The organism is Salinarimonas sp. (assembly GCF_040111675.1).
Taxonomy (GTDB): Bacteria; Pseudomonadota; Alphaproteobacteria; order Rhizobiales; family Beijerinckiaceae; genus Salinarimonas.
Genome location: NZ_CP157794.1, coordinates 617,115 through 672,079, shown reverse-complemented (window position 1 = coordinate 672,079; position 54,965 = coordinate 617,115). Strand labels below are relative to the sequence as shown.

Here is a 54,965-nt window from a genome sequence, read left to right as displayed (position 1 = left end):
GCGCCATCGGCGAGCCGATCCACGACCGGCGCGCCGACGAGATCTCCATGGCCCGCGTGCTGGCGCTGCTCTTCGAGGTCACCGCCATCTTCGAGATGCAGACGCGCACCGAGCTCGTCATGCTCCAGAAGACGATGGTGGTGGTGGAAGGCGTCGCCCGCCGGCTCGACCCGCATCTCGACATGTGGACCATCGCCGAGCCCGTGGTGCGCGAGTGGATCGAGCGCAATCTCGGCCCCATCGGCAAGATCGAGGACGTCGGCCGCGGCGCGCGCACCCTCTTCGGCGTGCTCCAGGACCTGCCCGACATGGCCGTGCGCGCCGAGCGGCTGCTGGTGCAGCTCGAGCAGGGCACGGAACGCGGCATCGCGCTCGCGCCGTCCTCGATCGAGCGCGCCGGCGAGGCCGCCGCGGGGCGGGGGAGGGCGATCGTGGTTGGGGTGTGGGTGATCGCGATCGCGCTGGTGCTGGGGTTGTTTTGACAGTTTGCGTGTCGCGCCGGAGACGCTTGGTCGATACATCTCGAGGTGGTCACAGCATATGGTCAAGTCGTTCCGCGCTCTTTCCGGCAGTGCCGAGCTGGTGGATGAGCCTGTGCGGACTGCCTTGACGTGCTCGTGCGCCGACGAGCCGCGGCGCGTCGAGGATCGCGCGCGCTGAAGATGAAATTTCTCCAATACTTTGCCGGCAACGTGATGATATCCGGATCTACAATGTTGCCGGCGAATTTCCTCTCTCCTCGAACGATCTTCACGCTTGCAACTCAAAATCGACTGATTTTGATTGTTGCGCTGGATAAGCGAGGGGACGGTTTATGAACGGTCGGGGTTGCTTCGGACGCGCGGTTCAATCCGAAAACATGATTATTGTCAGCAATAGCCATTGTAATAGGACTTTGACGGGACTTAGAACCTCAAGCGTTCCACATGCCAAAGACTTCATGGTGCTCGGCTCCGAAATCCAGAGCATCGAGCTCGTCCTGCGGCACCCGGAGGTTCGGATTTTCGATCTGTCCAATCCCGACGAAATTTGGTCTCACCTCGGTTGCGAGGAGACGATAAATGTCTTTGAAAATTTGAAGGAGAAGACAAAAATACGAGTGGACAAGGATCCAAATATAGCTCTTATCGCTGGTGACGACCTGCTGCCGGAAGTCTGTATATCGGGAGAAGACATTTCGTATCTACGCCAGTGTAAGGCGGAAATCATAGGAAGTCATTTGAATGTCAATAACCGGAAGAGAAATTCTAATAGATTCTGTCACAAGTCTCTACACGTGAGACACTTATCGAGCGAATCCCAGTATTTCATGAATGAATTTGCGTTCATGTATAGCCGCTATATGGAGCCCGGGACATGGATGCGCTGTCGGACGCTAGGCTTGCGAGAGACATACGGGCTTCATCGAGTGTGGAGCCAGATCGCGTCGTTGGGCGATGCGCACTGCTACGTCCTCGGGGGCGGGTTGGCGATTTCGCTCGCGATGATGGAGAGTGGGTGTCTGAAGCCGAAGATTTTCGTCGAGTTTCATCTGCAGAATGATGCGAACGCACTACTGCGCAATCGCGAAAGCGACGTGCAGATCAATTTCGGTCTCAGGAGCTCCGACCAGCCGGAGTGCATCGTCGTCGTCGATAAGGTCTATTCGGGCGGATCGCTTCGCCTCGCTGCAGAGCGGATGTCGAAGCTTTATCCCGCCGCACGAGTGATCAAAGTAGGCCTTTTTCCCAAGTCCCTCGAAGGCGTCGAGAGCTGCGACTACGTCGTGTTCGGCGGCGCGCTGCTCGACGTGTCGTACTTCGACGGCCGCAGCGGTGGGCCCTGGCACTACGCTCTCTGGCGGAAGGCCAACCAATGATCCTCTTCGGCGACACGCGCTTCGGCGCCATCGAGACCGCCTTGGAGCGCGTAGAGCACACGCTGACGAGGTTATGGCTCTCGGAATTGTCGTTTGTGGCAAAAGATCAACTCGAAGTAGCAATGCAGAATGGACATGCGGTCACGAAGTACGATCTGCGCGTTCGGGACGTCTTCATTCGCGAGCTGGCGCCGTGCTGCTCTGACACGCTCGTCTTCGAGGAGGACATCCGCCCCGGCGACGCAGGAAACGCCTCGAGCCTCTGCCTCGTCGACCCGATCGACGCGACACATAATCTGACCAACGGCTACCCGAGCATAGCGGCGAGTGCGGCCTTCATCGAGGATGGTCAAATCGTCTTCTCATGGGTGATGGATATCGCGCGACAGAGCGCGTACGTCGCCCTTCGAGGGGGCGGCGCTTTCAAGAAGACGAGCCTCGCGTGGCGGCGCACCGAAGCGAGCAGGTGCAGGACGCTGGGGTCCTCGTGGTGCTCGGTGATGGCAGGCGCGCGCCTCGGCGGCAGCCGACCTTCGAAGATCAGGTCGCAATCGTGTTTGGCTCTCGATGCCTGCCTGATCGCGAGCGGTCAACTCGACGGCTTCGTGGATCTCATCGACGGCGCGCGACACAAGGTATGCGATGTGGCCGCTGCTGCACTCGTCGTCAGAGAGAGCGGCGGCTTCGTTTTCGATCGCGCCGAGCAAGCGTTGCTGACGGACGAGGACCTGACCTCCGATCTCGATCGACGATACAACGTAGCGGTCGCCGCTACCAAGGAACTTGGGGAGCAGCTATGTCAGATTCAGATGTCCTGAGCTATGCCGAGCTGAAAGTCGACGTTCTGTGCAACGGCGTTGCTTATGCCGAGGGATTTCTGCCGGCTTATGCCGCGCGGCCGGACTGGATCGGGAAGCGCCGGGCCTACGGCAACAGCGATCTCGCCCAGTTCGGCACGACCAAGGTCCCACAGGAGTTCAGGCTCAAGGACGGCACCATCTGCTCGGCGAATTTCGTGCCGAGTTCGCCGTATCAGCTTTCCATATCAGAAGAAGGTCCGTATCTGTTGGATACACGCAAAGATACGGCATTCCAAATTCGCTTTCCGCTTGAGCCGAAGGCGTACGCCTTCGATCTCAGCAATGGCCGCCCCTTCAAGGAAGTCGCCACGTATTACGGCGAAACCACGCTGGGATTTTTCAACCCCGGCCATTGCTACTACTTCGATGAAGGGACACAGTGCCGGTTCTGCTCTCTCGGGCCTGCGCGCGAGGAAACCGACCACGTAATGAAGGTGCTGCCTGGCCTTGCTCAAGAGGCGGTTCGCCTCTCGGCGGAGCTCGACGGTGATCGCGTCGTCCGCACTCTGATCAACGGTGGCAACGCTCGGAACTACGACCGCGGGTTCGGCAATCAGACACGCCTCGCCGTGGCGCTCGCCGAGGTGAACCGCGAGTTTCTTGGGGGGCGGTTGACCAACCATTTGATCGCCATGCCACCTAAGGACTTCGAGCTCATGAAGCCGTTGCACGGTGTCGTCGACCGCCTCGCCATGAGTCTCGAGATCTATGACCCCGAGCTGTTCGCCGAGATCTGCCCGGGTAAGCACCGCGATTTCGGTCGCGACCGCTTCCTCGACGCCTACTCCGCGGCGGTCGGCGTTCTCGGACCCGGGCGGGTGTACGTCGGCTTGGTGGCCGGCCTGGAGCCGGTGGAGAGCGTGGTGGAGGCCATGTGGCGGTTCGGCGAGCAAGGCGTCGTTCCGGCCATCGCCGTGTTCCACCCCGGACGTGGATCGATTTTCGAGACCTATCCGCGCCCTCGCCCCGAGGACATCCTCGCCATCGGACGAGAAATGCAGAAGGTCTATCGAAAGTTCGACTTTACCGCGTTCATCGAGAGTTCCGGTCGCAATTCGATTGATACTGAGGCGCAGAGGTATGCGTTTTGATCCCTTCGCTCCGCGGCCGCGCTCTCGGCATGAGTTCCGCAGTTCTGGGCAGCGGCGTCGCCATTCTCCACGATTTCGGAACGAAGGAGTCGGGAGCCGGCGGGTACGCCTTTTTCTTCCTGGCGGCCTGCCTTCTCTTCGGGCTGGTCGACAGGTTGTGGGCGACCGCCGGCGCGCATGCGACGCAGACCGTGGGCGCGCCCGGCCCCCTGATGATAGCGGTGGTGAGCTTCTGTCTCGGTAACTTGTGTTTATTCGCGAGCGCGCGAACGCTCGATGGCGTCGATCTCGCCGCACTCGGCCGCCTCTACCTTCCATTCTGCGCCCTTTTGGCGATCTTCGCAATCGGGGAGCGCTTCTCGGGTCGTCAGCTCGCGCTTGCGAGCGTCCTCATTGTGGTGAGTCTACAGCCTCTGACCGAAGTCGGAATAGTGACAGAACAACGCAACGCAGTCGTTCTCTGCGTCCTCGCGTACTTTTGTTTTGCAGTCTATTATACTACCCTTAGTTGGGCCTTCAAGGCGCAAGCGGTCCGTGTCAATGCACAGTCGGCGTTCGTGGCTTTGCTGGCGCTGCTCGCATATGCGGGTGTGCCGAGCCCGGATGGAGCGCTCCTCCCGATCGCGGCCGGCGCCATTTTCTCTCTCTCGCACAAGCTCTTCTACATGGCCAATCGTTCGGTGTCGTTTCTGGAATTGAACCTGTACCGGGTGGCGAGCCCGCTCGTCGTCGTCCTGGTCTACGGGATGATCGCGAGCCGGCACGTGGGCGTGGCGGAGGTCGTCTGGGTTGGCATGTTGACATGCCTTTATGCAGCGTGGTTTTTGTGTCCCCCTGCGAAGCCGCGGCGCCGTCAGGTCTGAATCATGCCTCTCCCCCTCGTCGCCTCGACGCATCTGGTCCACACGATCGACGGCGCCCACCTGCTCGTCCGGCGGGCCGGCACGCGGTACTTTCCGGGGTGGCTGAGCTGCGTGGCGGGCCATGTCGAGGACGGAGAATGTCCACGCACGGCGCTCGTGCGGGAGGTCGAGGAGGAAATCGGGGTGCGGCTCGTGCCCGATGAGCTCGCGTTTCGCGTCGTCGTCCACAGAAGACTGCCGGATCGCACCTATGTGGATTTCTTTTTCGTGGCCGGGCGCCTGCCACACGAGCCGATGATCCGCGAGCCGGACAAGATTTCCGAGCTGGTCTGGGCGCGCCCCGAGGATCTGCGGTCCGAGATCGTTCCCTACGTGGCCGCGGCGCTGGCGTCCGAGGACGGTTTCGTCGCATTCTCGGAGGCCTGACGGCGACCGGAAGATCGGCGCCCGCCGTGCCCTCTCCAGCCGAGCGGCTCTTCGCGTCATGAACCCCACCACCATCGGCCTCGACCTCGGCACCTCCGCCCTCAAGGCCGTGCTCGTCGATGCCGGCCAGCGCATCCTCGCCACGGCCGAGATCCCTCTCGACACCCAGCGCCCCCGCCCGCTCTGGTCGGAGCAGGACCCGGACGCCTGGTGGGAGGCGACCCTCGCCGCCCTCGCCGCGCTGCGCGCCCAGGCGCCCGACGCCTACGCCGCCACCCGGGCGATCGGCCTCTCCGGCCAGATGCACGGCGCGACGCTCGTCGACGCCGCCGACCGCCCGATCCGCCCGGCGATCCTCTGGAACGACGGCCGCGCGCACGAGGAAGCCGCGGCGCTGGCGGCCGACCACCCGCACCTCGCGGCGCAAGTCGGCGTCAAGCCGATGCCCGGCCTCACCGCGCCGAAGCTCGCCTGGCTCGCCGGCCACGAGCCCGAAGCCTTCGCCCGCATCCGCACCGTCCTCCTACCGAAGGACTACCTGCGCCTGCGCCTCACCGGCGAGCGCGCCACCGACATGTCGGACGCCGCCGGGACCTGGCTCCTCGACGAGGCGCGCCGGGACTGGTGCGACCCGGCCCTCGCCGCCACGGGCCTCGACCGCGCGCGCCTGCCCCGCCTCGTCGAAGGCACGCAGGCCACGGGCGTCGTCCGCCCCGCGCTCGCCGCCGAGCTCGGCCTGCCCGAGGGCGTGATCGTCGCCGGCGGCGGGGGAGACGTCGCGGCGGGCGCCGTCGGGATCGGCGCCGTGGGAGAGGCGGACGCCTTCGTCTCGCTCGGCACCTCGGCGCAGATCTTCGTGTCGAGCGCGGCCTACCGCGCCGCGCCGGACGCCCTCGTCCACGCGCTCGCTCATTGCGTGCCGGAGCGCTGGTTCGCCATGGCGGCGCTGCTCAACGGCGCGAGCGTGATCGGCTGGGCGGCGAAGCTCCTCGGCCTCCCCGTCACCGACGCCCTCGCCGCCGCCGAGCGCGAGACGATCGGCCCGAGCCGCGTGCTATTCCTGCCCTATCTCGCCGGCGAGCGAACGCCCCACGACGACCCGCACGCCCGCGGCGCGCTCGTCGGCCTCGACCCGCAGGCCGGCCCGGCGGAGATCATGCGCGCCGTCCTCGACGGCCTCGCGCTCTCCCTCGTCGACGGGCGCGACGCGCTCGCCGCCGCGGGCGTCGCCGTGCCTGCGGCGGGGCTGATCGGCGGCGGGGCGAGGAGCCCCTTTCTCGCCCGCCTCCTCGCCTCCGCCCTCGACGCGCCGCTGACGCGCACCCGCGGCGGCGAGGCCGGCCCCGCCCTCGGCGCGGCGCGGCTCGCCCTCGCCGCTGCCACCGGCGCGCCCCTCGCCGAGATCGCGACGCCGCCGCCGGTCCTCGACGTGACGCCGCCCGATCCGGCGCTTCGCGACGCCTATGCGGAGCGCCTGCCGCGCTGGCGGGCGCTGTACCGGGCGCTGCGGGAGGAATTCAGGGGCTAGAGCAGATCGCTTCCTGATGGAATCGCGCGGGGGATTCCCTTCGAGGCCAGTTCGTGATTCACGGTAGAGGCTGGCGGAGGAGGCCAGCCGCCATGACGAAGCCCCTCTCGATGGATCTGAGGCAGCGCGTCCTCGCTGCGGTCGATGCCGGCATGAGCCGCCGGGCCGCGGCGGACCGCTTCGGGATCGCGCCGTCCGCGGCGGTGAAGTGGTTCAACCTTCGGCGCGAGACGGGCTCGGTCGCGCCGCGGGCGCAAGGCGGCGACACGCGGTCCGGGCGGATCGAGGCGCTCGGCCCGGTCATCCTCGCGATGGTGGAGGAGGCGCCGGATCTCACCCTCGTCGAGATCGCCGAGCGGCTCGAGCGCGAGCACGGCGAGCGCTTCGCGCCCTCGACGGTGCACCGCTTCTTCGGCCGCCACGGCCTGACGTTCAAAAAAAGTCCGGCCACGCCAGCGAGCAGGACCGCGCCGACGTCGCCGCGGCCCGCGAGGCCTGGTTCGAGGAGCAGCCCGAGCTCGACCCGCAGCGGCTGATCTTCATCGACGAGACCTGGCTCAACACCAAGATGGCGCGGTTGCGGGGCCGCGCCCCCGAAGGCGAGCGCCTGCGCGCCGGCATCCCTCACGGCCATTGGCGCACCACGACCTTCGTGGCCGGGCTCAGGATCGGCGGGATCGACGCGCCGATGCTGATCGACGGCGCGATCAACGCGGCGAGCTTCCTCGCCTACGTCCAGCAGGTCCTGGTTCCGACGCTGAGCCCCGGCGACGTGGTGATCATGGACAACCTCGCCAGCCACAAGACCCCCGCCGTGCGCGAGGCCATCGAGGCGGCCGGAGCCGAGCTGCGCTTCCTGCCGCCCTACAGCCCGGACTTCAACCCCATCGAGAACGCCTTCGCCAAGCTGAAGGCCCTGCTCAGGAAGGTCGCCGCCCGGACGCGCGACGCCCTCTGGAGCGCCGTCGCCGACGCCATCGAAGCCTTCCCGCCAGAGGAATGCGCGAACTTCTTCACCGCAGCAGGATATGAACCCGAGTGGTGAGAATCTGCTCTAGAGCATCATCCCGAGCCGGCCTTGGCCCGCATCAGGGTGTTCTGGTCGATCAGGTAGCGCTCCGACAGCGCCAGCCCCGCCGCGCCGAGCGCGCGGGCGAGGCGGCCGATCCGGCCGGGGCGCAGGGACGGGGCAGCGAGCCCGGTCTGCGGCAGGCGGGCGATCTCCCGGCCGATCGCCGCGATCAGCCGGTCGCGCACGGCCGGCGGGAAGATGCCGTCGACGATGGCGGCCTCGATCTCGACCAGCGCCGCCGCCGACAGGACTGCCATGGCGAGGGCCGCGGCGGCCTGGTCGATCCATGCCGTCAGGTGCGGCTCGAACCCGGCCCAGTCCCCCTCGCCGCGCCACAGGCCCGCCGTGTCGATGCCCGCCGCGACGAGCCGGCGCTCCAGCTGGAACAGCGAGGCCTCGTCGATGAGCTGGCGGGGGCGCCCGTCCGGGCCGCGCAGGGGCAGCGAGCCGATGGCGGCGGCGTTGCCCGCGCGCCCGGCGAAGAGCGCGTCGTTGAGCGCGAGCCCGCCGCCGACGAAGGTGCCGACGAAGATCGTCAGCACGTCCCCGAAGCGCTCGGCGCCGCCGAACAGCATCTCCGCGGCGCAGGCCGCCGTGGCGTCGTTGTGCAGGGCGACCGGGCACGGCAGGCGCACGGAGAGCAGCCCACGGATGTCCGCCGCGCGCCAATCGTCCATGGCGCCCGCCGGCGCGCCGACGACCTCGCTCCAGCTCCAGATGTCGAAGGGCATGGCGAGCCCCGCGCCGGCGAGCCGGTCCGCGCGCGGGCCGAGTCGGGCGACGAGGCCGGCGCAGGCGCTCTCCACGAAGGCGAGCACCGGCTCGAGCCTCGGATAGGGATAGCCGATCGCCTCGTGCGCGCGCACCGTCCCGGCGAGATCGATCAGGGCGACGTCCGTCGAGCGCCGGCCGATCTTGACGCCGATGGCGAAGGCGCCGTCGGGGTCGAGCGACATCGGCACCGAGGGCTGGCCGACGCGCCCGCGCTGCGGCGCGCCCCGGCGCAGGAGCCCGTCCGCCTCGAGATGACGCACGATGACCGAGGCGGCCTGCGCCGACAGTCCCGTCAGCCGGGCGATCTCGGTCTTGGTCAGCGGCCCGGCCCGCCACAGGAGGGAGAGCACGAGGCGCTCGTTGTAGGCGCGAACGCCCGCCTGGTTCGAGCCCCGGTGCAGCGCCGCCGGCTCGCGTGTCGTGCTGTCGGCCCGCATGATCGCGCGTCTCTCCTTGGCGGCAGGATGCCGCAGCATCGCACCGTCGGTCAATTAATAATTCACATTGATTTAGTTATTGACAGCCGAGAACCGACGGTGTGCACTCGGTGCACGGCCGCCTGCGACGGCCGAGCAAGAACACCGGGAGGAGACACGATGCGCAAGACGATCGCGTTCGCGCTGGCGGGCGTCGCCGGCGCGGCCCTGACGGCCGTCCCCGCGGCCGCGCAGGAGACCACCGCCTGCCTCATCACCAAGACCGACGCCAACCCGTTCTTCGTGAAGATGCGCGAGGGCGCGGAAGCCGCCGCCGCCGAGCACGGGATCGAGCTCCAGTCCTATGCCGGGCGCATCGACGGCGACGTCGACAGCCAGATCCAGGCGATCGAGTCCTGCATCGCGGCGGGCGCCAAGGGCATCCTGATCACGCCCTCGGATTCCGCCGGCCTGGTGCCGCTCGTCGAGCAGGCCCGGAACCAGGACATCCTCGTCATCGCGCTCGACACGCCCTTCGAGCCGGCGAGCGCGGCGGACGCGACCTTCGCCACCGACAACCGCCAGGCCGGCGTGCTGATCGGCAAGTGGGCCGCCGCCCAGCTCGGCGACGCGGCGGCGGACGCCAAGATCGTCTCCCTCGACCTGAACGCGATGATGCCGACGGTCGACTACATGCGCAACCAGGGCTTCCTCGAGGGCTTCGGCGTCGACGTGAAGGACCCGAACATGATCGGCGACGAGGACGACCCGCGCTATGTCGGCCGCGACGTCACCAACGGCAACGAGGAAGGCGGGCGCGCCGCCATGGAGAGCCTGCTTCAGGCGCATCCCGACCTCAACGTCGTCTACACGATCAACGAGCCCGCGGCGGCCGGCGCCTACGAGGCCCTGCGCGCCGTCGGGCGCGAGGGTGACGTGATGGTCGTCTCCGTCGACGGCGGCTGCCCGGGCGTGCGCAACGTAGAGGAGGGCATCATCGGCGCGACGTCGATGCAGTTCCCGCTGCTGATGGCCTCCCTCGGCATCGAGGCGATCGCGCAATACGCCGAGGACGGCACCCTGCCCGAGCCCTCGCCCGGCCTCGACTTCTTCAACACCGGCGTCGAGCTCGTCACCGACGCGCCGGTGGAGGGCATCGAGTCGATGACCGCCGAGGAGGGCCTCGAGCGCTGCTGGGGGTGATTTCGTAGCGCCGACGGGCGAGCCGGTTGCGCGGACGAGCGGCGCGTCGTCTTTCCTTCCTGTAGGGGAAGGTGGCGCCGCGCCGAAGGCGCGGTGACGGATGGGGCGCGCCGAAGGCGCGGTCCGCGAAGCGGAAGCCCCCGGTAGCGTCCGGGGGCGACCGTCGCATTTCGGCTTCGCCGAACGCGCGTGCCGCGCGCCCCATCCGTCTCGGCTTCGCCGAGCCACCTTCCCCTACAGGGAAGGAGAAGGTGCGCGCGCTCGACGGCGCGGGACGATGTACGGATCGACGGGCGCACAGGGAGAGGGGGCGCAGGTCGCGCCCTTCACGAACGCATGGCGGCAAGCCTCACGAGACGTGAATGCGGTCCGCGCCCGTTTCTCCCCTCTCCGTCGTGGAGAGGGGTCGAGGGCGGGGCGTGGCGGCTAGGCGCAACCTCGATGCGGCTCGCCACGCCAAGTCGGTAAACCCGAACGAGGACGAGAGCGACGCATGCAGCCCCCCGACGCCACGGCCGATGGCCCCGCGCAGTTCAAGCGCGAGCGCACCGCGCTCGGGCGCGTGCAGGCCTTCCTGCACGCCTACCCGACCATGGTGCCGGTCGTGGTGCTGGCGCTCTCCCTCGTCGCCTTCGGCTTCATCGCGGGGGAGCGCTTCTTTTCGCCGTTCAACCTGTCGCTGATCATGCAGCAGGTGACGGTGATCGGCATCCTCGCCGCGGCGCAGAGCCTCGTCATCCTCACGGCCGGCATCGATCTCTCGGTCGCCGCGATCATGGTCTTCACCACGGTGGTGATGGGCCAGCTCGCCGTCGAGCTCGGGCTCCCGGCCGGGATCGCGATCCCGCTCGGCATGCTGGTCGGCATCGCCTGCGGCGCGCTCAACGGGCTTCTGGTGACGCGCCTCAAGCTGCCGCCCTTCATCGTCACGCTCGGCACCTGGAACGTCTTCTTCGCGCTGAACCTGTGGCTGTCCGGCGCCCAGTCGATCCGCTCGCAGGCCATCGACGCGGAGGCGCCGGCGCTGAAATTCTTCGGCCAGAGCTTCGGCCTGTTCGGCACGCAGTTCACCTTCGGCTCGATCCTGCTCCTCGTCCTCTTCGGCGCGCTCTGGTACCTGCTCAACCGCACCGCCTGGGGCCGGCACGTCTACGCGGTGGGCGACGACAAGGACGCGGCCGAGCTCGCCGGCATCCGCACCGACCGGGTGCTGGTCTCGGTCTATGCGCTGGCCGGCCTCGTCTGCGCCATCGGCGCCTGGGCCGCCATCGGGCGGCTCGGCTCGATCTCGCCGCAGAGCTTCTACGAGGGCAACCTGCAATCCATCACCGCCGTCGTGATCGGCGGCATCAGCCTGTTCGGCGGGCGCGGCTCGATCATGGGGGCGCTGATCGGCGCGCTGATCGTCGGGGTCTTCCAGTCCGGGCTGCGCCTCGCCGGCGTCGACGTGCTCTGGCAGGTCTTCGCCATCGGCTGGCTGATCATCGTCGCGGTGGCCATCGACCAGTGGATCCGGAAGGTCGCGTCATGAGCGAGCCCGTGCTTCTCGCCCGAAACCTGACGAAGCGCTACGGCCGCGTCGTCGCCCTCGACGGCGCCGATTTCGATCTCTATCCCGGCGAGATCCTCGCCGTCATCGGCGACAACGGCGCCGGCAAGTCGACGCTGATCAAGGCGCTCTCCGGCGCCGTCCTGCCCGACGGGGGCGAGATGCGGCTCCTGGGCGAGCGCATCCTCTTCCGCTCCCCGATGGAGGCGCGCGCCGCCGGGATCGAGACCGTCTACCAGACGCTGGCGCTCTCGCCGGCGCTCTCCATCGCCGACAACATGTTCCTCGGCCGCGAGATCAAGAAGGGCGGCCCGCTGGGCAGATGGCTCGGCGCGCTCGACCGCGCCGCCATGCGCCGGATCGCCCGCGAGAAGCTCTCCGAGCTCGGGCTCATGACGATCCAGGACATCGACCAGGCGGTGGAGACGCTGTCGGGCGGCCAGCGCCAGGGCGTGGCGGTGGCCCGCGCCGCCGCCTTCGGCTCCAAGGTCGTGATCATGGACGAGCCGACGGCGGCGCTCGGCGTCAAGGAGAGCCGGCGCGTGCTCGACCTCATCCTCGAGGTCCGCGCCCGGGGCCTGCCCATCGTGCTGATCTCGCACAACATGCCCCACGTCTTCGAGATCGCCGACCGCATCCACGTCCACCGCCTCGGCCGCCGGCTGTGCGTCGTGCGCCCGGGGGACGTCACCATGTCGGATGCGGTCGCCTTCATGACCGGCGCGAAGGAGCCCCCGGAGACGATGGCGGCGTGACGACGATGCGCTCTCGCGGCGGCCGACGAAGGCGCCGCTTTTCCTTTCCCGTAGGGTAAGGTGGCGCGCCGCCGCAGGCGGCGTGACGGATGGGGCGCGGCGCGTAAGCGACGCGTTCCGCGCAGCGGAAGCCCCCCGGTGGCGGCCGTCGCGACCGTCGCATTTCGGCTTCGCCGAACGCGCGTGCCGCGCGCCCCATCCGTCTCGCCGCTGCGCGGCGAGCCACCTTCCCCTACAGGGAAGGAGAGGGTTCGGCGCGTCGGTCGAAGGCCCTCGGCGACGCTCCGACCGCGCTCACCCGCCCAGCATCGCCTCCACCCAGCGCGGCACCGCCTCGCTGGCGCGGCCGTAATCCGCCTCGTCGAACAGGTAGGCGTTGTCGGAGGGCTCGAGGTTGATCTCGCGCGTGGCGATCCCCGCCTGGCGCGCCGCGCCGACGAGGCCGGCCGCCGGATAGACCGCGCCGGAGGTGCCGATGGCGACGAAGAGGTCCGCCGCCATCAGCCGCTCCTCGATGGCGTCGAGGTGGAAGGGGATCTCGCCGAACCAGACCACGTGCGGCCGCATCCCCCCGGTCCGGCCGCACGTGCCGCAGGAATCCGCCGTCGAGAGATCGGCGCGGGCCTCGACGACCGCCTCGCACGACGCGCAGCGCGCCTTCAGCAATTCGCCGTGCATGTGCAGCACCTCGCGGTGGCCGGCGCGCTCGTGCAGGTCGTCGATGTTCTGGGTGACGAGGGTGAGCGACCCGCCCCGCGCGGCGAGGCCGGCCTCCAGCCGGGCGAGGGCACGGTGCGCCGGGTTCGGCTCGGCCGCGACGAGGTTCTGCCGGCGGGCGTTGTAGAAGGCCTGCACCGTCTCGGGGTCGCGGGCGAAGGCCTCCGGGGTGGCGAGCGTCATCGGGTCGAATGTCGCCCAGATGCCGCCCGCGTCGCGGAAGGTGCCGAGCCCGCTCTCGGCGGAAATCCCGGCGCCGGTGAGGACGAAAACGGATTTCGGATGGTCGGCCATGGCGCCAGCCTAGCGCAGGGCCGCGCCACGGGGGAGCCCTTTCCCTCCTGCGCCGGATGCGCGATACCGACGCCGGCCAGCACGAAGGACGCCGCCCGATGACCATCGTCTACGTCGACGCCGACGCCTGTCCCGTGAAGGAGGAGGTCTACAAGGTCGCCGCCCGGCACGGCGCGACGGTCAAGGTCGTCGCCAATTCCTTCCTCGCCGTCCCGCGAGACCCCGCCATCGAGCGGGTGATCGTCCCGGGCGGTCTCGACGTCGCGGACGACTGGATCGCCGAGCGCGCCGGCCCCGGGGACGTCGTCGTCACCGCCGACGTGCCGCTGGCCGACCGCTGCGTGAAGGCCGGCGCGGTCGCGCTCTCGCCCACGGGCAAGGTGTTCGACGAGGCCTCGATCGGCATGGCGCGCGCCGTGCGCGACCTGATGAGCGACCTGCGCGAGGCCGGCGCCGTCACCGGCGGGCCGAAGCCCTTCTCCGCGAGGGACAGGTCCGCCTTCCTGCAGACGCTCGACCGGGAGCTGCGGCGGGCCGGGCGCTGATCACGAGGCCGCCCGCGCCAGAGCCGCCAGCCGGCGCGCCTCGGCGAGGGTCGCGGCCGCCTCGCAGGCGAAGCGCTCCGGCAGCTCGATCATGAAGACGACGCCCGTGTCGAAGGTCGCCTCGCGCATCAGCCGCTCGAAGGGGATGGCGCCCCAGCCCAGGGGCAGGTGCAGGTCGCCGAGCCCGAAATGCATCTTCTCGGCGTCGGTGTAGGCGAAGAAGAGATCGCCTGGGCGGCCGAAGGAATCGTGCAGGTGGACGTGGCGCGCGTGCGGCGCGACGGCCGCGACCTCGGCGAAGGCGTCCGCGCCGGTCGCTCCGGCGTAGAGATAGCCGTGCGAGACGTCGAGCGTCGCGCGCACGTGCGCGTCGCCGATCGCGGCGATCTCGCGGGCGAGCCGCGAGGGCGCGGCGGTGTACATGTCGCCTCCGGTGGGCGGCACGTTCTCGACGCACAGCACGCAGTCGCGCGCGGCCGCCTCGACGGCGCCGCGGGCGAGCCACTCGCGCTGCCGGGCGAAGCGCTCCTCGATGTCCCCCGCCCGCGCGGAGCAGAAGCCCGTGTGCATGACGAGATGCCGCGCCCCGATCCGCGCCGCCACGTCGAGGGACGCCCGCAGCACGTCGAAATGCAGCGGCAGGTGCTCCGGCGCGCTGAAGAAGTTCAGCCCGATCGCCGCATGCACGCTGTAGCCGATCCCGCGCCCGGCGCAGGCCTCGACCAGCCGCGCGAGGGGCCCCGGCAGCACGCGGCCGTGCGCGATCATGTCGAGCGACAGGAGCGGAATCTCGACGATGTCCACGTCGAGCCGCTCCAGGCGATCGAGCTCGGCTGCGAGGTCCGTGACGTCGCTGCGCGCGACGTCGGCGCTCATCCCGACCGGAATTTCCGTCATCGTCCCGTCCTCCTCATGGGTCGCGTAGAGACCACGCGGCGATGACGGCAGGATGAAGACCGGCCGGCGTCGAGAGGCCCCCGCGGCGGCGCGCCTCGCGCCCCTCCCCTCGGCGACCCCTTGGCGAACCCCCCCGCCGCTGCTATCTCCCGATCACGCTAGCTCATCGGCGCGCGACGGCGCGCCCGGCCCGGATTCCCATGACCGCTGAGACCCTCGACAACATCCGCAACTTCTCCATCGTCGCGCATATCGACCACGGCAAGTCGACGCTGGCGGACCGGCTGATCCAGCTGACCGGCACGGTGACCGAGCGCGAGATGCAGGAGCAGCTGCTCGACTCGATGGACATCGAGCGCGAGCGCGGGATCACGATCAAGGCGCAGACGGTGCGGCTGGAATACCCGGCCAAGGACGGCAAGACCTATATCCTCAACCTGATGGACACGCCCGGGCACGTCGACTTCGCCTACGAGGTCTCGCGCTCGCTCAAGGCCTGCGAGGGCTCGCTCCTCGTCGTCGACGCCTCCCAGGGCGTCGAGGCGCAGACGCTGGCCAACGTCTACCAGGCGCTGGACGCCGACCACGAGATCGTCCCGGTCCTCAACAAGATCGACCTGCCCGCGGCCGAGCCCGAGCGCGTGAAGGAGCAGATCGAGGACGTGATCGGCCTGGACGCGTCCGACGCCGTGCCGATCTCGGCCAAGACCGGGCTCAACATCGATCTCGTGCTCGAGGCCATCGTCACGCGCCTGCCGCCGCCCAAGGGCGACAGGGCGGCGCCGCTCAAGGCGATGCTCGTCGATTCGTGGTACGACCCCTATCTCGGCGTCATCGTGCTCGTGCGCGTCATGGACGGCGTGCTCAGGAAGGGCATGACCGTGAAGATGATGGGCACGGACGCGGATTACGAGGTCGACCGGGTCGGCGTCTTCCGCCCGAAGATGCAGCCCCTCGACGAGCTCGGCCCCGGCGAGGTCGGCTTCATCACGGCCGCCATCAAGGAGGTGGCCGACACCCGCGTCGGCGACACCATCACCGAGACGAAGCGGCCCACGACCGAGATGCTGCCGGGCTTCAAGCCGGCGCAACCGGTGGTGTTCTGCGGCCTGTTCCCCGTCGACGCCGCCGATTTCGAGGACCTGCGCGCGGCCATGGGGCGGCTTCGCCTCAACGACGCGAGCTTCTCCTACGAGATGGAAAGCTCGGCGGCGCTCGGCTTCGGCTTCCGCTGCGGCTTCCTCGGGCTGCTCCACCTCGAGATCATCCAGGAGCGGCTCGAGCGCGAGTTCAATCTCGACCTGATCTCGACCGCACCGTCGGTGGTCTACAAGCTCAACCTGCGCGACGGCGAGACGGTCGAGCTCCACAATCCGGCCGACATGCCGGACGTGATGAAGATCGAGTCGATCGAGGAGCCCTGGATCCGCGCCACCATCCTGACGCCGGACGATCATCTCGGCGCGGTGCTCAAGCTGTGCCAGGACCGCCGCGGCATCCAGATCGACCTGAACTACGTCGGCAAGCGCGCCATGGTCGTCTACGACCTGCCGCTGAACGAGGTGGTGTTCGACTTCTACGACCGGCTGAAGTCGATCTCGCGCGGCTACGCCTCGTTCGACTACCAGATCACCGACTATCGCGAGGGCGACCTCGTCAAGATGTCGATCCTCGTCAACGCCGAGCCGGTGGACGCGCTCTCCATGCTGGTCCACCGCACCCGCGCCGAGGCGCGCGGGCGCGTGATGTGCGAGAAGCTGAAGGATCTCATCCCGCAGCATCTCTTCCAGATCCCGATCCAGGCCGCGATCGGCGGCAAGATCATCGCCCGCGAGACCATCCGCGCGTTGAGGAAGGACGTCACCGCCAAGTGCTACGGCGGCGACGTCTCGCGCAAGCGCAAGCTCCTCGACAAGCAGAAGGAGGGCAAGAAGAAGATGCGCCAGTTCGGCCGCGTCGAGATCCCGCAGGAGGCGTTCATCGCCGCGCTGAAGATGGATTCGTGAGGTCTTCACGAGCGCTCGCGGTCGTCTCGCGCAGCCGTCAGAGAACCAGAACGCCCGTGTGCTTGGCCTTGTCTTCCGGCTCGACGTGGATGGTGATGGTCGCCTCGCCCACCTCGGCCCGGAGCGCCGCCTCGATGCGGTCGCAGATGGCGTGGGCCTCGAGCACGGAGAGCTCGCCGGGCACGACGAGGTGGAAGTCGATGAAGGTGACGCGGCCCGCCTGACGGGTGCGCAGGTCGTGCGCCTCCAGCGCGCCGTCGGCGTTGCGCGAGATGATCTCGCGGATCGCCTCCAGCGCCTCCGGCGCGACCGCCTCGTCCATCAGCCCGCCGACGGAGGATTTCACCAGCTGCCACCCGGACCAGAGGATGTTCACGGCCACCAGCAAGGCCAGGATCGGGTCGAGCAGCACGTAGCCGGTCGCCGCGGCGAGGATCACGCCGGCGAGGACGCCGACCGAGGAGACCACGTCGGTGAGGAGATGCCGCCCGTCGGCGGAGAGCGCCGGCGAGCGCCGGGCGCGGCCCTGACGGATCAGCACCGCCGCCCAGGCGCCGTTGATCACGCTCGCCAGCGCGTTGATCGCGATGCCTTCCGCCGTGAAGGCCGGATCGTGCGGCTCGACGATGGCGAGATAGGCCGCCCGCGCGATGGAGAGCGCCGCGACGATGATCAGCACGCCCTCGATCACGGCGGAGAAGTATTCCGCCTTGTGGTGGCCGTAGGGGTGGTTCCGGTCGGCCGGCATGGCGGACAGCCGGACGGCGACGAGCGCCGCCACCGCGGCGGCGACGTTGACGATGCTCTCCAGCGCGTCGGAATAGAGCGCGACCGAACCCGTCAGCCAGAAGGCCGCGAACTTCAGCGCCAGGACGGTCAGGCCGACGACGATGCTTCCGACCGCCAGCCGCATCACGGTCGTCACGTGCCCCAAGTCCCCTCGTCCGCCTCGCGATGCGGGAGGCCTAGCAGCCTCCGCCGAGGATCGCCAGCACGAAGCCGTCGTATCCCTTGGATCCCACCGTCTGCACGGCGGTGGCCGTGAGCCGCCGCTCGGCGGCGAGCGCGTCGAACAGGGCGCGCGTGCCCGCGATGTCGGCGTCGGCCGTGTGCGCGTCGAGGACCCGCCCGTCGCGGATCACGTTGTCGATGACGATCGCCGTCCCGGGTCGCCCGAGCCGCACGGCCCAGGCCAGATAGTCGGGGTTGGAGCGCTTGTCGGCGTCCGCGAAGACGAGGTCGAACGGTCCCGCGCCCTCGGCCTCGAGCGCCGGCAGGGTGTCGAGCGCCTTGCCCATCCGGATCTCCACGCGCTCGGCGAGCCCGGCGCGGGCGAGGTTCGCGCGCGCGACCTCCGCATGCTTCGGGTCCGCCTCCAGCGTGACGACGCGCCCGCCCTCGGCGAGGCCGCGGGCGAGGCAGATGGTGGAGTAGCCGCCGAGCGTCCCGATCTCCAGCACGCGCCGCGCCGACACCATGCGCGCGACGATCTCCAGCATCCGCCCGTGCGCCGGCGAGACGTCGATGGTCGGCAGCCCCGCCTCGCGGTTCGCGGCAAGCGCCATGGCGAGCGCGGGGTCGACGATGCCGAGCCGCTCCTCGACATAGGCGTCGACGTCCTGCCAGGTGGCTTCGCCTGCGGTTTCGGACATGATCGGGCCTCCTCCGGCCGGGCGCGGGATTGGCGGAGGTGTCACCCGTCGCGACCGGGAAAGCAAGCGTGGCCAAGCGCGACCGGCCGTGGTTCGTTACACAACGGCCACGCTTGCGGGTCGCCACGGCACCAGATAGTTTACATGTAATCCGTCGCGGGAGACGGAGCCATCTGCCGTGAACGGCAGCAGGGAGACACATCGCTCATGATCAAGACCATGCTCAAGGCGGGCGCGCTGTCGGTCGCGCTGGCCACGGCTCTCGGCGTGGCGGGCGGCCCGGCCCTCGCCCAGGAGGTCGTCTACAACCGCGGCAACGACACCGACCCGTCGTCGCTCGACCAGCACAAGACCTCGACGGTCGCGGAAGCGCACATCCTGCGCGACCTGTACGAGGGACTGGTCGTGTACGACAACGAGGCCGAGGTGGTCCCCGGCGCCGCGGAGAGCTGGGAGGTGACGGAGGACGGCACGGTCTACACGTTCAAGCTGCGCGAGGACGCGCGCTGGTCGAACGGCGACCCCGTCACCGCGCAGGACTTCGTCTTCGCGTTGCGCCGCATCCAGGACCCGGCCACCGCCGCGGGCTACGCCAACATCCTCTACCCGATCGCGAACGCCGAGGCGATCAACACGGGCGACATGCCCAAGGAGGAGCTCGGCGCCCGGGCGATCGACGACAAGACGCTCGAGATCACGCTCGAGCAGGCGACGCCCTACTTCGTCGAGCTGCTCACGCACCAGACCGGCCTGCCGCTGCACCAGGCCTCGGTCGAGGAGCACGGGGACGCCTTCACCCGGCCCGAGAACATCGTCACCAACGGCGCCTACACGCTCGAATCCTTCGTCCCCAACGACCGGATCGTGCTGCGCAAGAACGAGAACTTCCACGACGCCGAGAACGTCCAGATCGACGTGGTCAACTACATCCCCTTCGAGGAGCGCGCCACCTGCGTGCGCCGCTTCGAGGCGGGCGAGGTGCAGTCCTGCTCCGACCTGCCCTCCGAGCAGATCGACGAGCTGCGCGCGCGCCTGGGCGACCAGGTCCGCGTCGCGCCCTATCTCGGCACCTACTACCTGCCGGTGAAGACCACCAAGGACGTGCTCGGCGATCCGCGCGTGCGCGAGGCGATGTCGCTCGCCATCGACCGCGTCTTCCTCGCCGAGGAGATCTGGCAGGGCACGATGGTGCCGGCCTACTCGCTGGTGCCGCCCGGCACCAACAACTACGTCGAGACCCCGCCGCAGCTCTCCTACGCCGAGGACGACATCCTCGACCGCGAGGACCGCGCCAAGGAGCTCCTCGCAGAGGCCGGCATCGAGGAGGGCGAGCTCACGGTGGACCTGCGCTACAACACCTCGGAGAACAACCGCAACACCATGACGGCGGTCTCCGAGATGCTGCGCAACATCGGCATCGAGACGACCATCACCGAGATGGAAGGCGCCACCTACTTCAACTACCTGCGCGAGGACGGCGAGTTCGACGTCGCCCGCGCCGGCTGGATCGGCGACTACAACGATCCGCAGAACTTCCTCTTCCTCTACGAGTCGGACAACCTCGGCTTCAACTATCCGCGCTGGTCGAACGAGGAGTACGACGCGCTGATGGAGCGGGCCGAGCAGGAGACCGATCTGCAGGCCCGCGCCGAGATCCTGGCCGAGGCCGAGCGGCTGTTCCTCGAGAACGTGCCGGCGATCCCGATCCTGTTCTACACGTCCAAGGCGCTCGTCTCCCCGAATCTCGAGGGCTGGGAGGACAACATCATGAACGTCCACGGAACGCGCTTCCTCTCGCTCCAGCAGTGAGACGCGCCTCCTCCATGACGACCGGCCCGCGCGCGGCGCTCTCGCGCGCGGGCCTCACCGCGGCAGGACGCCGCGGGAGCGTGCGCGGCGGGGAACCCGTCTGCGTCCCGTGCGTCGGCGCAGAATTGCCGTAATCAGGACACCGCCATGATCGGCTTCGTGCTCCGGCGCCTCGCCGGCGCCATCCCCACGATCTTCATCATCGTCACGGTCGCCTTCTTCATGATCCGCGCCGCGCCGGGCGGTCCGTTCGACCTCGAGCGGCCGATCGACCCGTTGATCATGCAGAACATCAACGCGGCCTTCAACTTGGACAAGCCGCTCTGGCAGCAATACGTGCTCTATCTGGGCAACGTGCTCCAGGGCGATTTCGGGCCGAGCTTCACCCGTCGCGACTTCTCGGTCGCCGACCTGTTCCGGCTGGGACTGCCCGTCTCGGTGCAGCTCGGGGCGCTGGCGCTGCTGCTGGCGCTCCTCGTCGGCGCGACGCTCGGCGTGATCGCGGCGCTGCGCCAGAACAAGGGTGCGGACTACGCGGTGGTGGGCATCGCCACCTTCGGCATCACCATCCCGAACTTCGTCGTGGCGCCGGTGCTCTCGCTGCTCTTCGGCGTCTGGATGGGCTGGCTGCCCGCTGGCGGCTGGGGCACGCCGGCGCACATGGTGCTGCCCGTCGTCACCCTGGCTCTGCCGCAGATCGCCATCATCGCCCGCCTCACCCGCGGCGCGACGATCGAGGCGCTTCGCTCGAACCACGTGCGCACGGCCCGCGCCTACGGCCTGCCGACGCGGGTCGTCGTGATCACCCACACGCTGCGCGCCGCGATCCTGCCCGTCGTGTCCTATCTCGGCCCCGCCGCGGCGGCTCTGCTGACGGGCTCGGTCGTGGTCGAGACCATCTTCGGCATACCCGGGATCGGCCGCTACTTCGTCCAGGGCGCGCTCGCGCGCGACTACACGCTGGTGATGGGCACCGTCATCGTCATCGCGCTCTTCGTCGTGATCTTCAACCTGCTCGTCGACATCGCCTATGCGGTGCTCGACCCGCGCGTGCGCTACGAGAGCTGAGGGAGAGCGTCATGCAGATGCGCCTCGACCCCGCCGCCTCCTCCGACGATCTGGAACGCCAGCTCGAGGACAGCGGCCCGCCGCGCTCGCTCTGGGGCGACGCCTGGATCCGCCTGCGCAAGAACCGCGCCGCCGTGGCGAGCGCGATCGTGCTCCTGTTCTTCGCCTTCGTGGCGATCTTCGGCCCGGCCCTGGCGCCCAACCCCTACGACGAGGTCTACCCGCAATACGTCCGCGTCCCGGCGAGCCTGGAGCCCTATCCGCGAGCCGAGAACATCGTCCCCGAGTTCGAGAGCGCCCTGCGCCGCGCCCGGGTCACCATCGGCGAGGTCACGGTGGAGGGCGAGACCGTCTCCGCCCCGATCACCAGCGAGCGCGGCATCGACCCGCGCTTCACCCGCTACGTCGACCGCTCGGACCTGTTCGCCAACGCGCGTCTCGTCGACGTCTCCGCCGACGAGACGCAGGCGGTGATGGTGGCGGACGTGAACCGGCTGTACTTCTTCTTCGGCACCGACGCCAACGGCCGCGACCTGTTCTCGCGCACCATGATCGGCGTGCGCATCTCGCTGTCCATCGGGCTGCTCGCCTCGCTCACCGCGCTCGCCATCGGCGTGCTCTACGGGGCGACGGCGGGCTTCCTCGGCGGGCGGATCGACGCGGTGATGATGCGCTTCGTCGACATCCTCTACTCGCTGCCGTTCATCTTCTTCGTCATCCTGCTGGTGGTGTTCTTCGGGCGGAACTTCATCCTGATGTTCCTCGCGGTGGGCGCCATCGAATGGCTCGACATGGCCCGCATCGTGCGCGGGCAGACGCTCTCGCTGAAGCGCCAGGAATTCGTCCAGGCGGCGGAGGCGCTCGGCGTGAAGAACACCGGCATCCTGCGCCGGCACATCGTGCCGAACACGCTGGGACCCGTCGTCGTCTATCTCACGCTGCTCGTGCCGAAGGTGATCCTGCTCGAGAGCTTCCTCTCCTTCCTGGGGCTCGGCGTGCAGGAGCCGCTCACCTCGCTGGGCGTCTTGATCTCGGAGGGCGCCGCCAACATGCAGAGCGCCACCTGGATGCTCGTCTTCCCCGCGCTGACGCTGATCGCGATCCTGTTCGCGCTCAACTTCCTGGGCGACGGCCTGCGCGACGCGCTCGATCCGAGGGACCGCTGACATGAACGTCGCGAGCAAGGACCCGGTCCTCACGGTGCGCGGCCTCACGGTCGCGTTCGAGACCAACGACGGGCTGATCGAGGCCGTGCGCGGCGTCGATTTCGACGTCGCCCGCGGCGAGACGGTGGCGATCGTCGGCGAATCGGGCTCTGGCAAGAGCCAGTCGATGATGGCGGCCATGGGCCTCCTCGCCTCGAACGGCCGCGCCGCGGGCTCGGCGCTCTATCGCGGGCGGGACCTCCTCGCCATGCGCGAGCGCGAGCTGAACGAGGTGCGCGGCGACAAGATCACCATGATCTTCCAGGAGCCGATGACCTCGCTCGATCCGCTCTACCGGATCGGGCGCCAGCTGGCCGAGCCGATGATCCACCATCGCGGGCTCTCGAAGAAGGAGGCCCGCGAGAAGGCGATCGCGCTCCTCGACCGCGTCGGCATCCCCGACCCGCGGCGGCGGATCGATTCCTACCCGCACGAGCTCTCCGGCGGCCAGCGCCAGCGCGTGATGATCGCGATGGCGCTCTCCAACGATCCGGACCTCCTCATCGCCGACGAGCCGACGACGGCGCTCGACGTCACCGTCCAGGCGCAGATCCTGACGCTGCTCGCCGACCTCCAGCGCGAGCGCGGCATGGCGATCGTGTTCATCACCCACGATCTCGGCATCGTGCGGCGCTTCGCCGACCGGGTCTACGTCATGCGCCGCGGCGAGGTGGTGGAAAGCGGGGGCGCGCAGGTGGTGTTCGCGAACCCGCAGCACCCCTACACGAGGATGCTGATCGAGGCCGAGCCCACCGGCGAGAAGCTCCCCCCGAACCCCGACGCGCCGGTGGCGCTCTCGGGCGACCGGGTGCGGGTGCAGTTCGAGATCGGCGGCGGCTTCCTGAAGGGCCCGCCGCACGTGCTGAAGGCGGTCGACGACGTCTCGGTGCGCCTCCAGGAGGGCCAGACGATCGGGATCGTCGGCGAATCCGGCTCGGGCAAGTCGACGCTCGGGCGCGCGCTGCTTCGGCTCCTGCCGAGCGAGGGCCGCGTCGTCTTCATGGGCCGGGACGTCTCGGCGGCGACGAAGGCCGACATGCGGCCCCTGCGAAAGCAGCTCCAGCTCGTCTTCCAGGACCCGTTCGGCTCGCTCTCGCCGCGCATGACGGTGGGCCAGATCATCACGGAAGGCCTCCTCGTCCACGAGCCCGGCCTCCCGGGCAAGGAGCGCGACCGGCGCGCCGTCGAGGCCCTGCGCGAGGTCGGCCTCGACCCGGCCATGCGCAACCGCTACCCGCACGAATTCTCCGGCGGCCAGCGCCAGCGCATCGCCATCGCCCGCGCGGTGATCCTGAAGCCCCGCGTGATCGTCCTCGACGAGCCGACCTCGGCGCTCGACCGCTCGGTGCAGAAGCAGATCGTCGAGCTCCTGCGCGACATCCAGGAGCGCTACGGCCTCGCCTACCTCTTCATCAGCCACGACCTCGCCGTGGTGCGCGCCATGTCGGACTACGTCGTGGTGATGAAGTCCGGACAGGTGGTGGAGGAAGGCCCGACCGAGCTGATCTTCGAGCGCCCCCGCAGCGACTACACGCGAAGCCTGATGGACGCGGCGTTCTCGACGGCGAATTTTCACGAAGCCGCACGGCGGGTCGCGCAGGGGGGATGAACGCGGTTCTACGTGGAGCATCACCCCTGTCATCCCCGGCCGGAGGTCGCGAAGCGACCGGAGGGGAAGGGGACGGAAGCGCAAGGACTCTCGCCGCGAAGCGGCGCATTCGGCGGCGACCAGCGGTCGCGTACTGTGTCTTCTGCAAAAATCCGATGCTAAGATCGGCGGTCATGGCACGCTGGTGATGTCTGAAGTCACCGACCCCTGGAGGGTGCATGCCATGACCGGAGAGAAGGGTAAGTCCGTCACGTTGGATGTCCAGGCGCTGCTGTCGCGGGACGAGGATTATCTGCCGCGGATGGTTCAAGCGATCGTGGAGGCGACGCTGGAGGCGGAGATGACGGCGGTGCTGAACGCGGAGAAGAGCGAGCGGACGGAGGGGCGCCGGGGCTACCGTGCGGGCTACTACACGCGCTCGCTGGTGACGCGGGTCGGGACGCTGGAGCTGCGGGTGCCGCAGGATCGGCACGGGCTGTTCTCGACGCAGCTGTTCGAGCGCTACCAGCGCTCGGAGAAGGCGCTGGTGGGCGCGCTGGCGCAGATGTACGTGCAGGGGGTCTCGACGCGCAAGGTCAAGGCGATCACCGAGGAGCTGTGCGGACACTCCTTCTCGGCCTCGGCGATCAGCGCGATCAACAAGCGTATGGACGCGGAGCTGGAGGCGTTCGCGCGCCGGCCGCTGACGGAGGCCTATCCCTACCTGATCCTGGACGCGCGCTACGAGAAGGTCCGCGAGATCGGGATCCAGAGCCGGGCCGTGCTGGTCGCGATCGGGATCGACGGGGAGGGGCGGCGCAACGTGCTGGGCGTCGAGCTCGCCAACCGGGAGAGCCGCTCGAGCTGGCGGGACTTCCTGCTCGGGCTGAAGGCGCGGGGGCTGTCGGGCGTGGAGTTCGTGGTCTCGGACGATCACGAGGGGCTCAAGCGCGCGGTGACGGAGACGCTCACCGACGCGGCCTGGCAACGCTGCTACGTGCACTTCCTGCGTAACGCTCTCGACCACGTGCCGCGCAAGCACGACGACGACTGCCTGCAGGAGCTGCGCTGGTTCTACGACCGGCGCGACCTCGCCGAGGTCCGCCAGGATCTCGCCCGCTGGCTGAACAAGTGGCAGGACAAGTACCCGAAGCTGACGCAGTGGGTCGAGGACAACGTCGAGGAGACGCTGACCTTCTACCGGCTGCCGCGCCAGCACCATAAGCATCTGAAGTCCACGAACATGCTCGAGCGCTTCAACCAGGAGATCAAGCGCCGCACGACGGTGGTGCGCATCTTCCCCGACGACGCGGCCTGCCTGCGCCTCGTCCGCGCGCTGGCGGTCGAGATCCACGAAAACTGGCTGGAGGGCACGCGCTACCTCAACATGAGCCACCTGGCCGAGCACAAGAAGGAACAGATGCGGCAGCTGGACCGCGCAGAAGCCGCCTAACGGCGGCTGGGGCGGGGCGAGCGCCCTGCTATTGAGGAGCCAGCGCTCGCCCCGCCCCCGAACCCCACCGGCGCGCCAAACCGCCACGCTTTTGCAGAAAACACTGGACGTAACTCGACCAGCCGCCTGGTCGGCGGCATGCGGCGCGCCTGCGGCGCGCTTTTCGCGCTGGGTCCCCTGCGCGCCTGACGGCGCTCCGGCCGGGGATGACAGGAGTGGTACGCGTCACCCCGCGAGCCGAGACCCCACGTCCGGAAATCCGAACGTCGGCGGCGAACCGGCGTCCGGAAACCTGGACGCCCCTATGGTAAAGCGAACCTGAACCCCAGCGAAATCAACCCCTTAGCCATCTGGCACGCCCCCTGCAGACGCCATCCGTGAATTCACGGAGGAGCTCTGCTCGTGGACCTCTCGACCGTCCTTCTCGTCAGCCTCGCCGGCTCGATCGCCGCGCCCTTCGTCGTGGCGCGGACCGGGGCCGCCGGCGGCTGGATCGCCGCGGCGCTGCCCGCCGCGCTCTTCGCCTACTTCTTCGCGCAGATCGGCGCGGTCGGCGTGGCGCCGATCGTCGATGTCGTCTCGTGGGTGCCCTCGCTCGGCATCGACCTGACCTTCCGGCTGGACGGCTTCTCGCTGCTCTTCGCGCTGCTCATCACCGGCATCGGGACGTTCGTGACGCTCTACGCGTCGTCCTACATGAGCGGAAAGCCGCCCTTCGCGCGGGCGCAGTTCCTCTTCTACATCCTGATGTTCATGACGGCGATGCTGGCCACGGTCTCCGCGGACAACCTCGTCTCGCTGTTCGTGTTCTGGGAGATGACGAGCCTGCTCTCGTTCCTCCTCGTCGGCTTCCAGAGCGAGGACGAGAAGGCGCGCAAGGCCGCGCTCCAGTCGCTCCTGGTCACCGCGGGCGGCGGGCTGGCGCTGCTGGCCGGCATCATCCTGATCGGCGTCGAGGCCGGCACCTTCTCGCTCGCGGCCATCACCGCGAACCCGGCGCCGGTGCTCGAGAGCCCGCTCCTGCCGGCGATCGTGGCCTGCGTGCTGATCGGCGCCTTCACCAAGTCGGCGCAGTTCCCCTTCCACTTCTGGCTGCCCAACGCCATGAAGGCGCCCACCCCGGCCTCGGCCTACCTGCACTCGGCCACCATGGTGAAGCTCGGCGTCTACCTGCTGGCGCGGCTCGACCCGGTCTTCGCCGGCGCGCCCTGGGTCGGCGCGACGCTCGTCGCCTTCGGCGGGCTGACCATGCTCATCGCCGCGGTGCAGGCGCTGCGCGCCATCGAGCTCAAGGCCGTGCTCGCCTACTCGACGGTGGCCTCGCTCGGCACGCTCGTCATGCTGATCGGGCTCGACGGGCCGGTCTCGTCGGTGGCGGTGGTCGGCTTCATCCTGGCGCACGCGCTCTACAAGGCGACGCTGTTCTTCTGCGCGGGCATCGTCATCCACGCGACCCACGAAACGCGGCTGCGCGCGCTCGGCGGCCTCGCGAAGCTCCTGCCGCTGACCGCGGCGGCGACGGTCCTCGCCTCGTTCTCGATGGCGGGCCTGCCGCCCTTCATCGGCTTCATCTCGAAGGAGTACCTGTTCGAGGCCAAGCTCGAATCCTCGCTGGACACGATCGCCGTGATCATCGGCGTCCTCGTCAACGCGGTGATGGTGGCGGTGGCCGGCGTGCTCGCGCTCAAGCCCTTCTTCGGGCGGGCGAAGAAGCCGTTCGAGGTCGAGCACGGCGAGCAGCCGGGGATGATCGTCGGCCCGATCCTGCTCGCGGTCACGGGCGTCGCCTTCGGCCTCGTGCCCTCGCTCGTCGCCTACGCGCTGATCACGCCGGCCGCGATCGCCATCGCGGGGGCGCCGTTCGAGGTGTCGTTCAAGCTCTGGCACGGCTTCACGCCGATGCTGGCGCTCTCGGGCCTCGTCGTCGCGCTCGGCGTCACGCTGGCCTGGTTCTGGGACCCGATCCACGTCGCGCTGCGCCGCCGGCGCGCGTTCGACGAGGTCTTCCTCGATCGCGGCTACGACCTCGTGCTCGACCGCACGATGGCGCTGGCCCGCTGGTCGACGAAGGTGCTCCAGAACGGGGACCTGCGGATCTACGCGGCCGTCGTGTCGGCCTCGGTCACGGGCCTCCTCGCCTACGGGCTCCTCGTCGGCGAGGGACCGCTGCTGCCGGCGGTCGCGGGCGAGCCGGTGCGGCCCTATCTCCTCGTCGTCTGCGCGCTGATCGTCGCGGGCTGCGTCGTCGCGGCCGCCGTGCCCTCGCTCGTCTCGGCGATCGTGGCGGTGGGCCTGTCGGGCTACGGGCTGGCGCTGGTCTTCCTGCTCAACGGCGGACCGGACCTGGCGCTGACCCAGTTCTCGGTCGAGACGCTGTTCGTCGTCATCGTGATGGCGGTGCTGCTCAAGCTGCCGATCGTGGCGAGGTCCTCGCGCACCCGGGGCGAGCGCTGGCTCGACGGGGCCGTGTCGGCCGCCTTCGCGGCCTGCGTGCTCGTCGCGACGCTGTGGATCGCGGCCAAGCCCTTCAACCCGGAGCTGACCGAGTACTTCGCCGTCACCTCGGTGCCGGAGGGCTTCGGCCGCAACGTCGTCAACGTCATCCTCGTCGATTTCCGCGCCCTCGACACGTTCGGCGAGATCGCGGTCGTCGCCTTCGCGGCGCTCGGCGCCTGGGCGCTGCTGCGCACGGGCGCGTCGGCGAAGCGCCCCCGCAAGGAGGTCTGATCCATGCGCTCCCTCATCCTCACCGCGGTGGCGCGGATCTTCTTCGCCATCATGCTCGCCGGCTCGGTCTGGGTGCTGCTGCGCGGCCACAACGAGCCCGGCGGCGGCTTCATCGGCGGCCTCGTCGGCGCGGCCGGCTTCGCGACGCTGATGCTCGCCGCCGGCGTCGAGACGGCGCGGCGCACGCTCGTGCTGCACCCCGTCGTGGTGATGGGGCTCGGCCTCGCCCTCGCCTTCGTCTCCGGCGTGCCGGGCATCGTCACGGACGCGTCCTTCCTCACCCACCAGTGGGGCTCGCTCGCGGGCGTCAAGCTCGGCACCACGATCGTCTTCGACCTCGGCGTCTACATGGTCGTCGTCGGCGGGGTCCTCTCCTTCATGTTCCGGCTCTACGAGGAGGACCCGGCATGACGCTGGTCTACGCGCTCACCATCGCGGCCTATGTCGGCTGCGGCCTCTACATGATGCTCTCGCGCCACGCGGTGCGCATGATCCTGGGGCTCACGCTGCTGACCAACGGCGCGATCTTCCTGATCTTCTTCTCGGGCCGCATCGGCGCGACCACGCCGCCGGTGATCCCCCAGGGCGCGGACGCGCTCGCGGCCGACGCCGCGAACTCCCTGCCGCAGGCGCTGGTGCTCACCGCCATCGTCATCGGCTTCGCGCTCACCGCCTTCGCGATCGCGCTGGCGCTCAAGGCCTATCGCAGCCTCGGCACGCTCGACGTGCGCGAGATGCAGGACGCCGAGCGCCTCGGCGCCCCGGACCTTCCTCTTTCCACGCCGGTGAAGAACCATGGCTGACGCCGCCACCCTCCTCGTCCTCTGGCCGGTCCTGATCCCGATCGCGACCGCCGCGATCACGGCCGCGCTGTGGCGCAGCCCGGCGGCGCAGCGCTGGATCGGGATGGCGAGCCTCACGCTGCTGCTCGTCGCCTCGCTCGCGCTCACCGCCGCGGTGATGGGCGAGGGCGTGATCGCCAAGCAGTTCGGCGACTGGGCCGCGCCCTTCGGCATCACCTTCGTGGCCGATCCGCTGTCTGCGGCGATGATCGCGATCTCGGGCGTGCTCGCCTTCGCGGTGGGGATCTTCGCGCTCTCCGACATCCGCCCGCGGCACGAGCGCAACGGCTTCCACCCGCTCTTCCACGGGCTGATCGCGGGCGTGAACGGCGCCTTCCTCACCGGCGACATCTTCAACCTGTACGTCTGGTTCGAGGTGATGCTGATCACCACGCTCGGCCTGCTGGTGGTCCAGCGCGGGCGGGCGCAGATCGACGGCGCGCTGAAATACGCCGCCATGAACCTGTTCGGCACGATCCTCTTCCTGATCGCGGTGGCGCTGCTCTACGGCGCGACCGGCACGCTGAACATGGCCGATCTCGCGCGCATCCTGCCGCAGATGGAGATGTCGCCCGGGCTGACCGCCTCGGCGCTCTTGTTCCTCGCCGCCTTCGGCATCAAGGCGGGCGTCTTCCCGCTCTTCTTCTGGCTGCCGGCGAGCTACCACACCGCGCCGATCGCGATCTCGGCCCTGTTCGCGGGGCTGCTCACCAAGGTCGGCGTCTACGCGGCCTTCCGCGTCTTCACGCTCATGTTCGAGATGGAGGGCGGGGGCCTGCGCGAGATCGTCGCCGTCGTCGCGGCGCTGACGATGATCACCGGCGTGTTCGGCGCGGCGATCCAGTGGAACGTGCGCCGGATCCTGTCCTTCCACATCATCAGCCAGATCGGCTACATGCTGATGGGGCTCGCCATCGCGACGCCCGTCGCCATCGCCGGCGCGGTCTTCTACATCGTCCACCACATCATCGTGAAGGCGAACCTGTTCCTGCTCGCGGGCGCGATCCGCAAGGCGGCGGGGACCGACGACCTGCGCAAGGCGGGGGGCCTGCTCAAGTCCCACCCCTGGCTCGCGGTGCTGTTCCTGATCCCGGCGCTTTCGCTCGCCGGCCTGCCGCCGCTCTCGGGCTTCTGGGCGAAGTTCCTCGTCATCGACGCGAGCTTGCGCGAGGAGGTCTGGTGGCTCGCCGCCGTGGCGCTCCTCGTCGGCGCGCTGACGCTGTTCTCGATGTCGAAGATCTGGATGGAGGCCTTCTGGAAGAAGCCCGTCCTCGTGCGCGCCGCGCCGCGCACGGTGCCGGTCGCCTTCGTCGTGCCGATCGTCCTGCTCGGCGCGGTGACGCTGACGATCGGCCTCTTCGCCGATCCCTTCGTCGAGTACGCCCGCAGCGCCAGCGCCATCCTCGTCGACCCCGCCGACTACATCGCCGCCGTCTTCCCCGGAGAGGCGCCGGTGCAGGCCGCCGAGACGAGTCTGCCGGGGACCATCCCGCCCGTCGAAGGAGCCGTCGAATGAGCTTCCTCCTCTCCCCCTCCCGGATCGTCGCCTTCGCGCAGCTGCTCGTGACCTTCCTGGTCGAGCTCGTGAAGTCGGCGACTCGCGTCGCCGGCGCGGTGCTGTCGCCGAAGATGGCGGTCCAGCCCGCCGTGGTCGCGGTGCCGATCGCGCTCAAGACCGATCTCGGCATCGCGACGCTGGCGAACCTGGTGACGCTCACGCCGGGCACCACCTCGCTGCACGTCTCGGAGAGCCGGGACACGCTCTACGTCCACGTCCTCGACAGCCCCTCCGCCGACGCCGTCGTCGCGGACATCAAGGGCACGTTCGAGCGGCTGATCAGGAGGATCGAGGGATGATCGAGACACTCGACGCCGCCGTCACCACCGTCGCGCTCGCGCTCACGGTGGTGCTCGCGCTCGCCATCGCGGGCGCCGCCTTCCGCATGATCGTCGGGCCCGGCTACGCCGACCGCTTCGTCGCGCTCGACATGCTCACCGGCATCGCGGTCGCGGCCTGCGCGCTCACCGCCGTCGTCACCGGGCGGCGGGAATTCCTGGACGTGGGGCTGGGCCTCGCGCTCATCGCCTTCGTCGCGACCATCGCCTTCGCGGCCTTCCTCGAGAAGAAGGAAAGGGAGACGTCATGACCGCCCTCCTCGCTCTCGCCCTCAAGCTCGTCGGCACGGGCTTCCTCGTCGTCGCGACCATCGGCGTCCTGCGCTTCGAGGACCCGTTCCAGCGCATGCACGCCGCGACCAAGGCCGGCACGCTCGGCGCCGGCCTCGTCCTTCTCGGCGTGATGCTGACCAAGGGCTCGATGGACGCGACCATCGTGGCCTTCCTGACGCTGATCTTCCTGATCGGCACGATGCCTGTGGCGGGCCACCTGCTCGGCCGCGCCGCCTACGTCTCCGGCGCGCCCCTGCGCTCGCGGGAGGACGCGCTCGCCGGCGTGCTGCCGCGCGCGACGCAGCCGCTCGAGGAGCGCACGCTGCTGGGCTTCGTCGCCCCCTCCCCCGTCGCCGCGGCCGAGACCGCGGTCCCGGCCCCGCCGCCGGAGCGGCTGCGCGACGCCGTCGCCGCGCTCGAGGAGGAGCCCTACGATTCGGGCTTCGACGGCGTGCGCTTCGCCGTGATCGCGCCGCATGCCGGCCTCGTCACCCGCCGCGCCCTGAAGCTCGCCGGCCCTCGCCGAGCCCCGCTCACCGCGGTGGCCGTGATCGACCGCGACTGCGTCGAGAGCGCCCGCGTCCCGGACGCCCGCGACGTCATCCGCACGAAGCTCGCCTCCGCCATCGAGGAGATGCGCCGGGAGACCGACGGCAGCCCCCATCCGCTGGCGCTGGCCTACGAGGAGGGCGATCCGCTCGCGCTGATCCCGGCGCTCTCCGCCGAGGGGCGGGAGCTGCTCGTGCTGCCCGCCGACGGCTGGTGCCATCACGGCGCGGGCGTGACGCTGCCCGTGTTCGAGGAGCGCCTCGCCGACAAGCTGTTCATGGTGGCCCGCAAGCACGAGGGCCCGACCCTGTTCGTCGGCTGCGAGGAGGACGCGGCGCGCAAGCGGATCGCGGTCGTGCACGACGGCTCGCGGCGCGCCCAGCGCCTCGCCGCCTGGGCGTTGAACACGCGGCTGTGGCCGGTCGAGACCGTCACCGTCGTCGGCCCGGCGAGCCGCGAGCAGATCGACGCCCTCGCCGCCGTGGCGGCGGACGCCCGCGCCGCGGTCACGCACGTCCACCGGCCGAAGGCGACCAAGGGCGCCATGCTCCCCGCGCGCTACGCCGACGCGGCCGCGGTGGTGATGCCGGACCTGCCCAAGCGGGCCTGCGCCTACGGCGGCTTCTGGCAGGACGCGCTCATCCCCGGCTGGCGCGGCGACGTGCTGGTCTGACGAGGCCGCGACAGCGACGCGGCGGGCTGGTAGAACGGCGCCATGCGCATCGCCTCCTCCCGCCGCTGGCCGCTGACGCTGCTCCTGCCGCTCGGCGTGTCGATCACCATGTTCGTCGTGGCGGTCGGCACGACGCAGGTCGGCCTCGCCATCCTCGAGAGCCGGGAGATCCGCGCGCTCGAGGCCAAGGCGACGATCTTCCTGAACGCGCTCGCCGGCGTCGTCGCCCCGCGCCTCGACGAGGGCGAGGACGCCCTCGCAGCCCTCCTCGACGATCCGCTCGCCATTCGCGAGACGCTGGTCGAGGAGAGCCTCGTCGCCCGCTGGCGCGGCCCGGACGGCGTCCTGCGCTCCGTCTCCCACGGCGAGCCCGGCGGGGAGGACATGGCCCGCGCCCTCGCCGCCATCGCCGAGGCGCCGCCGGGCGCGACGCTCTTCACCCGCGCCGAGCCCGGCGTGCGCGCCATCGTGGCGCGGGCCTTCGCGGTGGAGGACGCCCGGCTCGAGCTCGTCGCCGCCCTCGACGCCAGCGACATCGCGGCCGAGCTCTCGCGCGACGAGGCCTGGGCCATCGTCATCGACATCGGGCTCGCGACGCTGGCCGCGCTCCTCACCTTCGCCCTCACCCGGCGCGCGGTGGCGCCCCTCGACGCGCTCGCCCGCGAGGTCGCCGGGGCCGGCGCGGCGAACGGCGCCGCGAAGCCCGCGAGCGCCGAGGTCGCGCGCCTGCGCGACGCCATCTCGAAGCGCCTCGCGGCGGAGGAGGCCCGCAACCAGGCGCTCGCCGATCTCGGCGAGAAGGAGCGCGACGCGCTGCTGGCCAAGCTCGCGGCCGGCCTCGCCCACGAGGTGCGCAACCCCCTCGCGGGCCTCCTCAACGGCGTCTCGACGCTGCGCCGCTTCGGCGACAAGCCGGAGGTGCGCGCCGACACGCTCGACCTGATCGAGCGCGGCCTGCGCTCCATCGAGCGCGTCGCCGACGCCATGCTCTCGACCTATCGCCCGGCGCCGGGGCGCATGCGCTTCTCCCGCGAGGACCTGCTCGACATCCAGCTCCTCGTCGCGCCCGAGGCGCGCCGGCGGCACATCGCGCTCGACTGGGACGTCGAGGCCATGCGCCCGATCGCGGCGGACGCGGACGCGCTCAGGCAGGTCCTCCTCAACCTCCTGCTCAACGCCTGCAAGGCCTCCCCCGAGAACGGCCGGGTCGGCCTCTCCGTCGCGCAGGAGCCGGGCACGACCGGCTTCACCGTCGCCGATTCCGGCGGCGGCATGCCCGCCGACGTCCTCGCCTTCGTCGCGGACGGCCGCACGACGACGCCGGTGACCCGGGGCGAAGGCCGCGGCAAGGGTCGCGGGAAGGGGCTGGGGCTGTGGATGGTCACGCGCCTCCTCGACGATCTCGGCGGGCAGATCCGGGTCGAGAGCCGCACCGGCGAGGGTACGCGGGTGATCGTGCGCCTGCCGGTCGGCCCGGCGGACGAGAGCGCGACGGGTACGGAGACGGCGGCATGAGACACCCCGTGTCCACCTCTGTTTTTCTACGCGGCGCATTTTTGCGCGGCGAGATGGCGTGCGGGTTCGTATTCGGCTCGATCTCGCCAGGCATGCCAGAGGATGCGGATCCAGGCGCGTGCCAGGATACGGACGGCGTGGGGGTGACTGCATCCGCGCTGCCTGGCCCGCATGTAGACGTCGGCGGCCCAGGGGGAGGCATGGCGGGAGTTGTCGGCGAAGCAGGTGAGGGCGGCGCGCAGACGGTGATTGCAGGCCCATCGGAAGACGACGCCCCTGCTTTTTCCGGAGGCGTGGGTGACGGGGCAGACGCCGGCCTCCGCGGCGAGCTGGTCTGCGGTCTGGAAGCGCGCGCGGTCGTCGCCGATCTCGGCGAGGATCTGGGCGGCGTTGATGCGGCCGGCGCGCGGGAAGGACATGACGATGCGGCCGTCGGGCAGCTCGGCGACGTCGTGCTCGATGCGGGCGGTGAGGTCGCGGATCGCGGCGACGATGCGCTCGAGGGCGACGACGAGGGCGCGCACGATCTCGCCCTTGGCCTCGCTCTCGTCCCGGCCGGCGAGGCCGATCGGCGCGGCGCGCAGGCGGGCGAGGAGCTCGGCGGCGCTGCGGCGGCCGCTGTAGCGGGCCTGGGCCATGAAGGCGGCCATGCGCTTCTCGCCGAGTCGTGCGGCGCTCTCGGGCGTGGGGTAGCGGGCGAGGAAGGCGAGGGCGACGGGGCTGTCGACGTCGGCGAAGATCGCGGCGGCGCCCGGCCAGAAGCTTTCGAGCAGGCTGCGCAGCTGGTTTGCGAGGCCGACGCGCGTGGCGACGAGGTCGTCGCGCCCGCGCACGAGGGCGCGCAGCGCCTTGACCGCGTCGGAGGCCTGGCGCAGCGGGGCGAAGCGATGCCCGTCGGTGCGCAGGATATCGGCGAGCATGTAGGCGTCACCCGTATCGGACTTGCCGCCGGCGGCGCGATAGCGCGGACGGCAGGCCTTCACGACGTTCGGGTGGATCGGCACGACCGGATGGCCGGCGGCGACGAGCGTGTCGACGACGAGGCCGGACGGGCGCTCGATCGCCACCGGCATCTCGCCGACGGGCGCGATGCGCGCGAGCGCGGCCACGAGCTTGGCGAGGCCGGCGGCGGTGTGCGGGACGTCGAGGCGTGCGCGGACCGCACCCGTCTCGTCGAGGACGCAGGCCGCATGGCCCGCGCCGCCCCAGTCGAAACCAACAGTGAAAGGCATAGGCGACGTCTCCCGGTTCGGTGTACCCTCACCCGAGCCGGGAGGTCGTGCGGATCGCTCATTGGAAGGCGCTCCGGCTGGCAGGCTCAGGCGCTACACCCCGTGGTCCGTCCGGTCCTCCCGGCACCTGCCGCGCGGCGGGTCTCATACGGGCCCTCGAAGGGCAAGCGACGCCGGCCGTCGCGGCAGGCGCTCGGGCTGGCGAATACTACGCCGCTCCGCGGCTCCGCATCCGCCAGCCCGAAGGTGCACCAATGAGCGAGCGCGGGCTGATCCTCGTCATCGAGGACGACGAGATCCTGGGCCGGTCCCTGGAGCAGCGCCTCGCCCTCGAGGGCTGGCACGTGCGCTGGGCGAAGTCCGCGGCCGAGGCGCTGGCGGCCATCGCCCGGCAGATCCCCGACGCCGCCATCTGCGACATCCGCCTGCCGGACGGCGACGGCGAGAGCCTGATGCGCGACGTCTTCGCCCGCGCCGGCGCGGTGCCGACGATCTTCATGACGGCCTATGGCGGCATCGACCAGGCGGTGCGCCTCGTGCGCATGGGCGCGCGCGACTACGTGACGAAGCCCTTCGAGCTCGACGAGGTGGTGGACAAGCTCGCCGCCGCCGCCGGCCGCGGCGGCGAGGGACCCGCGCCCGCCGCGCCCACGGACCGTTTCGCCTCCTTCGGCCTCTCCCCCGCCACCGCCGCGACGCGGCGCACGCTGGAGCGCGTCGCCGACGTCGACCTGCCGGTGCTCCTCACCGGCGAGACCGGGACCGGCAAGGAGGTCGCCGCGCGCTTCCTGCACGCGACGAGCCGGCGGCGAGAGGAACCGTTCCTCGCCGTGAACTGCGCCGCGCTCGCCCCCGAGCTCGTCGACAGCGCGCTGTTCGGCCACGAGAAGGGCGCCTTCACCGGCGCGCACGAGCGCCGGATCGGCCTCGCCGAGACCGCCGGCGAGGGGACGCTCTTCCTCGACGAGATCGGCGAGCTCGACGCCGCCCTCCAGGCGAAGCTGCTCCGCCTCGTGCAGGAGCGCGAGTTCCTGCGGGTGGGCGGGGTGAAGCCGATCGCCTTCTCGGCGCGGCTGGTGTGCGCCACCCATCGCGACCTCGAGGCCGAGGTGGCGCGCCGCGCCTTCCGCGAGGATCTCTGGTACCGCATCAACGTGGTGAGCGTGCGCGTGCCGGCCTTGCGCGAGCGCCCGGCCGAGATCGCGCCGCTGCTCGAGAGCTTCGTCGCCGAGGCCGGCCCGCGCCTGCGCGGGACGCGGCTCGTGGTCTCGCCGGACGCCATCGCGGCGGCGATGGCCTACGACTGGCCGGGCAACGTGCGCGAACTGAAGAACCGGATGGAGCGCGCCGTCGCGCTGGCCGAAGGCGACACGCTCGGCCCCACCGACATTTTCCCGGACGCGAAGCTCGGCGCGTCGGCGCCGGGCGGCGCGTCGGGGGCGGAGCCGGCGGGGCTCACCCTGGCCGAGGTCCGCGAGGCGGCGGAGAAGGCGCACATCGAATCGGTGCTGCGCGCCACCGACCACGGCATCCAGGAGACCGCGGCGCGGCTCGGCGTCTCGCGCACCACCCTGTGGGAGAAGATGCGCCGGCTCGGGATCTCCCCCGAGCCGCGCTGATCCGAAACCCGGCGCCCGGCGCGGCCGTTGGCCTCGAAACCGAAAGGATCGAGGCCGCCGATGACGACGCCGCGCGACGACCAGACGAACGACGAGACCCGCGACGAGGCCCGCGACGAGACGCCCCGCCCCGATCGGCCGCGGGAGTATTCGGCCGAGCGGGCGCGCCAGGGCGAGATCATCCTCAACACGCCCACGCGCCGGGCCCTGTTCTTCGGCGGCCTGATCGCCTTCGTCCTGATCGCGCTGATCGGCGCGATCCTCGGCGTCGCCGGGTGAGGAGGCGCGCTCGCGGGGAACGCGCCCCCGCGGCGGGTCACTGCCGCAGCATCATGTCGATGCGGGACTGGCAGGTGGTCATGCCGATCTGCAGCCTCTCGCCGTCCGGCGCGCGCTGGATCAGGTGGTGGCAGTCGGAGGTGGATTCGAAGCGCGCGCCCCGGATCGCGCCCGTCGCCTGCACGTCCTGCGCCTGGCCGGCCTGCGTCTCGCCCGCCTGCGCCATCGCCTGGCCGTCCGGCGCGGCGATCGTCGCGCTCTCGGTGATGCGCGTCGCCACGGTCGCGGCGTTGGGGCCGATCGGCCTGACCTCCTCGACCTCGATCTCCCAGGAGACGTCCTGCAGCTGCGGGCCGCCCTGGTCCATCATCGAGGAGAGGCCGAAGCCCTGGAGCGCGAGCAGGTCCTCCTTGTCGAGATTGGCCACGGAGAAGGCGGTGCGCTCGTCGTCGCGATAGACCTCGCTCGACACCATGAAGACCGCGCCGTCGGCGATGGTCTCCTGGGTCCATTGCCGGATCTGCTGCGCGTCGCGGGTCTCGACCGCCTGGCGGACGTCCTCGGAGAGGCCGCTCAGGAAGTCGCGGACCTGGTCCTCGCCGAGCATCTGCATCTGGTCCTGCGCCGCGGCCGGGCCGGCGAGCAGGAGCGCCGCGAGCGGCAGCGCGCTCGCGAGGGAGGTGCGAATGGGCATGGTCGTCCTCTTTCGCTGTCGTGAAGGGGAGAGCGGCGTCGCGCGCCGCGCCCGAACGAATGCGAAGGAGGGTTGCGGGTTCCGCGAGGTCGCGGAACATGCCCCGCGGCTCAGAAGGCCAGATGCAGCAAAGGTTCCTGGTGCGCGCCGAAGCCGACCGTGCGCCCGGTCCGCGAGAAGCCGAGCGAGCGGTAGAGCGCCTCGGCCGTCCCGTTGCCCTCGACGATGCTGACATAGGCCTCGCGCGCGCCGGTCGCCGCGATCTCCTCCAGCATCAGCGCCATGGCGCGCCGCCCGTAGCCGAGGCGCTGGCGGCGGTGGTCGATGAGGAGGCGCGTGACGAAGGGCGCGTCGAGCTCGCGGTCCAGGCCCCACATGCCGAAGCCGACGGGGGCCTCCCCGGCATACACGGCCCGCGGCCGCCATTCGGGCTCGGCATAGGCCTGGGTGATGGAGAAGGCGATGGAGGCGACGCTCGGCTCGAACAGGGGCGGATAGCCGTCGCCCGGCACCCCTTTCAGCATGACGAGCGTCTGGAAGTTCTCGCGGGTCACGTCCCGCAGGCTGACGGGCGCGGGGGCGTCCGCGGGGCTGTTCATGAACCGGTCCTCGGCAATCGGCGACGCGGCGCAGATGCCACGCGGCGAGGGACGCCGCTAGGTCGGGAAAGACACGGTGGGCGCCGGGATCACTCCGCGGGCTCGGGTCGCCCCTCCCCCGCCGGCTCCTCTGAGAGCGCCCAGCCGCGCAGGCGGGCCTGCTCGACGAGGGCCATGTGCGGCGCGGTGAGCGCCGCGAGCCCGACGAACAGCACCTGCATCACCCGCGCGTCCAGCGCGACGTCGGCGAGGAAGAGCCAGGCCGCGCCGGCGAGCGCCAGCGTGCCGAGCATCGGCGCGGCCGCGATGGCCGCGAGCGCCGCGGCAGACGTGGTCCGCGCGGCGCGGGCGGTGCGCAGGATGTGGCGGGCCGAATGCATCAGGCAGAAATAGGCGGCGAAGGCGAGGAGCGGCGGCGCCAGGATCGCGACGGTCGCCGTCGCGCCGAGCTCGAGCGCGGTGCGCCCGCGGTCGCGATGCGTCTCCCACACGACGCCCAAGGCCACCAGGAGCACGAAGGGCCAGGCGCCCGCCGCGAGGGCGTCGGCGACGACGCGTGCGGGCTCCGCGCCGACCAGCAGGCCGAAGAGCCGCGCCACCTCCGCCTCGTGGAGAAGCGTCGGCAGCACGATCGGCGCGCCGCCCATGGCGATGCGGGTGAAGGGAGCCGCGCGGCCCTCGGGGTCGCCGGAGAAATGGGCCAGCGAGGCGAGGAGGAAGCCCGCGAGGAAGAGCGTCGGCGCGAGCGCCCAGGCGGCGACGACGAGAGCCGCGGCGGCCCAGTAGACCAGCCCGAACAGGCTCCAGCCCCGCCAGCCCGAGAGGCCGAGCAGCCGGCGAGCGTAGAGCGTGTCGAAGGCGCCGTGCGGCACGCCGAGCACCAGAACGAGCGCGGCGACGAGCACGATCTCCGTCGTCGGCGGCAGCGCCGGCAGGCTCGCCGCCGAGAAGCCGAGCGCCAGCGCGAGCGCGGAATAGGCGAGGCCCTGGGCGGCGATGGCGCGCTCGGCCTTCATCACGCGGCCTCCCCGAAGGCGCTCTCGGCGAGATCCGGCGCGGGGCGCGGCTCGAGACCGGCGAGGGCGCGCAGGAAGGGCATGGGCGGCAGCGCGGCGGCCATGGCGGCGGCGTCGAGGAGGGAGGGCTCGTCGCTCATGAAGCGCACGAGGCGCAGCGGCGGCGTGCGGCGGAACAGCGCCGCGAACAGGTCCGGCCCCCGCGCCGGATCGGCGGCGAGCACCTCGACGAAGAGCCGGTCCATGAAGGCGAGGAGACGCCTGTCCGGCGCGGCCGGGATCGGCGCGCCGCCCGCGAGCACGGTGGCGGCGCAGGAATCGGCCCAGGCCTGGATGCGGCGGAAGGCGTAGCCCGAGGAGGGCCGCGCGCCGCCGGCCATCAGCCCGGCGCGGACGTAGCCGGGCCCCTCGGGCGCCGGCGGCGGCGGACCGACGAGGCTCATCGGCAGAACCCCGTGCTCCTCGCGCAGGGTCGCGCCGCCGCGCCCGCCGCTCGCCTCGGCGATGGCGCGCTCGAGATCGCCGAAGAGCGCGGGCGGCGGCAGCGGGTCCGCCGCGAAGGCAGTGGCCTCGACGAGCGCCCGGTCGGGCGCGAGCGGCAGGACGTAGGTGAAGGCGACGCGGTCCGGCCGCGGGCGCGAGAAGCGCATCAGCTCGACGGTGGAGGTGTCGAAGACAGGCGCCTCCACCCGGATCTCCCGGCCGTGGAAGCTCTGCCAGAGCCGCGCGCCGCCCGGCGCGGGGCGACGGTCGGGGCGCGTGTCGACGACGGCCCGGGCGGTCAGCGCGCCCTCCGCCGTCTCGACGCGCCAAAGCCCGTCCGGCCGGCGCGCCACCGCGCCGACCTCCGCGCCGAGCGCGAGCTCGGATCGCGGCGCGGCCGCGATGGCCTCCTGCGCGGCGGCGTAGAAATCGGCGCCGCGGATCATCTGGTAGGGCGCGCCCGGCGTCTGCGCGACGCTCCCGCGCCCGTCGGCGGTGGCGACGCGCACCCGCGGCCAGGCGTGGGCGACGATGCCGTCGTGGCGGTGCGGGCGCGTGCGCCAGAAGCACCAGGTGCGGTCGTCGCGATAGGACCCGCGCGCCTCCAGGACGCAGACGCGCGGGGCGGAGGAACCCGCCTCGGCGAGGCGCTGCGCCAGGCTCAGGCCGGCGCAGCCCCCGCCGAGAACGATCAGGTCGGCGTCGGGGCGCGAGAAAGAGACCATGAGCGGATCGCTCCCGGCGTCACTCGGCCGGCTCGTGCGCACGGTGCGGGCGCTCGATCCGATCCGGATAAATCTCTCCCTGGACCGCGAGCGAGGGACCGTAGCCCTCCTCGATGGAGCGGTGGCGCGCGGCGCGCGAGAGCATGATGCCGAAGACGAGCTTCGAGGTGATGTCCGCCGTCGTGAACAGGACCTGGCGCACGACCACGGCCTCGTCCGACACCCACACCGCGGGAACGAGATAGGCGAGCGGATAGAGCGTCCAGGCGCACAGGAGCAGCAGCCAGATGCGGTTCATCTCGGTGGCGACCTGCGGCGAGAGCCGGTCCGGCGGATTGTGCGTGACGGAGTACACCAGATAGAGGATGTAGAGGTAGAACAGCGTCGAGACGCCGCCCCAGATCCAGAAGGGCGCGACCGCCTGCGTGTCGGAGAAGCCCGCGACGGCCGGCTCGTAATACTGGCCGACATAGCCGGTCCAGATCATCAGCAGGCCGGCGGTGGTGAACTTGCCCCAATTGTCCCAGAATGCGCGGCCGGTGAAGCCGAGCACGACGAGGAGCTGGGTGAGCAGCATCGGCACGTCGATCGACCAGTTGGCGTAGCGATAGCCGTTGGAGAAGATCATCCCCTCGTTCCGGGTCCAGAGACCCGCCGTGGCGTCGTAGTCGAAGCTGCGGTTCCACAAGAGCCAGAGCTGGAATATCTCCAGCGCGGCCGAGACCATGACGACCGCCGAGATGACGTTCGAGAGCCGATAGCGGGGCGCCACGTCCTTCATCGTCAGGGCGAAATAGACGAGACCCGCCAGGAACGCCGCGACCGTGAGCGCGAAGATGTGGCGGATGACGTCGAAATGCCAGTAACCGTATTCGAGGTAATTTTCGAAGTTGGGCATGGGACCTCCAGGTGGACCTCCGGGTCGGCTCGTGCTCGCCTTCGGCGCGCGCTCTCACGGCCGCGGACGCGAGGCCCACGGCGCGCAGCGGCCGCGCTCGGATTTCCGGGCCTCAACGAACGAGGATCGGCGTCGGTTGCGCCCGGGCGGGGAGATCGCAGGAAAGAAGGCCGCGACCCGCGGTCGCGCCGCGGCGGGCTCCTCGCTCTCGACATTCGTCGCGCGCGAGCTATCGTCGCCCTCCTTTCGACGCCCGTTCGCGCGGGCGCGTGCGGAGAACACGAATGGCGAGGCTCAGCGTCAACCTCAACAAGATCGCCCTCCTGCGGAACTCGCGGAAGACGGGCGTGCCCGATCCCGTGAGCTTCGTGCCGCTGGCCAGGCGCGCCGGCGCGGAGGGGATCACGCTGCATCCGCGCCCGGACGAGCGGCACGTGCGCCGCGCCGACGTGCCCGCGATCGCCGCCGCCATGGAGGGCCTGCGCCCGGCCTTCGAGCTCAATCTCGAAGGATATCCGGACGAGCGCTTCCTCGCCATCGTGCGCGAGATCCGCCCCGAGCAGGTGACCTTCGTGCCGGACGCCCCCGACGTCTTCACCTCCGACAAGGGCTTCGACCTCGACGCCGCCCAGCGCGACCTCGTGGCCCACGCGCTCGAGGGGCTGAAGGGTGTCGAGACGCGGGTGATCCTGTTCGTCGACCCCGATCCGGAGGTCGTGCCGCGCGTCGCCGAGGCGGGCGCGCACGGCATCGAGATCTATACCGGCTCCTACGCCGAGGCCTGGAAGGCGCGCGCCCACGCGCCCCTCCTCGACGCCGCCGCCAAGGCGGCGCTCGCGGCGCGCGAGCGCGGGCTCGTCGTCAATGCCGGGCACGACCTCAACCTCGAGAACATCCCCCCGCTCGTCGCCGCCATCCCGCACCTCGCGGAGGCCTCGATCGGCCACGAGCTCACCGCCGACGCGCTGGTGATGGGCTTCGAGGGAGCGGTCGCGGCCTACGCGGCGGCCCTGCGCGGCGAGGCGTGAGAGGCGCTTGCGAGGGCGTCGCCGAAATGTCACAAGCGCGGCGACGCGACCCCGAGGACCCCGCCGATGACAGCCGCCCCGCTCACCCCCGACGAGGTCCTCGCCGAGTTCCGCGACGCGGGCGCGCTGCTCGAGGGGCATTTCGTCCTCTCCTCGGGCCTCCACTCGCCGGTCTTCCTGCAGAAGATGCGCATCTTCCAGGAGCCGCCGCGCACCGAGAAGCTCTGCCGCGCGCTGGCGCAGGCGATCGCGGCGCGCTTCGGCGCGGTCGACGTCGTGGTCTCGCCCGCCGTCGGCGGGATCGTGCCGGGCTACGAGACGGCGCGCCATCTCGGCGCCAGGGCGATCTTCGTCGAGCGCGAGAACGGCGTCTTCGCGCTGCGCCGCGGCTTCGAGATCGCGCCCGGCGCGCGGGTGGTGATGGTGGAGGACATCGTCACGACGGGGCTCTCCTCGCGCGAGTGCCTCGCGGCTCTGGCCGAGCATCCGGGCGAGATCCTCGGCGCGGCCTGCCTGATCGACCGCTCCGGCGGGCGCGCCGATCTCGGCGTGCCGCTGGTCGCGCTGGCGACGCTCGACATTCCCGCCTATCCGGCGGATGCTCTGCCGCCGGAGCTGGCGGCGCAACCGGCGGTGAAGCCGGGCAGCCGTGGGCTGAAATCGTGACGTCGAGCTCGGCGCGCGCCTTGACATAAGTTGGAGAGACGCGTCTTATTCGTGCACGAACGTGTACAAACTTCGCCCTTATGGGCGGGCACGTGACATTATACGGGATTGCCGTCGCGTGAACCGCCGAAGCGGGCCCGGCGCAGCGACCTCGATCGGAGTGATTGCCATCATGAGAGACCAGGAACGTATTGCGATATTCATCGATGGTGCGAACCTCTACGCCACGACGAAGACGCTGGGTTTCGACATCGACTACAAGCGGCTCCTGAAGGAGTTCCAGTCGCGCGGATATTTGCTCCGGGCGTTCTACTACACGGCGCTGGTCGAGGACCAAGAGTATTCGTCCATCCGGCCGCTGATCGACTGGCTCGACTACAACGGCTACCGCGTCGTCACGAAGCCGACTAAGGAATTCGTCGACTCCACCGGCCGCCGCAAGGTCAAGGGCAACATGGACATCGAGCTGTGCATCGACGCGCTCGAGCTCGCGGCCCACGTGGACCACATCGTGCTGTTCTCCGGCGACGGCGATTTTCGCTCGCTGGTCGAGGCGCTGCAGCGCCGCGGCGTGCGGGTCTCGGTGGTCTCCACCATCTCGACCCAGCCGCCCATGGTCGCCGACGAGCTGCGCCGGCAGGCGGACGAGTTCATCGACATCGCGAGCCTTCTGCCCAAGATCGGCCGCGACCCGGCCGACCGGCCGCCGCGCGACTATTCCGATCGCCCCTCCCGCTTTCAGCAGGGCGGCCCCGGCGGCAATCCCGGCCTGGAGCGCCGCTACGGCATCCGCCAGGGCCAGGGCGGCTTCGGCGGCCCGCAGAACGCGCCGGACGAGGACGAGGATTTCGAGGACTGAGACGGCGGCGGAGAGAGTCGCACGGGACGGGCGCAGGGGGCTCGCGAGGGGCGTCGCCGGAAGGCGGCGCCCCTTTCTCGTGTCCGCACTCCCGCCTCGGCCGGCCGGACCGCCTCAAACGTGGTGGAGGATCTTCGACAGGAAGAGCTGCGCGCGATCGCTGCGCGGCGAACCGAAGAACTCCTCCGTCGGCGCGTCCTCGACGATCTCGCCGTCGTCCATGAAGACGACGCGGTTCGCCACCTTGCGGGCGAAGCCCATCTCGTGGGTGACGACCATCATCGTCATGCCCTCCTGGGCGAGCTCCACCATCACCTCGAGCACCTCGTTGATCATCTCGGGGTCGAGGGCCGACGTCGGCTCGTCGAAGAGCATGGCGATCGGGTCCATGGCGAGCGCGCGGGCGATGGCGACGCGCTGCTGCTGCCCGCCGGAGAGCTGGCCGGGAAACTTGCGCGCCTGGTCGGCGAGCCCGACCCGCGCAAGCAGCGCCTCGGCCTTCGCCTCCGCCTCCTCGCGGCTGCGGCCGAGCACCTTCTCCTGCGCGAGGCAGATGTTCCGCGTCACGCTCATGTGCGGGTAGAGCTCGAAGTTCTGGAAGACCATGCCGATGCGCGCGCGCAGCTTCGGCAGGTCCGTGCGCCGGTCGCCTACCGAGATCCCGTCGACGACGACGTCGCCGCCCTGGAAGGGCTCGAGGCCGTTCACGCACTTGATCAGCGTCGACTTGCCCGATCCGGAAGGGCCGCAGACGACCACCACCTGGCCGTGATCGACCCGCGTCGTGCAGGACTTGAGGACGTGGAAGTCGCCGAACCACTTGTCCAGCTCGCGGATCTCGATCATGTCGCGTATTTCCTCTGGAGCCGCCGGACGTAGAGCGAGCCGGAGAAGCAGATCACGAAGTAGACGGCCGCGGCGAACAGGTACATCTCGATGAGCCGTCCCTCGTTGCGCGCGACGATCGTTGTCGCCGTCATGAAGTCGCGCAGCGAGACGACGAAGACGAGGCTCGTGTCCTGGAACAGGATGATCGCCTGCGTGAGCAGGACCGGCGTCATATTGCGGAAGGCCTGGGGCAGCACGACGTAGCGCATCGTCTGCGCGTAGGTGAGCCCGGTGGCGTAGCTCGCCCAGACCTGGCCGCGCGACACCGACTGGATGCCGGCGCGCACGATCTCGGAATAGTAGGCCGCCTCGAACAGCGTGAAGGCGATCAACGCCGAGTAGAAGCCGCCCACCGGCCTGCCGATGATCAGGGGCACCAGGAAGAAGAACCAGAAGATCACCAGGATCAGCGGCATCGAGCGGAAGAAGTTGACGTAGCCCGCCGAGACGAGGCGCAGCGCGCGAAAGCCCGAGAGCCGCATTAGCGCCAGGATCACCGCGAGCACGATGCCGCCGAGCGCGGCGAGCACCGTGAGCAGCAGCGAGAGGCCGAGCCCCTGCGCCAGGAAGGGCAGGGAGGAGACGATGACGTCGACGTCGAAGGCCATGGCTCAGCGTCCTCCGGCGATGAAGCCGGGCATGTGCGCGCGGCGCTCGACGAGGCTCATCCCCGCCGTGACGGTGAGCGTGATGACGACGTAGATGACCGTCGCCGCCGTGAAGGCCTCGAAGCCCTGGAAGGTGTACTCGGTGATCTGGCGGCTCTGGGCGGTGAGCTCGAGCACGCCGATCGTGAGCGCGAGGGAGGAGTTCTTGAAGATCGTCAGGAACTCGGAGGTGAGCGGCGGCACGATCAGCCGGTAGCCGACGGGCAGCAGGACGTAGCGGTACACCTGCGCGGTGGTGAGCCCGCTGGCGTAGCCGGCCATCGCCTGGCCGCGGGGGATCGACTCGATCCCGGAGCGCACCTGCTCGGCGACCCGCGAGGCGGTGTAGAAGCCCAAGCCCACGACGGCGGTGGTGTATTCCGGCAGCGGCAGGTCGCGCTTGACCCAGCGACCCCAGTCCTCCGGCAGGAGCTCTGGCAGGACGAAGTACCACAGGAAGAGCTGGACCAGGAGCGGCACGTTGCGGAACAGCTCGACATAGGCGGTGCCGATGCCGCGGGCGACACGGTTCGGCAGGGTGCGCATCACGCCGACGACCGAGCCGAGGGAGAAGGCGATGACCCAGGCCGCGACGGAGACGGCCATGGTCCAGCCGACGCCGGAGATCAGCCAGTCGAGATAGGGCTCCTCGAACAGGATGCCCCAGTTCCAATTGTAGTTCATGGACAGGCCCGATGGCGGGCGAGCCCGGCGCGCGCGGCGCCGGGCTCGGGGATGCGCGGGAGCGCCGCGGGACGCGGCACGCGGGAGGCCGTCACTCGGGCAGCGCGTTCAGCGTCCAGGCCGCCTGCAAGAGCGGCGTCGGCGGCTCCGAGACCGCTTCGCTGGTCGGGAAGGGCATGAACCACTTGGCGTAGATGTCGTTGATCTCGCCCGAGCGGAACAGGTCCGCGAGCACGCGGGTGCCGAGCAGCTGGAAGGCGCTGTCGTCGCGGCGCACCATGATCGCGTAGGGATCGTAGGAGAGGAAGTCGCCGACGACCGCGTAGTTCTCGGGGTCCCGGGCGCGGGTGATCAGGCCGTAGAGCAGGATGTGGTCCGTCGAGTAGGCGTCGACGCGGTCGGTCTCGAGCGCGAGGAAGCCTTCGGCGTGATCCTTCACGTTGAGGACCTCGACGTCGAGCATCTGGCCCTCGATCATCTCCTTGATCACGCGCTCGTTGGTGGTGCCCTGCGCCAGCGCGATCCGCTTGCCCTCGAGGTCCGCCAGCGTCTCCACCCCGGCGTCCGTCTTCACGAGGAGCTTGGTGCCGGTGATGAAGGTGACGGGCAGGTAGGCGACCTGCTCCTGGCGGCTGAGCTTGTTGGTGGTCGAGCCGCACTCGATGTCGATCGTGCCATTGGCGAGGAGCGGGATGCGCGTCTGCGGCGTCACGGGAACGAAGCGCACGTTCAGGTCCGGCTTGCCGAGCTCCTCCTTCACGGCGTCGGCGATGCGCAGGCACAGGTCGACGGAGTAGCCCTGCGGCGGGCCGCCGGCGGAATCGATCCACGAGAACGGGATCGAGGTCTCGCGATGGCCGATGACGATCTCGTTCGCCTCGTCGATCTTGGCGAGCGTGCCGTAGAGGTCCTGGGCCTGGGCCTGCGCCGTCGCGGCGAGCCCGAAGGCCGCCGCGAGGGCGCCGGCGCCCGCGGCGACGCGGGCGAACTGTCGGAAAACGCGTCTCATGTCTTGTTCCCCTCTGTTTGTCGCTGACATGAAGCGGGTCACGCCGCTTTTTCCTGCGGCGCGTCGAAGGCGCCGACGTAGCCGAACAGGCCCGCCGCGCCTCCGGTGTGCAGGAAGACGACCGTCTCGCCCCTGGCGAAGAAGCCCTTGCGGACGAGGTCGATCAGGCCCGCCGCGCCCTTGCCGGAATAGACCGGGTCGAGCAGCACGCCCTCGAGCCGCGCGAACATCTCCACCGCCTCGACCATGCCGGGCGTGGGCACGCCGTAGCCGCCGCCGACGTAGTCGGTGTTGGCGACGACGTCCTCGCGCGCGACGAGGCCCGGCAGGCCGAGCTTCTCGGCCGTGGCGCAGGCGAGCCGGAAGACGGTCTCCTCCTGCTTGTCCCGCGGCGCGCGCACGCCGATGCCGAGCAGCGGCACCTTGGCGTTGACGCCCTTCAGCCCGACGACCAGCCCCGCCTGCGTGCCGGCGCTGCCGGTGGCGTGGACGAGGTGGTCGATCACGAGCCCCATCGCGTCGGCCTGGGCCATCAGCTCCTGCGCCGCGTCGACGTAGCCGAGCGCGCCGGTCGGGTTCGAGCCGCCGCCGGGGATCGCGTAGGGCCGGCGCCCCTCGGCCGCGAGCCGCGCCGCGACGACCTGGAGCTCGGCGTTCATGTCGAGGCCGCCGGGGCGGCGCTCGATGGTCGCCCCGTGCAGCCGGTCGAGCAGGACGTTGCCGTTCTCGTTGTAATCCGCCGTGCGGAAGCCGGTGCGGTCCTCGAGCAGGATGTGGCAGTCAAGACCGAGCCGCGCCGCGGAGGCCGCCGTCTGGCGCGCGTGGTTCGACTGCGTCGCGCCCTGGGTGACGACGATGTCGGCGCCCCGGTCGCGCGCCTCGGCCATCAGGAACTCGAGCTTGCGGGTCTTGTTGCCGCCGGTCGCGAGACCGGTGCAGTCGTCGCGCTTGATCCAGATGTCGGGGCCGCCGAGCGCCGCCGAGAGCCGCTCCATCGGCTCGAGCGGGGTCGGGAGATGGGCGAGCCGGATCCGGGGGAAGCGTGCGAGATGCATGGTGAAGCAAAACCTTTCCGAAGCGGAACAATGCGCCTTGATCGTCGGGGCGATCAAATGCGAAATCGGGCGGGAAAGATGCGCGATCGGCAAGTTGGGCGGGGCTCATGCGGCTCGAATGGCTGGAGGACATCCTGGCGGTCGCGGAGACCGGCTCGTTCCAGGCGGCGGCCGAGCGGCGCCGCCTGACGCAGCCCGCCTTCTCGCGCCGCCTGCGCGCCATCGAGGAGAGCCTCGGGGTCGCGCTGTTCGACCGCTCCTCGAAGCCGGCGCGCGTCCTGCCGCATGCGCTGGAGGAGGTCGAGCGCATGCGCGACCTCGCCGCCGGCCTGCGCGAGCTCTCGGCGCGCTTGCGCGAGCGCGACCGCACCCGCCGCAACCGGCTCGTCATCGCCTGCCAGCACGCCATCACCACCTCGACCGCGCCGGCGCTGATCGAGCGGCTCTCCGGCCTCGATCTCGACATCCGCCTGCGCTCGGCCAATCGCGACGAGTGCCTGGCCCATCTGATGACGCGCCATGCGGACGTCGCCCTGTTCTACGACGTCGAGGGCGGCGCGCCGATCGCGGGGGCGGATTTCCTGACGCTCGCCGATATCGGCGTCGAGACGCTGACCCCCGTCTTCGCAGCCGGCACGGTGGACGCGCTGAACGAGGCTTACGGGCGCGGCGAGCTGCCGGTCGTCGGCTATCCGAAGGACGTCTTCCTCGGAGCCGTGCAGCGCCGGCTGATCCTGCCGCGGCTCGGGCATGCCGGGGCGTTGCGCACCCGCCTGGAGACGGCGCTCACGCTCGCGGCTCTGCAATGCGCCCGCTCCGGCATCGGCGTCGCCTGGGTGCCGCGCTCGCTGGCCATGGACGATCTCGCGCGCGGCGCCCTCGTCGATCTCGGCGGCTCGCTGCCGGTCGTGGAGATGCGCCTGGTCGCGGCCCGCGCCCGCGGCGCCGCCCCGCCCGCGGTCGCCGCCGCGTGGCCGGAAATCGTCGGCTCGCAGGATGCCGCTGCGGCGTCGCTCGTGCGCTCCGCAGCGCCAGGATCCGTCAGCCCTTCTCCTTGAGGAGCCGCGACTTCTCGCGCTGCCAGTCGCGCTTCTTCTCCGTCTCGCGCTTGTCGTGGAGCTTCTTGCCCCGGCCGAGCCCGAGCTCGACCTTGGCGCGGCCGCGATCGTTGAAGTAGATCCGCAGCGGGATGACCGTGTAGCCCTCGCGCTGGGTGGCGCCGAGCAGCTTGTCGATCTCGCGGCGGTGGAGCAGCAGCTTGCGCGGCCGGCGCGGCTCGTGATTGAAGCGGTTCGCCTGCAGGTATTCGGGTATGTAGGCGTTGTAGAGGACGAGCTCCTCGCCCGCCGGGCCGGCGTAGCTCTCCCCGATCGTCGCCTTGCCCGAGCGCAGGGACTTCACCTCCGTGCCGGTGAGCGCGATGCCGGCCTCGTAGGTGTCCGTGATCTCGTAATTGAACCGCGCCTTGCGATTGTCGGCGACGACGCGGTGCGAATGCGCGTTCTTCTGCTTGGCCATCAGGCTCTCAGGAATTGATCAGCCCGGCCGCCCGCATCGCCGCGCGCACCTGCTGCTTGCACGGCTCGGAGGCCGTCACCAGCGGCAGGCGCACGGCGTCGGACATGCGGCCGAGCACCGACAGGGCGAACTTCGCCGGCGTCGGGTTGGTTTCGACGAACAGGGCGTGGTGCAGGGGCATCAGGCGGTCGTGCAGCTTCAAGGCGGTGGCGGCGTCGCCCGACAGGCTGGCGGCCTGGAAGTCGGCGCACAGGCGCGGCGCCACGTTCGCCGTCACCGAGATGCAGCCGTGCCCGCCATGCGCATTGAAACCCAGCGCCGTCGAATCTTCGCCAGAAAGCTGTAGGAAATCTGGCCCCATGGCGGCGCGTTGCTGGCTCACCCGCACCATGTTCGCGGTCGCGTCCTTGACGCCCGCGATGTTGGGGAGCTCGTAGAGACGCGCCATCGTCTCGACGGACATGTCGATCACCGAGCGGCCGGGGATGTTGTAGATGAGAATCGGGATTCCCACCGCTGCGTCGATCGCCTTGAAATGCTGGTAGAGGCCCTCTTGCGTCGGCTTGTTGTAATAGGGCGTGACCACGAGCAGCGCGTCGGCGCCGGCGCGCTCGGCGTGGCGCGCGAAGTCGAGCGCCTCGGCGGTGGAGTTCGAGCCCGCCCCGGCGATCACGGGCACGCGGCCCTTCGCCTCGGCGACCGTGATCTCGACGACGCGCTTGTGCTCGTCGTGGGAGAGCGTCGGGCTCTCGCCGGTGGTGCCCACGGGGACGAGGCCGGTCGAGCCGTTCTCGATCAGCCAGTCGACATGCGCGCGCAGGGCGGCCTCGTCCACGGCGTCGCCTTCGAACGGCGTGACCATGGCGGGAATGGAGCCGCGCAAGCGGGAGAGGACGGCATGAGCGGGCATGAACAGGCTCCGAAGCGGTCGGGTGTCGGCGCGCGCGGCGATGGAGCGCGTGAGGCGCCGTTCATAGCGCGAGCGTCGGCCGCGCGCAAACGCATGACGGGCGTCGCGACGTGCCTCGCGGCGCTTCTCGTCTGCGCATCCCCGGCCGGCGCGGCGGCGCCGCTGCCGCCGCCTCATCCCGAGCGGATCGAGACCGCCGAGGCGACGCCTGCGCCGGCCCCGGCGGATGCGGACGGCGCCCAGACGGAGGAGACGACCGCGGCCGCGCCGGAGCCCGCTCCCGAGCCGGACGCCCGGGACGCGGCGCGGCGTCTCGCGCTCACCGAGATGCTGAACGCCTACGACGACGGCCGCCTGACGGAGGGCGACACCCTCGCCGCCGCGTGGGAGACGCTCGTCGACGGCGATCCCGCGGCCCGGGTCGCCGGGGAATGGCTCGCGATCCGCGCCGGCGCCGTGCGGGACTTCTCCCGCCTGGCGGCCTTCCTCGGCGACAATTCGGGCTGGCCCGAGACCCGCGTCGCCCGCCGCCGGGCGGAAGAGGCGTTGTTCAACGAGGACGTCTCGCCCGCCACCGTGATCGGCTTCTTCGCCCGCGCGCGGCCGACGACCGGCGAGGGCGCCATCGCGCTCGCCCGCGCCTTCCGCGCCGACGGCGCCGAGAGCGACGCGCGGGCGCTCGCCCGCGAGACCTGGCGGGACATGCGCCTCTCGCTCGCCGAGGAGGCCGCCCTCGAGCGCGAGTTCGACGGCGTGCTCGAGCCGGTCGATCATCGGGTGCGCTTCGAGCGCATGCTCTTCCGCGAGGATTGGCGCGGCGCCGAGCGCATGCTCGCGGCCTTCCCGACGCAACATCGAAGCGATCTGGCGAGCCTGATCGAGACGCGCCGCGCCGTCGTCGCGCGCGCCCGCGACGCGGAGAAGAAGCTCGACGCGCTGCCCGCCCGGCTGCAGGCGGAGCCGTCGGTCCTGTTCTCGCGCCTCAAGCTGCTGCGCCACGAGCAGCGCTACGACGAGGCCGCGCGGCTCCTCTCCGGCGCGCCGAAGGAGATCGACCTCGTCATCGACGGCGACGCCTGGTGGAACGAGCGCCGGATCGTCGCGCGCTCGACGCTGGAGGCGGGCGACGTCGCGCGCGCCTACGCCATCGCCGCGAACCACGCCGCGCAATCGCCGGCCGAGATCATCGAGGCGGAATGGACCGCCGGCTGGATCGCGCTGCGCTTCCTCGAGGCGCCAGGCGTCGCCGCCGGGCACTTCGCGCGCGCGGCCGAGGAGGCGACGCTGCCGATCTCGGTCTCGCGCGTCGCCTATTGGCGCGGGCGCGCGGCCGAGGCGCAGGGCGAGGAGGAGACGGCGCGCGAGCACTACGGCACGGCGGCCGCGCACCCGATCGCCTACTATGGCCAGCTGGCGCTGGAGGCGCTGGGCGAGACCACGCTTCCCATCCGCGCGCCCGACGTCGACATGGAGGCCGCGCGCACGGCCCTCGCGGAGCTGCCGGCGGCGCGCGCCCTCGCGCTCCTGCACGAGGCGGGGCTCGGGGAGCGGGCGATCCCGCTCTACGCGGCGCTCGGCGCGAGCCTTGAGGACGCGGGCCTCATCGCGGCGCTCGGCGAGGCGGCCGTGGAGCGCGAGGACCCGCGCGGGCTCCTCGCGCTCGGCAAGGCGGCCGTCTATCGCGGCCTGCCGCTCGATCTCTACGCCTACCCGACGCTCGGCATCCCGCCCTTCGAGCCGGCGACGGAGGCGGTCGACCCCGCCCTCGTCTACGCCATCGCCCGCCAGGAGAGCGCCTTCCACCCGCGCGCGGTGAGCCATGCCGGCGCGCGGGGCCTGATGCAGCTGATGCCCGCGACCGCGCGGGCCACCGCGCGCCGCTTCGGCCTCGCCTACGCGCCGGAGCGGCTCCTCTCCGACCCCGCCTACAACGCGACCTTGGGCTCGGCCCATCTGGCCGAGCTGATCGAGGATTGGGGCGGCTCCTACGTCCTCACCTTCGCCGCCTACAATGCCGGCGGCGGCGCGGTGCAGCGCTGGCTCGACCGCTTCGGCGACCCCCGCGGCGGCGCCGTCGACCCGATCGACTGGGTGGAGATGATCTCCTTCCCCGAGACGCGCAACTACGTGCAGCGCGTGATGGAGAACTTCCAGGTCTACCGCCGGCTGCTCCACGAGGATCGGCCGCTGGGCGTGCGGGAGGATCTCGCGCGGGGAGCTCGGAGGTAGAAACCGAGCGGGGCGTCGCGCAACCCGACGACGACCGCTCCGCACGGGCGAGCGTCGCCCGCCTGCGCCCGGCTTGGCAAACCCGCCCTCCCCCGCCTATATCCAGCCTTCAGCGATACGCGAGATCACCCACCATCGCCGCCCTCCACGCGGGCGCCGCGGCGCGAGCACGGATACCCCCATGGCCGGACACAGCCAGTTCAAGAACATCATGCACCGCAAGGGGCGCGTCGACGCGCAGCGCTCCAAGCTCTTCTCCAAGCTCGCCCGTGAGATCACGGTCGCGGCCAAGATGGGCATGCCCGACCCGGCGATGAACCCGCGCCTGCGCGCGGCGGTGCTCGCCGCCAAGGCGCAGTCCATGCCCAAGGACAACATCGAGCGCGCGATCAAGAAGTCTCAGGGCGGCGACGCGGAGAACTACGAGGAGATCCGCTACGAGGGCTACGGCCCCGGCGGCGCCGCGATCATCATCGAGGCGATGACCGACAACCGCAATCGCACCGCCTCCGACATCCGCTCGACCTTCACCAAGGCCGGCGGCAACCTCGCCGAGACCGGCGCCGTCGCCTTCATGTTCGACCGCGTCGGGGTCGTCGAGTACGGGCCGGACGTCGCGGACGCGGACGCGATGCTGGAGGCCGCCATCGAGGCGGGCGCCGACGACGTCGTCTCCTCCGAGAGCGGCCACGAGGTCTATTGCGCCGACACGGCGCTCGGCGAGGTCACGAAGGCGCTCGAGGAGCGCTTCGGGGAGGCCAGCAAGTCGGCGCTGATCTGGAAGCCGCAGAACGCCGTCGTCGTCGACGACGAGGCGGGCGAGAAGCTGATGAAGCTGATGGAGACGCTCGAGGACCACGACGACGTCCAGAACGTCTACGCCAATTTCGAGCTCTCCGAGGCGCTGATGGAGCGGCTCAGCGCGGCCTGAGGCCCGCGCCCGCAGCGGAATCAATCCTCGCGTCGGCGGAAGCGCTCGCCCGCTTCTTCCGGCGGCGGCTCGCGCGTGTCGCCCTCGCGGCCTTCCGGCATGGCCTGGCCGGGCCCGCCGAGGCCGCCGGCGCGGCCCGTCGCCGTCGCGCCGGAGCCCGGCGTGTCGAGCGGGCCGCCGGGGGTCACCTTCGGCATGGGCTGGTTGCCGGTGCCCGCCGTCGAGGTCTCGTCGCCGGTGGTCTCGTCGTGCACCTGCTTCGCCCCTCCGAGGTCGAATCCCGGGCGGTCGACCGCGTCCGCGCCCGGCTCGCGGGACGCGGCCGCGGGGTCGGGCCGCTCGGTCGGGACCTTCGGGGAGAGCTTGTCGTCGCGTTCGTCGGCCATGGCGTCCTCCCTGGTTCTCGTCGGATCCTCGCGGCGCCCCGCCCAGCCGGCGGCGGCGCGCTTCACCGCGGCGTCGGCGGAGCCCGGCGGCGCGGCCTCCTCGGGACGTGCGCCGAAGCGCATTTCGTCGCCGTCCGCGCGGGACGGGCGCTCGAGCGCCTCCTTCATCTCCTTCGGATCGGGACTATCCTTCGGATCCGGCCTGGTCATCGCTCGCCCTCCGCCTTGTCGGGCTGGCCCTGCTTGCCGCCGCGGCCGGCCGGATCGGTGGCGTCCTCGCCGTTCGCGGCGGGATCGGCGCGGTTCTGCGGGGTCAGGCGCGGGCGCTCGGCGTCGTCGACGTCCTTCGTCACGTCCTCCGCGATGGCGTCGGCGGCGGCGCGGCGCGCCTGCTCTCTCGTGCGGTCGTCGGGCATGGAAGCCTCCTTCGCTGTCGGGGAGGCGAACGCGGCGCGACGGCGCGGGTTCGGCCCGCGAGTTCCTGGCGGGCTGACGGCGCGGCGTTT

54 protein-coding genes (1 of these 54 only partly in view) are annotated in these 54,965 nt (G+C 70.5%); 34 read left to right on the top strand and 20 right to left on the bottom strand.

What is annotated here, in order from left to right:
* The 8 genes from ubiB to ABL310_RS03000 form a co-directional block, all read left to right on the top strand.
* Positions 1-482 carry the 3' portion of a 2-polyprenylphenol 6-hydroxylase gene (ubiB, locus tag ABL310_RS03035; protein WP_349370242.1) on the top strand. 1,084 nt of this gene lie to the left of the window's left edge, so 482 of the gene's 1,566 nt are visible here — the last part of the coding sequence; its start codon lies off the left edge, out of view; it ends in the stop codon at positions 480-482.
* A 926-nt stretch (positions 483-1,408) separates the two neighbouring features.
* On the top strand, positions 1,409-1,858 hold the full coding sequence (locus ABL310_RS03030; protein WP_349370241.1) for a hypothetical protein: 450 nt from the start codon (positions 1,409-1,411) through the stop codon (positions 1,856-1,858).
* Entirely contained in the window at positions 1,855-2,676 is an 822-nt protein-coding gene (locus tag ABL310_RS03025) for an inositol monophosphatase family protein (protein ID WP_349370240.1), read from the top strand. The genes ABL310_RS03030 and ABL310_RS03025 overlap by 4 nt, the downstream gene beginning before the upstream one ends.
* A complete protein-coding gene (locus ABL310_RS03020) occupies positions 2,655-3,809 on the top strand; it encodes a radical SAM protein (RefSeq protein ID WP_349370239.1) in 1,155 nt (384 codons plus the stop codon). The genes ABL310_RS03025 and ABL310_RS03020 overlap by 22 nt, the downstream gene beginning before the upstream one ends.
* 29 nt (positions 3,810-3,838) lie before the next feature.
* Positions 3,839-4,672 carry a hypothetical protein gene (locus tag ABL310_RS03015; RefSeq protein ID WP_349370238.1) on the top strand — a complete coding sequence of 278 codons (834 nt, stop codon included), beginning with the start codon at positions 3,839-3,841 and terminating at the stop codon, positions 4,670-4,672.
* A gap of 3 nt (positions 4,673-4,675) precedes the next feature.
* Positions 4,676-5,098: an NUDIX domain-containing protein gene (locus tag ABL310_RS03010; RefSeq protein WP_349370237.1), complete on the top strand. Its 423-nt coding sequence runs from the start codon at positions 4,676-4,678 to the stop codon at positions 5,096-5,098.
* 58 nt (positions 5,099-5,156) lie between these two features.
* Positions 5,157-6,626, top strand: a complete 1,470-nt coding sequence (xylB, locus tag ABL310_RS03005) for a xylulokinase (protein ID WP_349370236.1) — start codon at positions 5,157-5,159, stop codon at positions 6,624-6,626.
* Between the two features lie 92 nt (positions 6,627-6,718).
* A protein-coding gene (locus ABL310_RS03000) for an IS630 family transposase (RefSeq protein ID WP_349368028.1) occupies positions 6,719-7,671 on the top strand; the annotation gives its coding sequence in 2 pieces (ribosomal slippage) (positions 6,719-7,061 and positions 7,061-7,671; 954 coding nt in all).
* Between the two features lie 17 nt (positions 7,672-7,688).
* Here ABL310_RS03000 and ABL310_RS02995 read toward each other — a convergent pair.
* The gene (locus ABL310_RS02995; RefSeq protein WP_349370235.1) at positions 7,689-8,909 is read right to left on the bottom strand and encodes an ROK family transcriptional regulator; all 1,221 of its coding nucleotides are present in this window, start codon (positions 8,907-8,909) and stop codon (positions 7,689-7,691) included.
* A gap of 159 nt (positions 8,910-9,068) precedes the next feature.
* Between ABL310_RS02995 and ABL310_RS02990 the strand changes: the two genes are divergently transcribed.
* The 3 genes from ABL310_RS02990 (at position 9,069) to ABL310_RS02980 (ending at position 12,395) form a co-directional block, all read left to right on the top strand.
* Entirely contained in the window at positions 9,069-10,091 is a 1,023-nt protein-coding gene (locus tag ABL310_RS02990; protein WP_349370234.1) for a substrate-binding domain-containing protein, read from the top strand.
* A 493-nt stretch (positions 10,092-10,584) separates the two neighbouring features.
* The gene (locus ABL310_RS02985; protein WP_349370233.1) at positions 10,585-11,622 is read left to right on the top strand and encodes an ABC transporter permease; all 1,038 of its coding nucleotides are present in this window, start codon (positions 10,585-10,587) and stop codon (positions 11,620-11,622) included.
* Positions 11,619-12,395, top strand: coding sequence for an ATP-binding cassette domain-containing protein (locus ABL310_RS02980; RefSeq protein WP_349370232.1), 777 nt, complete (start codon positions 11,619-11,621; stop codon positions 12,393-12,395). The genes ABL310_RS02985 and ABL310_RS02980 overlap by 4 nt, the downstream gene beginning before the upstream one ends.
* A gap of 294 nt (positions 12,396-12,689) precedes the next feature.
* On the opposite strand, the gene ABL310_RS02975 is transcribed toward ABL310_RS02980, so the two are convergent.
* The gene (locus ABL310_RS02975) at positions 12,690-13,406 is read right to left on the bottom strand and encodes an NAD-dependent deacylase (RefSeq protein WP_349370231.1); all 717 of its coding nucleotides are present in this window, start codon (positions 13,404-13,406) and stop codon (positions 12,690-12,692) included.
* A gap of 98 nt (positions 13,407-13,504) precedes the next feature.
* Between ABL310_RS02975 and ABL310_RS02970 the strand changes: the two genes are divergently transcribed.
* Entirely contained in the window at positions 13,505-13,951 is a 447-nt protein-coding gene (locus tag ABL310_RS02970) for a YaiI/YqxD family protein (protein WP_349370230.1), read from the top strand.
* Here ABL310_RS02970 and ABL310_RS02965 read toward each other — a convergent pair whose 3' ends face one another.
* Complete coding sequence (locus ABL310_RS02965; RefSeq protein WP_349370229.1) at positions 13,952-14,848, bottom strand: sugar phosphate isomerase/epimerase; 897 nt, start codon at positions 14,846-14,848, stop codon at positions 13,952-13,954. It abuts the gene before it with no gap.
* Between the two features lie 200 nt (positions 14,849-15,048).
* On the opposite strand from ABL310_RS02965, the gene lepA reads away from it, so the two are divergent.
* Positions 15,049-16,854 carry a translation elongation factor 4 gene (gene lepA, locus ABL310_RS02960; protein WP_349370228.1) on the top strand — a complete coding sequence of 602 codons (1,806 nt, stop codon included), beginning with the start codon at positions 15,049-15,051 and terminating at the stop codon, positions 16,852-16,854.
* A 37-nt stretch (positions 16,855-16,891) separates the two neighbouring features.
* On the opposite strand, the gene ABL310_RS02955 is transcribed toward lepA, so the two are convergent.
* Positions 16,892-17,767 carry a cation diffusion facilitator family transporter gene (locus ABL310_RS02955; protein ID WP_349371983.1) on the bottom strand — a complete coding sequence of 292 codons (876 nt, stop codon included), beginning with the start codon at positions 17,765-17,767 and terminating at the stop codon, positions 16,892-16,894.
* Positions 17,768-17,819: 52 nt separating this feature from the next.
* Positions 17,820-18,506, bottom strand: coding sequence for an O-methyltransferase (locus tag ABL310_RS02950; RefSeq protein ID WP_349370227.1), 687 nt, complete (start codon positions 18,504-18,506; stop codon positions 17,820-17,822).
* 207 nt (positions 18,507-18,713) lie between these two features.
* On the opposite strand from ABL310_RS02950, the gene ABL310_RS02945 reads away from it, so the two are divergent.
* The 13 genes from ABL310_RS02945 to ABL310_RS02885 all read left to right on the top strand — a co-directional run bounded on the left by ABL310_RS02945 (position 18,714) and on the right by ABL310_RS02885 (position 34,104).
* Positions 18,714-20,315 carry a peptide ABC transporter substrate-binding protein gene (locus tag ABL310_RS02945; protein WP_349370226.1) on the top strand — a complete coding sequence of 534 codons (1,602 nt, stop codon included), beginning with the start codon at positions 18,714-18,716 and terminating at the stop codon, positions 20,313-20,315.
* Between the two features lie 147 nt (positions 20,316-20,462).
* Complete coding sequence (locus tag ABL310_RS02940; protein WP_349370225.1) at positions 20,463-21,383, top strand: ABC transporter permease subunit; 921 nt, start codon at positions 20,463-20,465, stop codon at positions 21,381-21,383.
* Positions 21,384-21,394: 11 nt separating this feature from the next.
* Positions 21,395-22,549, top strand: coding sequence for an ABC transporter permease subunit (locus ABL310_RS02935; protein WP_349370224.1), 1,155 nt, complete (start codon positions 21,395-21,397; stop codon positions 22,547-22,549).
* 1 nt (position 22,550) lies between these two features.
* Complete coding sequence (locus ABL310_RS02930) at positions 22,551-24,197, top strand: ABC transporter ATP-binding protein (protein ID WP_349370223.1); 1,647 nt, start codon at positions 22,551-22,553, stop codon at positions 24,195-24,197.
* A gap of 223 nt (positions 24,198-24,420) precedes the next feature.
* Positions 24,421-25,629 (top strand): IS256 family transposase, encoded by a 1,209-nt coding sequence (locus tag ABL310_RS02925; RefSeq protein ID WP_349367334.1) that lies wholly within the window; start codon positions 24,421-24,423, stop codon positions 25,627-25,629.
* Positions 25,630-26,031: 402 nt separating this feature from the next.
* Positions 26,032-28,356, top strand: coding sequence for a hydrogen gas-evolving membrane-bound hydrogenase subunit E (mbhE, locus tag ABL310_RS02920; protein WP_349370222.1), 2,325 nt, complete (start codon positions 26,032-26,034; stop codon positions 28,354-28,356).
* 3 nt (positions 28,357-28,359) lie between these two features.
* Positions 28,360-28,767 carry an MnhB domain-containing protein gene (locus ABL310_RS02915; protein WP_349370221.1) on the top strand — a complete coding sequence of 136 codons (408 nt, stop codon included), beginning with the start codon at positions 28,360-28,362 and terminating at the stop codon, positions 28,765-28,767.
* On the top strand, positions 28,764-29,159 hold the full coding sequence (locus ABL310_RS02910) for an NADH-quinone oxidoreductase subunit K (protein ID WP_349370220.1): 396 nt from the start codon (positions 28,764-28,766) through the stop codon (positions 29,157-29,159). The genes ABL310_RS02915 and ABL310_RS02910 overlap by 4 nt, the downstream gene beginning before the upstream one ends.
* Positions 29,152-30,714: a Na+/H+ antiporter subunit D gene (locus ABL310_RS02905; protein WP_349370219.1), complete on the top strand. Its 1,563-nt coding sequence runs from the start codon at positions 29,152-29,154 to the stop codon at positions 30,712-30,714. Before ABL310_RS02910 ends, ABL310_RS02905 begins: the two co-directional genes overlap by 8 nt.
* Positions 30,711-31,055, top strand: coding sequence for a Na+/H+ antiporter subunit E (locus ABL310_RS02900; RefSeq protein WP_349370218.1), 345 nt, complete (start codon positions 30,711-30,713; stop codon positions 31,053-31,055). Before ABL310_RS02905 ends, ABL310_RS02900 begins: the two co-directional genes overlap by 4 nt.
* On the top strand, positions 31,052-31,345 hold the full coding sequence (locus tag ABL310_RS02895) for a monovalent cation/H+ antiporter complex subunit F (RefSeq protein WP_349370217.1): 294 nt from the start codon (positions 31,052-31,054) through the stop codon (positions 31,343-31,345). Before ABL310_RS02900 ends, ABL310_RS02895 begins: the two co-directional genes overlap by 4 nt.
* Positions 31,342-32,589 carry a monovalent cation/H(+) antiporter subunit G gene (gene mnhG, locus ABL310_RS02890; protein WP_349370216.1) on the top strand — a complete coding sequence of 416 codons (1,248 nt, stop codon included), beginning with the start codon at positions 31,342-31,344 and terminating at the stop codon, positions 32,587-32,589. Before ABL310_RS02895 ends, mnhG begins: the two co-directional genes overlap by 4 nt.
* 42 nt (positions 32,590-32,631) lie before the next feature.
* The gene (locus tag ABL310_RS02885; RefSeq protein WP_349370215.1) at positions 32,632-34,104 is read left to right on the top strand and encodes a HAMP domain-containing sensor histidine kinase; all 1,473 of its coding nucleotides are present in this window, start codon (positions 32,632-32,634) and stop codon (positions 34,102-34,104) included.
* Positions 34,105-34,130: 26 nt separating this feature from the next.
* Here the strand turns inward: ABL310_RS02885 and ABL310_RS02880 are convergent, their stop codons facing one another.
* A complete protein-coding gene (locus ABL310_RS02880; RefSeq protein ID WP_349367535.1) occupies positions 34,131-35,336 on the bottom strand; it encodes an IS110 family transposase in 1,206 nt (401 codons plus the stop codon).
* Between the two features lie 254 nt (positions 35,337-35,590).
* On the opposite strand from ABL310_RS02880, the gene ABL310_RS02875 reads away from it, so the two are divergent.
* Entirely contained in the window at positions 35,591-36,955 is a 1,365-nt protein-coding gene (locus ABL310_RS02875) for a sigma-54 dependent transcriptional regulator (RefSeq protein ID WP_349370214.1), read from the top strand.
* Positions 36,956-37,015: 60 nt separating this feature from the next.
* Positions 37,016-37,234, top strand: coding sequence for a hypothetical protein (locus ABL310_RS02870; protein ID WP_349370213.1), 219 nt, complete (start codon positions 37,016-37,018; stop codon positions 37,232-37,234).
* A gap of 37 nt (positions 37,235-37,271) precedes the next feature.
* Here ABL310_RS02870 and ABL310_RS02865 read toward each other — a convergent pair whose 3' ends face one another.
* The 5 genes from ABL310_RS02865 to ABL310_RS02845 all read right to left on the bottom strand — a co-directional run bounded on the left by ABL310_RS02865 (position 37,272) and on the right by ABL310_RS02845 (position 41,649).
* Positions 37,272-37,928 (bottom strand): hypothetical protein, encoded by a 657-nt coding sequence (locus ABL310_RS02865; protein ID WP_349370212.1) that lies wholly within the window; start codon positions 37,926-37,928, stop codon positions 37,272-37,274.
* Positions 37,929-38,038: 110 nt separating this feature from the next.
* Positions 38,039-38,527, bottom strand: a complete 489-nt coding sequence (locus tag ABL310_RS02860; RefSeq protein WP_349370211.1) for a GNAT family N-acetyltransferase — start codon at positions 38,525-38,527, stop codon at positions 38,039-38,041.
* Positions 38,528-38,616: 89 nt separating this feature from the next.
* Complete coding sequence (locus ABL310_RS02855) at positions 38,617-39,543, bottom strand: Brp/Blh family beta-carotene 15,15'-dioxygenase (RefSeq protein WP_349370210.1); 927 nt, start codon at positions 39,541-39,543, stop codon at positions 38,617-38,619.
* On the bottom strand, positions 39,543-40,751 hold the full coding sequence (locus ABL310_RS02850) for a lycopene cyclase family protein (RefSeq protein ID WP_349370209.1): 1,209 nt from the start codon (positions 40,749-40,751) through the stop codon (positions 39,543-39,545). The genes ABL310_RS02855 and ABL310_RS02850 overlap by 1 nt, the downstream gene beginning before the upstream one ends.
* A gap of 19 nt (positions 40,752-40,770) precedes the next feature.
* A complete protein-coding gene (locus ABL310_RS02845) occupies positions 40,771-41,649 on the bottom strand; it encodes a bacteriorhodopsin (RefSeq protein WP_349370208.1) in 879 nt (292 codons plus the stop codon).
* 284 nt (positions 41,650-41,933) lie between these two features.
* On the opposite strand from ABL310_RS02845, the gene ABL310_RS02840 reads away from it, so the two are divergent.
* The 3 genes from ABL310_RS02840 (at position 41,934) to ABL310_RS02830 (ending at position 44,202) form a co-directional block, all read left to right on the top strand.
* On the top strand, positions 41,934-42,677 hold the full coding sequence (locus ABL310_RS02840) for a pyridoxine 5'-phosphate synthase (protein ID WP_349370207.1): 744 nt from the start codon (positions 41,934-41,936) through the stop codon (positions 42,675-42,677).
* Positions 42,678-42,743: 66 nt separating this feature from the next.
* Positions 42,744-43,343, top strand: a complete 600-nt coding sequence (gene pyrE, locus ABL310_RS02835) for an orotate phosphoribosyltransferase (RefSeq protein ID WP_349370206.1) — start codon at positions 42,744-42,746, stop codon at positions 43,341-43,343.
* Positions 43,344-43,515: 172 nt separating this feature from the next.
* Positions 43,516-44,202: an NYN domain-containing protein gene (locus ABL310_RS02830; protein ID WP_349370205.1), complete on the top strand. Its 687-nt coding sequence runs from the start codon at positions 43,516-43,518 to the stop codon at positions 44,200-44,202.
* 114 nt (positions 44,203-44,316) lie between these two features.
* On the opposite strand, the gene ABL310_RS02825 is transcribed toward ABL310_RS02830, so the two are convergent.
* The 5 genes from ABL310_RS02825 to ABL310_RS02805 form a co-directional block, all read right to left on the bottom strand.
* Positions 44,317-45,048, bottom strand: a complete 732-nt coding sequence (locus tag ABL310_RS02825) for an amino acid ABC transporter ATP-binding protein (protein ID WP_349370204.1) — start codon at positions 45,046-45,048, stop codon at positions 44,317-44,319.
* Entirely contained in the window at positions 45,045-45,698 is a 654-nt protein-coding gene (locus tag ABL310_RS02820) for an amino acid ABC transporter permease (RefSeq protein ID WP_349370203.1), read from the bottom strand. The genes ABL310_RS02825 and ABL310_RS02820 overlap by 4 nt, the downstream gene beginning before the upstream one ends.
* A 3-nt stretch (positions 45,699-45,701) precedes the next feature.
* Positions 45,702-46,421 carry an amino acid ABC transporter permease gene (locus ABL310_RS02815; protein WP_349370202.1) on the bottom strand — a complete coding sequence of 240 codons (720 nt, stop codon included), beginning with the start codon at positions 46,419-46,421 and terminating at the stop codon, positions 45,702-45,704.
* A gap of 91 nt (positions 46,422-46,512) precedes the next feature.
* Positions 46,513-47,430, bottom strand: a complete 918-nt coding sequence (locus tag ABL310_RS02810; protein ID WP_349370201.1) for an amino acid ABC transporter substrate-binding protein — start codon at positions 47,428-47,430, stop codon at positions 46,513-46,515.
* 38 nt (positions 47,431-47,468) lie between these two features.
* Positions 47,469-48,485, bottom strand: coding sequence for a D-cysteine desulfhydrase (locus ABL310_RS02805; protein WP_349370200.1), 1,017 nt, complete (start codon positions 48,483-48,485; stop codon positions 47,469-47,471).
* Between the two features lie 107 nt (positions 48,486-48,592).
* Between ABL310_RS02805 and ABL310_RS02800 the strand changes: the two genes are divergently transcribed.
* Positions 48,593-49,543 carry a LysR family transcriptional regulator gene (locus tag ABL310_RS02800; RefSeq protein WP_349370199.1) on the top strand — a complete coding sequence of 317 codons (951 nt, stop codon included), beginning with the start codon at positions 48,593-48,595 and terminating at the stop codon, positions 49,541-49,543.
* Here the strand turns inward: ABL310_RS02800 and smpB are convergent.
* Both smpB and dapA read right to left on the bottom strand, forming a co-directional pair.
* Entirely contained in the window at positions 49,527-50,003 is a 477-nt protein-coding gene (smpB, locus tag ABL310_RS02795) for an SsrA-binding protein SmpB (protein WP_349370198.1), read from the bottom strand. The two genes, ABL310_RS02800 and smpB, sit on opposite strands and share 17 nt — an antisense overlap.
* A 7-nt stretch (positions 50,004-50,010) precedes the next feature.
* Entirely contained in the window at positions 50,011-50,913 is a 903-nt protein-coding gene (gene dapA, locus ABL310_RS02790; RefSeq protein WP_349370197.1) for a 4-hydroxy-tetrahydrodipicolinate synthase, read from the bottom strand.
* Positions 50,914-51,006: 93 nt separating this feature from the next.
* On the opposite strand from dapA, the gene ABL310_RS02785 reads away from it, so the two are divergent.
* Both ABL310_RS02785 and ABL310_RS02780 read left to right on the top strand, forming a co-directional pair.
* Entirely contained in the window at positions 51,007-53,142 is a 2,136-nt protein-coding gene (locus ABL310_RS02785; RefSeq protein ID WP_349370196.1) for a transglycosylase SLT domain-containing protein, read from the top strand.
* A 181-nt stretch (positions 53,143-53,323) separates the two neighbouring features.
* The gene (locus ABL310_RS02780; protein ID WP_349370195.1) at positions 53,324-54,073 is read left to right on the top strand and encodes a YebC/PmpR family DNA-binding transcriptional regulator; all 750 of its coding nucleotides are present in this window, start codon (positions 53,324-53,326) and stop codon (positions 54,071-54,073) included.
* Positions 54,074-54,093: 20 nt separating this feature from the next.
* On the opposite strand, the gene ABL310_RS02775 is transcribed toward ABL310_RS02780, so the two are convergent.
* Positions 54,094-54,669, bottom strand: a complete 576-nt coding sequence (locus ABL310_RS02775; RefSeq protein ID WP_349370194.1) for a hypothetical protein — start codon at positions 54,667-54,669, stop codon at positions 54,094-54,096.
* Positions 54,666-54,875, bottom strand: a complete 210-nt coding sequence (locus tag ABL310_RS02770; protein WP_349372148.1) for a hypothetical protein — start codon at positions 54,873-54,875, stop codon at positions 54,666-54,668. Before ABL310_RS02770 ends, ABL310_RS02775 begins: the two co-directional genes overlap by 4 nt.
* Between the last annotated feature and the right edge of the window lie 90 nt (positions 54,876-54,965).

Coding starts and splice junctions, on each gene's coding strand:
- ABL310_RS02780 (WP_349370195.1), top strand. CDS start 53,324: ATGGCCGGACACAGCCAGTTCAAGAACATCATGCACCGCAAGGGGCGC.
- ABL310_RS02845 (WP_349370208.1), bottom strand. CDS start 41,649: ATGCCCAACTTCGAAAATTACCTCGAATACGGTTACTGGCATTTCGAC.
- ABL310_RS02985 (WP_349370233.1), top strand. CDS start 10,585: ATGCAGCCCCCCGACGCCACGGCCGATGGCCCCGCGCAGTTCAAGCGC.
- ABL310_RS02860 (WP_349370211.1), bottom strand. CDS start 38,527: ATGAACAGCCCCGCGGACGCCCCCGCGCCCGTCAGCCTGCGGGACGTG.
- lepA (WP_349370228.1), top strand. CDS start 15,049: ATGACCGCTGAGACCCTCGACAACATCCGCAACTTCTCCATCGTCGCG.
- ABL310_RS02935 (WP_349370224.1), top strand. CDS start 21,395: ATGCAGATGCGCCTCGACCCCGCCGCCTCCTCCGACGATCTGGAACGC.
- ABL310_RS02895 (WP_349370217.1), top strand. CDS start 31,052: ATGATCGAGACACTCGACGCCGCCGTCACCACCGTCGCGCTCGCGCTC.
- ABL310_RS03025 (WP_349370240.1), top strand. CDS start 1,855: ATGATCCTCTTCGGCGACACGCGCTTCGGCGCCATCGAGACCGCCTTG.
- ABL310_RS02770 (WP_349372148.1), bottom strand. CDS start 54,875: ATGCCCGACGACCGCACGAGAGAGCAGGCGCGCCGCGCCGCCGCCGAC.
- ABL310_RS02855 (WP_349370210.1), bottom strand. CDS start 39,543: ATGAAGGCCGAGCGCGCCATCGCCGCCCAGGGCCTCGCCTATTCCGCG.
- ABL310_RS03020 (WP_349370239.1), top strand. CDS start 2,655: ATGTCAGATTCAGATGTCCTGAGCTATGCCGAGCTGAAAGTCGACGTT.
- xylB (WP_349370236.1), top strand. CDS start 5,157: ATGAACCCCACCACCATCGGCCTCGACCTCGGCACCTCCGCCCTCAAG.
- ABL310_RS02955 (WP_349371983.1), bottom strand. CDS start 17,767: ATGCGGCTGGCGGTCGGAAGCATCGTCGTCGGCCTGACCGTCCTGGCG.
- ABL310_RS02910 (WP_349370220.1), top strand. CDS start 28,764: ATGACGCTGGTCTACGCGCTCACCATCGCGGCCTATGTCGGCTGCGGC.
- ABL310_RS02825 (WP_349370204.1), bottom strand. CDS start 45,048: ATGATCGAGATCCGCGAGCTGGACAAGTGGTTCGGCGACTTCCACGTC.
- ABL310_RS02810 (WP_349370201.1), bottom strand. CDS start 47,430: ATGAGACGCGTTTTCCGACAGTTCGCCCGCGTCGCCGCGGGCGCCGGC.
- ABL310_RS02995 (WP_349370235.1), bottom strand. CDS start 8,909: ATGCGGGCCGACAGCACGACACGCGAGCCGGCGGCGCTGCACCGGGGC.
- ABL310_RS02870 (WP_349370213.1), top strand. CDS start 37,016: ATGACGACGCCGCGCGACGACCAGACGAACGACGAGACCCGCGACGAG.
- ABL310_RS02885 (WP_349370215.1), top strand. CDS start 32,632: ATGCGCATCGCCTCCTCCCGCCGCTGGCCGCTGACGCTGCTCCTGCCG.
- ABL310_RS02850 (WP_349370209.1), bottom strand. CDS start 40,751: ATGGTCTCTTTCTCGCGCCCCGACGCCGACCTGATCGTTCTCGGCGGG.
- ABL310_RS02945 (WP_349370226.1), top strand. CDS start 18,714: ATGATCAAGACCATGCTCAAGGCGGGCGCGCTGTCGGTCGCGCTGGCC.
- ABL310_RS02980 (WP_349370232.1), top strand. CDS start 11,619: ATGAGCGAGCCCGTGCTTCTCGCCCGAAACCTGACGAAGCGCTACGGC.
- ABL310_RS02800 (WP_349370199.1), top strand. CDS start 48,593: ATGCGGCTCGAATGGCTGGAGGACATCCTGGCGGTCGCGGAGACCGGC.
- ABL310_RS02965 (WP_349370229.1), bottom strand. CDS start 14,848: ATGACGGAAATTCCGGTCGGGATGAGCGCCGACGTCGCGCGCAGCGAC.
- ABL310_RS02900 (WP_349370218.1), top strand. CDS start 30,711: ATGAGCTTCCTCCTCTCCCCCTCCCGGATCGTCGCCTTCGCGCAGCTG.
- mnhG (WP_349370216.1), top strand. CDS start 31,342: ATGACCGCCCTCCTCGCTCTCGCCCTCAAGCTCGTCGGCACGGGCTTC.
- ABL310_RS02805 (WP_349370200.1), bottom strand. CDS start 48,485: ATGCATCTCGCACGCTTCCCCCGGATCCGGCTCGCCCATCTCCCGACC.
- ABL310_RS02975 (WP_349370231.1), bottom strand. CDS start 13,406: ATGGCCGACCATCCGAAATCCGTTTTCGTCCTCACCGGCGCCGGGATT.
- ABL310_RS03015 (WP_349370238.1), top strand. CDS start 3,839: ATGAGTTCCGCAGTTCTGGGCAGCGGCGTCGCCATTCTCCACGATTTC.
- ABL310_RS02785 (WP_349370196.1), top strand. CDS start 51,007: ATGACGGGCGTCGCGACGTGCCTCGCGGCGCTTCTCGTCTGCGCATCC.
- ABL310_RS02990 (WP_349370234.1), top strand. CDS start 9,069: ATGCGCAAGACGATCGCGTTCGCGCTGGCGGGCGTCGCCGGCGCGGCC.
- dapA (WP_349370197.1), bottom strand. CDS start 50,913: ATGCCCGCTCATGCCGTCCTCTCCCGCTTGCGCGGCTCCATTCCCGCC.
- ABL310_RS02940 (WP_349370225.1), top strand. CDS start 20,463: ATGATCGGCTTCGTGCTCCGGCGCCTCGCCGGCGCCATCCCCACGATC.
- ABL310_RS02820 (WP_349370203.1), bottom strand. CDS start 45,698: ATGGCCTTCGACGTCGACGTCATCGTCTCCTCCCTGCCCTTCCTGGCG.
- ABL310_RS02930 (WP_349370223.1), top strand. CDS start 22,551: ATGAACGTCGCGAGCAAGGACCCGGTCCTCACGGTGCGCGGCCTCACG.
- ABL310_RS02880 (WP_349367535.1), bottom strand. CDS start 35,336: ATGCCTTTCACTGTTGGTTTCGACTGGGGCGGCGCGGGCCATGCGGCC.
- ABL310_RS02905 (WP_349370219.1), top strand. CDS start 29,152: ATGGCTGACGCCGCCACCCTCCTCGTCCTCTGGCCGGTCCTGATCCCG.
- ABL310_RS02925 (WP_349367334.1), top strand. CDS start 24,421: ATGACCGGAGAGAAGGGTAAGTCCGTCACGTTGGATGTCCAGGCGCTG.
- ABL310_RS02950 (WP_349370227.1), bottom strand. CDS start 18,506: ATGTCCGAAACCGCAGGCGAAGCCACCTGGCAGGACGTCGACGCCTAT.
- ABL310_RS02970 (WP_349370230.1), top strand. CDS start 13,505: ATGACCATCGTCTACGTCGACGCCGACGCCTGTCCCGTGAAGGAGGAG.
- ABL310_RS02815 (WP_349370202.1), bottom strand. CDS start 46,421: ATGAACTACAATTGGAACTGGGGCATCCTGTTCGAGGAGCCCTATCTC.
- smpB (WP_349370198.1), bottom strand. CDS start 50,003: ATGGCCAAGCAGAAGAACGCGCATTCGCACCGCGTCGTCGCCGACAAT.
- ABL310_RS02915 (WP_349370221.1), top strand. CDS start 28,360: ATGCGCTCCCTCATCCTCACCGCGGTGGCGCGGATCTTCTTCGCCATC.
- pyrE (WP_349370206.1), top strand. CDS start 42,744: ATGACAGCCGCCCCGCTCACCCCCGACGAGGTCCTCGCCGAGTTCCGC.
- ABL310_RS02865 (WP_349370212.1), bottom strand. CDS start 37,928: ATGCCCATTCGCACCTCCCTCGCGAGCGCGCTGCCGCTCGCGGCGCTC.
- ABL310_RS02830 (WP_349370205.1), top strand. CDS start 43,516: ATGAGAGACCAGGAACGTATTGCGATATTCATCGATGGTGCGAACCTC.
- ABL310_RS02775 (WP_349370194.1), bottom strand. CDS start 54,669: ATGACCAGGCCGGATCCGAAGGATAGTCCCGATCCGAAGGAGATGAAG.
- ABL310_RS03010 (WP_349370237.1), top strand. CDS start 4,676: ATGCCTCTCCCCCTCGTCGCCTCGACGCATCTGGTCCACACGATCGAC.
- ABL310_RS02840 (WP_349370207.1), top strand. CDS start 41,934: ATGGCGAGGCTCAGCGTCAACCTCAACAAGATCGCCCTCCTGCGGAAC.
- ABL310_RS02875 (WP_349370214.1), top strand. CDS start 35,591: ATGAGCGAGCGCGGGCTGATCCTCGTCATCGAGGACGACGAGATCCTG.